Annotated in this window: 50 protein-coding genes and 1 pseudogene (1 of these 51 only partly in view); 41 read left to right on the plus strand and 10 right to left on the minus strand. The window is 38.2% G+C overall.

Annotation, left to right across the window (positions count from 1 at the left end; all coding sequences use genetic code 11):
* A protein-coding gene (locus tag D0T08_RS18005; protein ID WP_116984073.1) for an alpha/beta hydrolase crosses the window boundary here: on the minus strand, positions 1–328 show its start. It extends 467 nt beyond the left edge of the window; 328 of the gene's 795 nt are visible here — the first part of the coding sequence; it begins with the start codon at positions 326–328; the stop codon falls past the left edge of the window.
* A 303-nt stretch (positions 329–631) separates the two neighbouring features.
* On the opposite strand from D0T08_RS18005, the gene D0T08_RS27625 reads away from it, so the two are divergent.
* The 7 genes and pseudogenes from D0T08_RS27625 (at position 632) to D0T08_RS18040 (ending at position 6,700) form a co-directional block, all read left to right on the plus strand.
* A complete protein-coding gene (locus D0T08_RS27625) occupies positions 632–790 on the plus strand; it encodes a hypothetical protein (protein WP_158561293.1) in 159 nt (52 codons plus the stop codon).
* A gap of 1,040 nt (positions 791–1,830) precedes the next feature.
* Positions 1,831–2,783 (plus strand): annotated as a pseudogene (locus D0T08_RS18015) (alkaline phosphatase).
* Between the two features lie 415 nt (positions 2,784–3,198).
* Positions 3,199–3,561, plus strand: coding sequence for a T9SS type A sorting domain-containing protein (locus D0T08_RS18020; protein WP_116984075.1), 363 nt, complete (start codon positions 3,199–3,201; stop codon positions 3,559–3,561).
* Between the two features lie 342 nt (positions 3,562–3,903).
* Complete coding sequence (locus D0T08_RS18025) at positions 3,904–4,380, plus strand: hypothetical protein (RefSeq protein ID WP_147322802.1); 477 nt, start codon at positions 3,904–3,906, stop codon at positions 4,378–4,380.
* 81 nt (positions 4,381–4,461) lie between these two features.
* Positions 4,462–5,013 (plus strand): RNA polymerase sigma factor, encoded by a 552-nt coding sequence (locus tag D0T08_RS18030; protein ID WP_229238990.1) that lies wholly within the window; start codon positions 4,462–4,464, stop codon positions 5,011–5,013.
* Positions 5,014–6,207 carry a hypothetical protein gene (locus D0T08_RS18035; RefSeq protein ID WP_116984077.1) on the plus strand — a complete coding sequence of 398 codons (1,194 nt, stop codon included), beginning with the start codon at positions 5,014–5,016 and terminating at the stop codon, positions 6,205–6,207.
* A gap of 178 nt (positions 6,208–6,385) precedes the next feature.
* Entirely contained in the window at positions 6,386–6,700 is a 315-nt protein-coding gene (locus tag D0T08_RS18040) for a LytTR family DNA-binding domain-containing protein (RefSeq protein WP_116984078.1), read from the plus strand.
* A 219-nt stretch (positions 6,701–6,919) separates the two neighbouring features.
* Here D0T08_RS18040 and D0T08_RS18045 read toward each other — a convergent pair whose 3' ends face one another.
* Complete coding sequence (locus tag D0T08_RS18045; protein WP_116984079.1) at positions 6,920–7,819, minus strand: alpha/beta fold hydrolase; 900 nt, start codon at positions 7,817–7,819, stop codon at positions 6,920–6,922.
* Positions 7,820–8,057: 238 nt separating this feature from the next.
* Between D0T08_RS18045 and D0T08_RS18050 the strand changes: the two genes are divergently transcribed.
* Complete coding sequence (locus D0T08_RS18050) at positions 8,058–9,293, plus strand: alpha/beta hydrolase-fold protein (protein ID WP_116984080.1); 1,236 nt, start codon at positions 8,058–8,060, stop codon at positions 9,291–9,293.
* Between the two features lie 198 nt (positions 9,294–9,491).
* On the opposite strand, the gene D0T08_RS27450 is transcribed toward D0T08_RS18050, so the two are convergent.
* The gene (locus D0T08_RS27450) at positions 9,492–9,677 is read right to left on the minus strand and encodes a hypothetical protein (protein ID WP_147322803.1); all 186 of its coding nucleotides are present in this window, start codon (positions 9,675–9,677) and stop codon (positions 9,492–9,494) included.
* 14 nt (positions 9,678–9,691) lie between these two features.
* Here D0T08_RS27450 and D0T08_RS18060 point away from each other — a divergent pair, with 14 nt between their 5' ends.
* The 6 genes from D0T08_RS18060 (at position 9,692) to D0T08_RS18085 (ending at position 14,221) form a co-directional block, all read left to right on the plus strand.
* A complete protein-coding gene (locus D0T08_RS18060; RefSeq protein ID WP_116984081.1) occupies positions 9,692–10,681 on the plus strand; it encodes a C1q-like domain-containing protein in 990 nt (329 codons plus the stop codon).
* A 128-nt stretch (positions 10,682–10,809) separates the two neighbouring features.
* Positions 10,810–11,070, plus strand: coding sequence for a GlsB/YeaQ/YmgE family stress response membrane protein (locus D0T08_RS18065; protein ID WP_116984082.1), 261 nt, complete (start codon positions 10,810–10,812; stop codon positions 11,068–11,070).
* 327 nt (positions 11,071–11,397) lie between these two features.
* Positions 11,398–11,829 carry a darcynin family protein gene (locus tag D0T08_RS18070; RefSeq protein WP_116984083.1) on the plus strand — a complete coding sequence of 144 codons (432 nt, stop codon included), beginning with the start codon at positions 11,398–11,400 and terminating at the stop codon, positions 11,827–11,829.
* 165 nt (positions 11,830–11,994) lie between these two features.
* Positions 11,995–12,450 (plus strand): carboxymuconolactone decarboxylase family protein, encoded by a 456-nt coding sequence (locus tag D0T08_RS18075; protein WP_116984084.1) that lies wholly within the window; start codon positions 11,995–11,997, stop codon positions 12,448–12,450.
* A gap of 9 nt (positions 12,451–12,459) precedes the next feature.
* Complete coding sequence (locus D0T08_RS18080; RefSeq protein ID WP_116984085.1) at positions 12,460–12,813, plus strand: YciI family protein; 354 nt, start codon at positions 12,460–12,462, stop codon at positions 12,811–12,813.
* Between the two features lie 175 nt (positions 12,814–12,988).
* The gene (locus D0T08_RS18085; RefSeq protein ID WP_116984086.1) at positions 12,989–14,221 is read left to right on the plus strand and encodes an RNA polymerase sigma factor; all 1,233 of its coding nucleotides are present in this window, start codon (positions 12,989–12,991) and stop codon (positions 14,219–14,221) included.
* Here the strand turns inward: D0T08_RS18085 and D0T08_RS18090 are convergent.
* A complete protein-coding gene (locus tag D0T08_RS18090) occupies positions 14,211–15,374 on the minus strand; it encodes an acyltransferase (RefSeq protein ID WP_116984087.1) in 1,164 nt (387 codons plus the stop codon). The genes D0T08_RS18085 and D0T08_RS18090 overlap by 11 nt on opposite strands.
* A gap of 209 nt (positions 15,375–15,583) precedes the next feature.
* Between D0T08_RS18090 and D0T08_RS18095 the strand changes: the two genes are divergently transcribed.
* The 8 genes from D0T08_RS18095 (at position 15,584) to D0T08_RS18130 (ending at position 22,583) form a co-directional block, all read left to right on the plus strand.
* Entirely contained in the window at positions 15,584–15,994 is a 411-nt protein-coding gene (locus D0T08_RS18095) for a response regulator (RefSeq protein ID WP_116984088.1), read from the plus strand.
* A 25-nt stretch (positions 15,995–16,019) separates the two neighbouring features.
* Positions 16,020–16,880 (plus strand): STAS domain-containing protein, encoded by an 861-nt coding sequence (locus D0T08_RS18100; protein ID WP_116984089.1) that lies wholly within the window; start codon positions 16,020–16,022, stop codon positions 16,878–16,880.
* 29 nt (positions 16,881–16,909) lie between these two features.
* Positions 16,910–17,308: an STAS domain-containing protein gene (locus D0T08_RS18105; RefSeq protein ID WP_116984090.1), complete on the plus strand. Its 399-nt coding sequence runs from the start codon at positions 16,910–16,912 to the stop codon at positions 17,306–17,308.
* Positions 17,289–17,702, plus strand: coding sequence for an anti-sigma regulatory factor (locus tag D0T08_RS18110; protein ID WP_116984091.1), 414 nt, complete (start codon positions 17,289–17,291; stop codon positions 17,700–17,702). The genes D0T08_RS18105 and D0T08_RS18110 overlap by 20 nt, the downstream gene beginning before the upstream one ends.
* Entirely contained in the window at positions 17,695–18,717 is a 1,023-nt protein-coding gene (locus tag D0T08_RS18115; RefSeq protein ID WP_116984092.1) for an ATP-binding protein, read from the plus strand. The genes D0T08_RS18110 and D0T08_RS18115 overlap by 8 nt, the downstream gene beginning before the upstream one ends.
* A 9-nt stretch (positions 18,718–18,726) precedes the next feature.
* Positions 18,727–20,769 (plus strand): ATP-binding protein, encoded by a 2,043-nt coding sequence (locus tag D0T08_RS18120; RefSeq protein ID WP_116984093.1) that lies wholly within the window; start codon positions 18,727–18,729, stop codon positions 20,767–20,769.
* A 30-nt stretch (positions 20,770–20,799) separates the two neighbouring features.
* On the plus strand, positions 20,800–21,741 hold the full coding sequence (locus D0T08_RS18125; protein WP_116984094.1) for a GlxA family transcriptional regulator: 942 nt from the start codon (positions 20,800–20,802) through the stop codon (positions 21,739–21,741).
* A 65-nt stretch (positions 21,742–21,806) separates the two neighbouring features.
* Entirely contained in the window at positions 21,807–22,583 is a 777-nt protein-coding gene (locus D0T08_RS18130; protein WP_116984095.1) for a DJ-1/PfpI family protein, read from the plus strand.
* Between the two features lie 180 nt (positions 22,584–22,763).
* Here D0T08_RS18130 and D0T08_RS18135 read toward each other — a convergent pair whose 3' ends face one another.
* A complete protein-coding gene (locus D0T08_RS18135) occupies positions 22,764–23,387 on the minus strand; it encodes a hypothetical protein (RefSeq protein ID WP_147322804.1) in 624 nt (207 codons plus the stop codon).
* Positions 23,388–23,703: 316 nt separating this feature from the next.
* On the opposite strand from D0T08_RS18135, the gene D0T08_RS18140 reads away from it, so the two are divergent.
* Both D0T08_RS18140 and D0T08_RS18145 read left to right on the plus strand, forming a co-directional pair.
* A complete protein-coding gene (locus D0T08_RS18140) occupies positions 23,704–24,441 on the plus strand; it encodes a DUF72 domain-containing protein (protein ID WP_116984097.1) in 738 nt (245 codons plus the stop codon).
* Between the two features lie 121 nt (positions 24,442–24,562).
* On the plus strand, positions 24,563–25,414 hold the full coding sequence (locus D0T08_RS18145; protein ID WP_310586267.1) for a phytanoyl-CoA dioxygenase: 852 nt from the start codon (positions 24,563–24,565) through the stop codon (positions 25,412–25,414).
* A gap of 147 nt (positions 25,415–25,561) precedes the next feature.
* On the opposite strand, the gene D0T08_RS18150 is transcribed toward D0T08_RS18145, so the two are convergent.
* Both D0T08_RS18150 and D0T08_RS18155 read right to left on the minus strand, forming a co-directional pair.
* A complete protein-coding gene (locus tag D0T08_RS18150) occupies positions 25,562–26,011 on the minus strand; it encodes a hypothetical protein (RefSeq protein ID WP_116984099.1) in 450 nt (149 codons plus the stop codon).
* A gap of 13 nt (positions 26,012–26,024) precedes the next feature.
* The gene (locus D0T08_RS18155) at positions 26,025–26,441 is read right to left on the minus strand and encodes a hypothetical protein (protein WP_116984100.1); all 417 of its coding nucleotides are present in this window, start codon (positions 26,439–26,441) and stop codon (positions 26,025–26,027) included.
* A gap of 264 nt (positions 26,442–26,705) precedes the next feature.
* On the opposite strand from D0T08_RS18155, the gene D0T08_RS18160 reads away from it, so the two are divergent.
* The 6 genes from D0T08_RS18160 (at position 26,706) to D0T08_RS18185 (ending at position 40,710) form a co-directional block, all read left to right on the plus strand.
* Positions 26,706–27,125 carry a hypothetical protein gene (locus D0T08_RS18160; RefSeq protein ID WP_116984101.1) on the plus strand — a complete coding sequence of 140 codons (420 nt, stop codon included), beginning with the start codon at positions 26,706–26,708 and terminating at the stop codon, positions 27,123–27,125.
* Positions 27,126–27,371: 246 nt separating this feature from the next.
* Positions 27,372–28,256, plus strand: a complete 885-nt coding sequence (locus tag D0T08_RS18165; RefSeq protein WP_116984102.1) for an ABC transporter ATP-binding protein — start codon at positions 27,372–27,374, stop codon at positions 28,254–28,256.
* On the plus strand, positions 28,253–31,765 hold the full coding sequence (locus D0T08_RS18170) for a M1 family aminopeptidase (RefSeq protein WP_116984103.1): 3,513 nt from the start codon (positions 28,253–28,255) through the stop codon (positions 31,763–31,765). Before D0T08_RS18165 ends, D0T08_RS18170 begins: the two co-directional genes overlap by 4 nt.
* 209 nt (positions 31,766–31,974) lie before the next feature.
* Complete coding sequence (locus D0T08_RS18175; protein ID WP_116984104.1) at positions 31,975–33,480, plus strand: DUF4394 domain-containing protein; 1,506 nt, start codon at positions 31,975–31,977, stop codon at positions 33,478–33,480.
* Between the two features lie 192 nt (positions 33,481–33,672).
* The gene (locus tag D0T08_RS18180; RefSeq protein WP_116984105.1) at positions 33,673–34,059 is read left to right on the plus strand and encodes a hypothetical protein; all 387 of its coding nucleotides are present in this window, start codon (positions 33,673–33,675) and stop codon (positions 34,057–34,059) included.
* Positions 34,060–34,740: 681 nt separating this feature from the next.
* The gene (locus tag D0T08_RS18185) at positions 34,741–40,710 is read left to right on the plus strand and encodes a 3-coathanger stack domain-containing protein (protein WP_116984106.1); all 5,970 of its coding nucleotides are present in this window, start codon (positions 34,741–34,743) and stop codon (positions 40,708–40,710) included.
* A gap of 426 nt (positions 40,711–41,136) precedes the next feature.
* On the opposite strand, the gene D0T08_RS18190 is transcribed toward D0T08_RS18185, so the two are convergent.
* Positions 41,137–41,754: a MarR family winged helix-turn-helix transcriptional regulator gene (locus D0T08_RS18190; RefSeq protein WP_116984107.1), complete on the minus strand. Its 618-nt coding sequence runs from the start codon at positions 41,752–41,754 to the stop codon at positions 41,137–41,139.
* A 128-nt stretch (positions 41,755–41,882) separates the two neighbouring features.
* Between D0T08_RS18190 and D0T08_RS18195 the strand changes: the two genes are divergently transcribed.
* Together D0T08_RS18195 and D0T08_RS18200 are read left to right on the plus strand one after the other, a co-directional pair.
* Positions 41,883–44,324 carry a TonB-dependent receptor gene (locus D0T08_RS18195; RefSeq protein ID WP_116984108.1) on the plus strand — a complete coding sequence of 814 codons (2,442 nt, stop codon included), beginning with the start codon at positions 41,883–41,885 and terminating at the stop codon, positions 44,322–44,324.
* A 14-nt stretch (positions 44,325–44,338) separates the two neighbouring features.
* Positions 44,339–44,698: a hypothetical protein gene (locus tag D0T08_RS18200; RefSeq protein WP_116984109.1), complete on the plus strand. Its 360-nt coding sequence runs from the start codon at positions 44,339–44,341 to the stop codon at positions 44,696–44,698.
* A 417-nt stretch (positions 44,699–45,115) separates the two neighbouring features.
* On the opposite strand, the gene D0T08_RS18205 is transcribed toward D0T08_RS18200, so the two are convergent.
* Positions 45,116–45,880 (minus strand): LytTR family DNA-binding domain-containing protein, encoded by a 765-nt coding sequence (locus D0T08_RS18205; RefSeq protein WP_229238991.1) that lies wholly within the window; start codon positions 45,878–45,880, stop codon positions 45,116–45,118.
* Between the two features lie 29 nt (positions 45,881–45,909).
* Positions 45,910–47,835 carry a tetratricopeptide repeat protein gene (locus tag D0T08_RS18210; RefSeq protein WP_158561294.1) on the minus strand — a complete coding sequence of 642 codons (1,926 nt, stop codon included), beginning with the start codon at positions 47,833–47,835 and terminating at the stop codon, positions 45,910–45,912.
* A 248-nt stretch (positions 47,836–48,083) separates the two neighbouring features.
* Between D0T08_RS18210 and D0T08_RS18215 the strand changes: the two genes are divergently transcribed.
* The 9 genes from D0T08_RS18215 to D0T08_RS18250 all read left to right on the plus strand — a co-directional run bounded on the left by D0T08_RS18215 (position 48,084) and on the right by D0T08_RS18250 (position 57,668).
* Positions 48,084–48,467: a LytTR family DNA-binding domain-containing protein gene (locus tag D0T08_RS18215; RefSeq protein WP_158561295.1), complete on the plus strand. Its 384-nt coding sequence runs from the start codon at positions 48,084–48,086 to the stop codon at positions 48,465–48,467.
* 227 nt (positions 48,468–48,694) lie between these two features.
* On the plus strand, positions 48,695–50,749 hold the full coding sequence (locus D0T08_RS18220) for a kelch repeat-containing protein (RefSeq protein WP_116984112.1): 2,055 nt from the start codon (positions 48,695–48,697) through the stop codon (positions 50,747–50,749).
* Position 50,750: 1 nt separating this feature from the next.
* Positions 50,751–52,247 (plus strand): hypothetical protein (locus tag D0T08_RS18225; protein WP_229238992.1); only part of this gene is annotated, 1,497 nt, incomplete at its 3' end.
* 372 nt (positions 52,248–52,619) lie between these two features.
* Positions 52,620–53,015, plus strand: coding sequence for a tail fiber domain-containing protein (locus D0T08_RS28245; RefSeq protein WP_409012936.1), 396 nt, complete (start codon positions 52,620–52,622; stop codon positions 53,013–53,015).
* Position 53,016: 1 nt separating this feature from the next.
* Positions 53,017–54,939 (plus strand): tail fiber domain-containing protein, encoded by a 1,923-nt coding sequence (locus D0T08_RS18230; RefSeq protein WP_158561296.1) that lies wholly within the window; start codon positions 53,017–53,019, stop codon positions 54,937–54,939.
* A 1-nt stretch (position 54,940) separates the two neighbouring features.
* Positions 54,941–55,291 carry a DUF4907 domain-containing protein gene (locus D0T08_RS18235; RefSeq protein WP_158561297.1) on the plus strand — a complete coding sequence of 117 codons (351 nt, stop codon included), beginning with the start codon at positions 54,941–54,943 and terminating at the stop codon, positions 55,289–55,291.
* Positions 55,292–55,621: 330 nt separating this feature from the next.
* Complete coding sequence (locus D0T08_RS18240) at positions 55,622–55,939, plus strand: helix-turn-helix transcriptional regulator (RefSeq protein ID WP_116984116.1); 318 nt, start codon at positions 55,622–55,624, stop codon at positions 55,937–55,939.
* 269 nt (positions 55,940–56,208) lie between these two features.
* Complete coding sequence (locus tag D0T08_RS18245; RefSeq protein WP_116984117.1) at positions 56,209–56,598, plus strand: hypothetical protein; 390 nt, start codon at positions 56,209–56,211, stop codon at positions 56,596–56,598.
* A gap of 215 nt (positions 56,599–56,813) precedes the next feature.
* Positions 56,814–57,668 (plus strand): helix-turn-helix domain-containing protein, encoded by an 855-nt coding sequence (locus tag D0T08_RS18250; RefSeq protein ID WP_116984118.1) that lies wholly within the window; start codon positions 56,814–56,816, stop codon positions 57,666–57,668.
* The last annotated feature ends 3 nt before the right edge of the window (positions 57,669–57,671 follow it).

Below are 57,671 nucleotides of genomic sequence, written 5' to 3' on the forward strand. Positions count from 1 at the left end.
GATTCGGCGCTACAGAGTTAATACAAACACCTGCTTTGGCCAGGCCTTTATTAATTAGTATTTGAGCAATAAGCCCTCCTACTGAGTGGCCTATAACAATATCATCTTCTGTTCTTGATGCTACTTTTTCAAATTCATCAATAATGGTTTGTAATCGTAGATTTCCTAATTCGGATTCAGGGTCTTTTCTCAGGCCGGCAGGCTCACCTTCATGATAAGGCCAGGCAGGGGCAATACATTTGTACCCTTTATTGTTAAAATAGGCAATCCATTTCTCCCAACTCTTTGGATTCTGGAACATCCCGTGGATGAAGATGATAGTTTTCATTTTACTGTTTTTGGTTTTGAATAGGGGTAAATAGTAAAAAAGTATACCATCTTTATTATTACAGAGAGTTTAGATTTACATAATTTCAATAGTTTATAAATCTATATCGCATAGCTGAAATCTGAATTAAGAGGATATGTAACGAACTAGTAATATCCACCTGCCTTATACTCAAATAAAATGTAAAATATTCATCATTCTGAGGAAAAACGCACTCAATCTCATGCATTTCTCCCTGTCTATAGCTAGTTGGCATATAGTTTTTAGCTATTACAGCGTTGATAATCAAACAAGAAAGAGGTTATGGCAACGTTAAAGAACAAACATAACGAAGAAACAAAGCCAGTCTCGTATCCGGGACACGGCAACAGAAATATGGATTCGAAAAATCCAAATACCGGAAGTGCAGAACATACTTCTAAGCTTCCAAATTCCGACAATGCCAAACAGAAAAACCAGTAATGGTTAAAATTCAAACAGTAAGCATCCGGAATAATACATAAATGTGATGGAACGCAGTTCTTACGACAATTGAGTCACGAATAGGCTCTCTTTGGTAATAGTGCATTTCATCACATTTGTTATTTTATATTTTCTTCTATTATTACTTTTTATTACTTTCATTAAAGATTGTTTGATAAAAGCTACTCGCTTTCATACAAAAGCCTAAGGTATCACGGCTTTATCTAGGGCATTACCTGAAATGCATTATCAATACTCCTCTATTCTGATGCGCTACCACTACTATTGAAGAGCCTGACTTGTGGCTGATAGGTGCCATAAGTATCTTATTAGTAGGGTTAGGTCTGTTTCTATACTTGAGACGATTTAAACAAAAATAATTCTAAGATAATTTCTGAATAAATTTAATTACCAAGCAGATAAATTTGAAAAACAAAATTTCTGATTCGTGATTATGTGTTTGAAAAGAGCTGTTGATAAAGACTTTTAGCCAAATAATCAACGAGAAATGGAGCAACTCCCTTTTTCAAGGAGGGTTGGACACCGCCGATGCAGTGGTTCAAAGTCTTTGAATACTTCTAAATCAGTTTTACAGGCCTACAAGCATCTCCCCTAAAATAAGCAATTTTCATCAATTATTTTAGAGTACTCCGCGCGCAGTGTACTTCTTAAAACGGAGGAGAAATTGCACAAAACCAATATCTTGGTACACATTAGCAAATAGTGAAAATGATAAAGTATGTTCATTTTTCATTTCTTAATAAAAACATAATAGCCCTTTTTCATAGTTTTAGTATTAGTTTCCGTCTTTTACGGAGTGAAGTCTTGAAGACAGGATCGCTTTGTGAGATATTTTGCATGAGAGTTTCTAATTGAATTCATCTGATGTTTCATATCTAATCTTTCATCTAAAATGTTAATCAATGAAAAAATCAGTACAGTTTATCTATCTTTTATTAATTCTTCCACTCGCTTGTTTTGCACAGAAAGAAAGAAAAATCCGACACCCAAAAAATATTATTTTGTTAATAGGCGACGGTATGGGTACAGCTCAAATCTTTGCCGGAATCGCCGCCAATAAGGCTCCGCTTAATATTGAAAGAAGCAAGGTAATAGGTTTTCATAAAAATCAGCCTACCAGTGGTTTTATTACCGATTCTGCTGCAGGTGCTACAGCTTTTGCTACGGGAGAAAAAACCTATAATGGTGCGATTGGGGTAGACAAAGACAAAAAAGGCTGACTACCATTCTTGAAATTGCTGAGCAAAAAGGTCTGGCTACAGGTTTGGTTGCTACCTGCAATATTACCGATGCCACTCCATCTTCATTTATTGCGCATCAGCCTGCAAGAGCGATGATGGATGAAATTGCCGCCGATTTTCTTAAAACTGATATTGACGTTTTTATTGGTGGTGGCCGCAAACACTTTGCTCAGCGCAAAGACGGTAAGAATCTGGTTGAAGACCTGAAAGCTAAGAATTATCAGATTGCCAATTCAATTGAAGAAGTGCAACAGGTAAAATCAGGCAAACTGGCAGGTTTTCTGGCAGATGAAAACCCGGTTAAAATATCAGAAGGAAGAGGTGACCAGTTATTGGTTTCGTTTCAAACAGCTTTGAATATATTGAATCAAAGCAAAAAAGGGTTCTTTATAATGGCAGAGGGTTCACAGATTGACTGGGGTGGTCATGCTAATGATACCCAGTACATTGTAAACGAAATGCTTGATTTTGATAAAGCCATTGGTGCAGCCTTTGATTTTGCTGATAAAGATGGTAATACCTTAGTAATTATCACTGCTGACCATGAAACCGGGGGTTTTTCCCTCAATGGCCTCAAAGATGGCGTGGTTGATGGCAAGTTTACTACCAAAGGACACACTGCTGTGATGATTCCGGTATTTGCTTATGGCAAAGGCGCCGAATTATTTTCAGGTATCTACAACAACAACGACATCTTTCACAAAATGCTGAAAGCATTTGGTTTTAAATAAGATCACATAAGATTCATTAAAATAAGCATAGGCCAACAGTTGTTTGGTCTATGCTTATTTGTTATCAGTACTCAGCTAATGGCACTCAATTCATAAACAAGTATGTTTCTTCAAAAAATTAAGGTATTACTCAATCCTTAAGTAAGCACAAAAGGCCGTTTATATAAAATATTGATTTAATACTATTTTATGATGAGTATACGCACTTTGTCGATGAATGCAACATTTGAGAAGATATAAGCCAAAAAATCCATAAAAATAGCCTTTTTCTGTCGACAAACAGTCAAATCAATACTTTTTCTGTTTTTATCATATCATTATCTCGCTTTTATCTACTTCGCAATTTTCTCAAAAAAATACTATATACTTTTGACTCAACAAAGAAAATTATTTACAAAATCTAAATTATCAGCATATGAAAAAGTCATTCTTAGTTTTAGCTCTTTGCTTATTTACAGCAAGTTTTAGTTTTGCGGCTACCGAAACTCCATTTACCAAATCAGATCCTAAAATTGAGGTTCAGGATATCAGCAATTTACGTTTGAAAGTACTATTTGACAAAGTAGCCAAAAACACTGCCAGTATAGAAATCTATAATTCTAAAGGTGATGTGTTTTATCAGGATTTAAGCGAAACCGATAAACCATTAGTGTTAAATGTTTCTCACCTGGAAGATGGTGCTTATACTTTATCAATCAGTTCAGGCGAGGATAAATTAACTTATGATTTCAATATTGAGAGTCAGGTAAACCGTGTGGCAGTTTTAAAAAGCAAATAATCGGATGTGTGAATAGATTAAGGGCAAGGGGCTAAGACCTTTGCCCCTTTGTGTTTTAGAATTAAAAGTAGTTTTAGACGAATTACCATTAAAAAGGTCACAAATTTCATCATATTTTTTCAGCTCTTCTTCTCACCATACAAGTCAGCCATATTATTGAAAGACCCATTTAAGGCCAGTCTGCTATGGTAACTCCATTTACCTATTCTTCTCTCCCAACTATTTCGGCTTTTCTCGTATCCTCATTAAAAATTAATCAGATTTTTTTCTGGCATTTGTAGCATTTCAAACAGGCGGTACGACTTATCATCAAAAATCACTTAAATACACAAAACAATGAAAATGATGAGAACTCAAATCCGCTTGTTAATCGTAACCCTATTATTGTCTGTACTGGCTTTTTCGTGTAGCCAGGACAACAAGATTGAACCAGACAAAAACAGTAAGCTGCAAACCAATGAGCAGGAATACCACAAGATTATCAATGCCCGCTCTACCTATAGCGGCACCACCTTTGAGATTACGAAAGTAACCCGTGAAGGAGACCTGATGAAGATTGATGTAGAGGGCGGTTGCGATATAGCCAATTATAAAATTGTATGGAGTGGTATTGCGCTGATGTCGTACCCGATGCAAACCGGAATTGTGGTGAACTATGAAGATAAAGTAGGTGAAACCTGCACCGATAAAAAGAAATTTACTTTAGAAGTAGATATGCTGAAACTATTTGGCACTACTGATATCATCGTTCATGTGGCTAATGGCTCGAAAGTAAAAGATATTTCGGTTGACCCGGATGGTTCGGTAAGCAATAGATAATCTATTTAAAAACTCAATTTCCTACTTCTGCAGGTCTTTACCTCAATAAAGACCTGCTTTATTCATATACATGTGGAATGCTTGTCTGATTGTACCGCACAAGAAAAATCCTGGATTGAGGCTTGCGCCCAACACAAACCTGTTTTTCAGGAAAAGCTATTCAAACATTTCTACGGTTTTGCTATGGGTATCTGTCTGCGGTATCTGCCTGATAAGACTTTAGCGCAGGAGGCACTCAATGATTCGTTCCTGAAAATCTTCCATCAGTTACCTTATGATTATAAAAAAATCACTTCGTTCAGGGCCTGGGCCCGGCGGTTAATTATTCATACAGCCATTGATTATTTCAGGAAAGAAAAAAAACATTTTTATCACAGCGATCACGATATTGAAGAGACTTCACTACAGGAAAACTTTTTTGACCGCGAATCAGCCGAAGAGATTATCAGACTATTGAATCAGCTGCCACCCTTGTGGAAAGTAGTTTTTAATTTATATGAGGTAGAGGGGTATAGTCATGAAGAAATCGGGCAAATGATGCAGATTCCGGCTTCTTCATCCCGAACGTATCTGACAAGAGCCAAACAACAATTAAGGGTATTGATTAACACTCATAACCGAACAATGCAGTAAATGGAACCAATTGATAAACAAACAATCGACAAGCTGAGGGCGTATGAAACTTCTTATCAGGAGGGAGCATGGGAGGACTTTGAGCAATTCAGGAAGAAAAAGAAGAAAAGACCGCTGATTATCTTCTGGCGCATGGCCGCAGGGATAATCCTGAGCCTTGTTATTGGATGGGGAGTGTATAAAATTAATCAATCAGATAAGGAGTCAGTTAGTATTAAACATCAATCCAAACCTACTAATCAAGCAGATAATAAACAGTCAAAAAATCGAAGTAATACAATAACCAAAGAGCTAGTAGCTATCAGTAAAAATCCAACTGAATCCCGAAACCAGATTATTAAACAAAATATAAATCTGCCAGCTATAAAAGAAAATACATTATCTAATCACAAAGAGGAAAATTCAAGCCGGATAGCCTCAATAGCAGAAAAGGATTTTCAGCCTGACTTGCTACAACCACACACTTTTAATGGCGTTTTAGTAAGACCTAAGACACATTTCATTCCTCCCTATCCAATTCATGAGGAGGATGCAGACGAAAAGAAAACACATCCATTGAGCTATAGTATAGCCCTTGCCGGGTTATCTAATCAGGCAGCCAATACAGTGCCCCAACAGAATTTCGGAGTGCGCGGTACAACCGAAATATCGTTAAACAAAAGAACCGAATTGAGCACCGGAATTTATGTCGGTCGCGAAAACCTTAATTTATTAAATACAACTGTATTGATGTCGGGTCCGGTGGGTATACCTCAGTTAAATCAGGTTAATTATCGCTGGCTCAATGTAGAGGTGCCTTTGAATGTAAGATATAAGGTATGGCAAAAAGGCTCATTGGCTATCAGTACACAGGCGGGGATATCCATGATGGGAGCCTTTAACCAGACCTCACAACTCTTCTACGAAAACCGCCGGACGGTCGTGTTGGTATCAGTGGGTGAAAATGGTCAGGTGCAGGAAGTGAGCACCACATATATAGACAAAGAAGTAAGAAACAGTATCAGCAATGCCCAGAGAATTAGTTTAGGCACTGCGATTAATTTCTCTTTAGGTGTACACTATCCATTAGGCAAAAATCAATTGTCGGTTGAGCCTTTCTTCAAATATCCACTAGGTGTTTTTACAGCCGAGAAATTACATTATAGTAGTGTAGGCGTCCAATTACGGTGGAGTATATCTCCTAAAAAAAAATAAGATAGTATCTGAATTAATCTATTTTCATGTTTTTCACTTGTCCCTTTTTCATACTCCTTTCTCCATTTCTTACATAAAAGTTCAAAATGAGTAAAAGAAAGTCGAAAATGAGATAACATCTGCTTTAGCTCCTACCATAGCTTTGTGGCATCAATCATCTATTGAGTCTGCCACGAAAATGAACAACGAATTGCTAATTACTATTGACAAAGGCACAATTGTCAGGTCGAGCAAAATACTAATGCTCAAAGCCGACATTAATTATACACATATACTGCTAGAAGATGGTAGCACGATACTCTCTTCCCGGACACTAGGCATATTCGAAAAACGATTATATAGCTATTCGTTTTTCAGGCCTAACCGCTCTGTTATTATTAATCTCAATTATATGGCAAGTTTTCAGAAAGAATCTTTTACGATAAAGATGGAGAACGATGAACTCATCAGTATCTCAAGAAGACGCGCCAAGCAGTTTTTGAAAAGAATTTAATAAGGCTTCGTCAAAGACCTTTCGTGGTAGAAAGAAAGGAAGTGCCAGAGAGTGAGCTCATTATTTGGGCTCCTCTCATTCCTGAAACTATTTGCCCGAAAAACTATTTTCAACGTCTATAGTCAGGATTATATATATCTCCTATAGTAGGGTTTGGTACTATTGAGTGAACAAAAAAGCAGAGAGGTATCGGATGATTATTTCAGATACCTCTTTTTCTTATAAACTTTCCAAAAGTAATCTGATGTTTGAAATAACTGCCTTCGCATCATCCCGATGAATATAATGACCACTATTTGAGAGATAGATCAATGCTCCACCCTTGCTTGATGAATGAATCAATTGTATCCATCGCCCTATATTCTTGGAGTTTTTTACGTGGAAGAATCGCTCATGGTCATAATCCTTACTTCGGTTAGCCAGAGGGACTTCAAATTTACCACCTACAAAAAAGTAGATAGGCACGTTGGGCAAGGGCAAAGTTTTTACCTCAGCAAAATCAGTACGTCTTAACCTACCTAATTCCTGCCGCTCGCTCCAGGGGCCATAGTTCAAAGAATCGTTACGACTAGCGGGCTTAGCTGGTTGATATAACCTGTCATACATCATCTCGTCGATACGTTTTTCAGGCACATTGATTTCTCTGAAAATCTGATTCCAGTCGTCTTTACTTTCTGTGAAATCTGCCGGGTCAACAAATACAAGACCTGCTATGTCATTCGGATAAGTTCCTGCAAAACCTCTGGCATATAAACCTCCCATTGAATGACCTACTACTACATACGGTGGTGGAATATTCAGAGTGGTTAATATCGCTTTCAGGTTCTCGGCAGTTTGTTTAGCTGTGGGCATCTGGTAAATCTTATCTGATTTCTCTACCCCTGCTCTATTATAAGCAAATATGGGAGCTACTTTGGCTAATTCGTCGATTACGGTACTCCAGCTACCTATACCTACGCCCATGCCATTTTCAAAAACTAGTACAGGTGCGTTAGGTTTTCTGTTTTCAAGACCTTTGGTGTAGACCGCAAAATTTTTATCTTTTACTTTTACCAGACGTTCCTGTGCATACGAACTAAATAAGAACAGAGATAAAAAGAAGGTGATTAGCTTTTTCATCGTTAAGTTGAGTTGATAGATAATAGTTTATATTCAGCAAGTTATTAAAATATCAGGTAAATCTTGTTTGAAGAATCGTTTTTAAATCAAATAATCTTCCTACACTAACTATGAGTCATTAAATGGCATTTTATCCTTATTTTCTATTTAATTGTGTTTTTAACAAAACAATACTCTTTTTTCATAAATTTACGATTAGCTCCTTTCTAACTCAATTGCTTAAACTCATTTACCTATTATGAAAAAGTTTCTACTCCTGTTCTTATCTATTAGCTTCTTCTCACACTGTAGCTATGCCCAGACTGATGATAATATTGTATTGGGTAAAAATGATAAAGTCTACTCAAAGATATTGAATGAAGACCGACGGGTTATGGTCTACGTGCCTAATGACGGAATGGATATTTACGCTAAGAAAAAGTATCCGGTAGTATATTTATTGGATGGCGATGCGCATTTTTATTCGGTAGTGGGTATGATTCAGCAATTAAGCAGTGTCAATGGTAATACTATTTGTCCGGAAATGATTGTGGTTGGTATATCGAACACCAACCGTACAAGAGACCTGACTCCTACTCACGTGGATGTCGACCTACCTTATATGGATAGTACTTCCACAAAAACCTCAGGCGGCGGTGAAAAATTTATAGCGTTCATCGAAAAAGAATTGATGCCACATATTGATTCAGTATACCCTACTCAACCCTACAAAATGTTGATTGGGCACTCATTCGGTGGTTTGACGGTAATGAATGCGTTGATTAATCATACCCATTTATTCAATGCCTATGTAGCCATAGACCCAAGTATGTGGTGGGACAAGATGCGTTTTTTAAAGACTACCAAGAAAGCCTTGACAGATAAGAAATATGCCGGAGTCTACCTATACTTAGGTATAGCTAATACGATGTCAGATGGTATGACTGTTGCCAGACTGTCGAAGGATACTGATCCTGATAATAACCATATCCGTTCTATTTTTGAATTAGATAATCACCTGAAAGCAACCAAGCAGAATCAGTTAAAATATAAGAGCAAGTATTATAGCACTGACGATCATAGTTCTGTGCCCTTGATTACTGAATATGATGCCTTGCATTTTATTTTCAGCTATTATCCGATGAAACTTACCTCGAAAGATTACAATGATAGCACTGCTGCTTTGGTAAGTAAATATCAGAAACATTATGCGCTTGTTTCTAAAGAACTAGGTTATCAGATAAAACCGGATGAAAGTGTGATAAACAGTATGGGTTATCAGGCACTAGGTCAAAAGCAGTATAAAAAGGCTGAAGGTTTTTTCAAAATGAATGTGGCTAATTATCCTGAAAGTTTTAATGTGTATGATTCTTATGGCGATTATTTCTTAGCTAAAAAAGATACTACCAGTGCCATTGCGCAATTCAGGAAGACGCTGGCTATTAAAGAAAATGCTGAGACAAGGAAGAAACTGGAGGGATTGACGGGGAAGTAGGTTTTCTAATACTACATCAGAGAGCAAAAGGCAAGGAGTTTGGGAAGACTTGCTGAAACAACAGTATCTGCAATTGAAATATTAAACAAATCCCGTATAATTATAGTTTAGTAAATAGCCTAAAAAACAGATTCCTGATTTTAATGCTCCAGTGTATTATGTAGTAATTATTATGTGAGAACAGGTAATACGATTGTTTTAATGCCCGAAGAGGATTACTTTAAACTTTATAGCAACGCCTCCGAGAGCCCTAATATCTGGTAGCATCATTTGCCGAAGCAATATCTTTACCTCGTAGAGAAAATGAAATACTCGTTCTGTATCTATCAAATATGGCATATTCCCGTAATTGATACCTTTTTTATTGGTAAGTAATTTTGTCATAAAAATATATAGCTATGCATATAAAACTATTTGTTATCTGTACACTTATATCTGTACAATTAAGTGGGCAGTCGGTTACTATTTTGCCTATGTCGACTCCCAATACAAATGCCTTAGGAATTAAAAAAGTGGGTATTGGTTTAGATCATCGCGGCACTGATGGTATAATCGGATTAGGCACTTATATAGGTGTTACGGAGGGTTATGTTCAAACTCATACTAATCACCCGCTTGCATTTGCAACCAATAATGGGGGTGTACAAATGATTCTAAAGACTAATGGCTATGTTGGTATCGGAACAGATAATCCGCAGTATTTACTGGATTTAACACAAAGAGCCAGAATCAGGACCAGTGGACAAACAGCCGGAATATGGTTTAGTAAATCTAATAACAATGTAAATGAAGGAGCATTTTTTGGTAATTTGAACGATGCCCAAACCGGTATTTATATTGGCAATAACTGGCGCTTTAGTGTAAGCGATGCAGGAGTCGTAAATGTACCAAATCTGGCAGGTGCGGGAACCCGTAATGTGGGTGCTGATGCGAATGGGAATCTAGTGGCTTTGGCTGCTCCGAGTGCCAGTACTGTTGGTTTTTCTGTTGGTGCCTCTGCGACTATTACTATACCGGGAAATAATGCGCTGACTTACCTCGCTGGCAATGAAATAGAATACAATATCGGCAATGCCTGGAGTATCAATCCAAGCCAGTTTACAGCCCCTACCAATGGGTTATATCATTTTACTGTAAAATTATCGTGGGGCGGGCACCCAAGTGGGCAAAGGGCTTTCTATATTCTCAAAAATTATACAGATTTCATCAAAGGCAGAATAGATTTTCCGAGAAACAATCTGACATTCAAGCAATATTTTACGACTACTATTTATCTGAATGCCAATGATAAGATTCAGTTAGTGGTTCGTCAGAATTCAGGATATGATATTGGTCTGAGTGGTGAATTATTTGATACTACGATTTTTAGTGGGTTTAAGATAAATTAGTATGAAGGGATTGATTAATGTGCATTTTTGAAGATATTCTATAAATATTCTCTGAAAATTGAAATTTGTGGTAAATTTTGAGTCTCAATGTTATCAGTCCCATTTTATTACCATAAACCCATCAGAAAATGAGCCTTATTGTTACTATTCTTGTTGGCGCCATAGCCGGCTGGCTGGCTGACCTTGCTTTTAAAAGTTTCAGTTTATCTCTTTTGTATCAGATTCTTCTGGGTATAGCCGGGGCTCTTGTAGGCCATTGGTTACTGGAAGGCGAGCTGAATACGATGCTAGGTTTGCCAAGTATTCTGAGCCGTATTATAGAAGCCTTTATTGGTGCATCGGTCATTTTGTTGCTGGTGCTGCTTTACAGGAGGTATTCTAAGAAATGATATTTACTACTGAGAAGATGGTTTCTGAAAAGTTTTCATAGCCAAATAGTATTCCAAATATACCCCATCCCAACGGCAGCGGCCGACCGTCCTTCCCCAACAGTGGAGAAGGGCTTAAAATCTCTGGAAATTGGTCAAGCCTTGCCAGATAACATTTTTCTCAATTTTTTCTTGAGACATCCTAATTTTAGATTACACTTTTCATACCTCCCCACTCACTTATATTTTTTATTCACTAGTACTCTTCAAGGTTGGTATTTATTAACCTATGTTAATGCTATTCGGTCTGCCTCTTTTCAATTTTGTGTCATTAACAATCATTAAATAATGACCAAAATTATCTTCACATTTTTCATCGTTTTGCTTCTTGTTATAGGCAAGGCACAATCTCGTATAGACATGATGGAAACCAAAAAACCGTATACCATTCTGGTATTAATGAATGCTACGCCTCAATGGCTTTCGCTTACAAGAAACCAAAGGAGCCAGTTTTTTGAAAAGCAGGTAATGCCGATTTTTCAGAAAGTGGGTCAAGCAGTAGAAGTCAAATTGTTTGATAGCGAATACTTTCATGCAAAGGTTTCTGACTTTATGATTATCAGTACTGAAAACCTGAATCAGTATAAATTGCTGATTGAATTGCTAAGGGATAGCAAGATTTATGGTGTACCTTATTTTGAGATAGTTGATATTATAGTGGGGCAGGAGAATTTGTTTGCCGATTTTAATGAAGTGTTGAGGAAGGAGAAAAATGATTAAATCTATGATAATATCGTTAATAAATGATTTGTCAATACAGGGGTTCAAAATTTTGAACCCCTACCGAAATGCGTTTTTATATTTTTCAAAAATTTTTCTCCCCTATTTGTCCAAATCCAAAAACCCGGTTGTCATTAGGCTTTAACACATAAAACTTAAAGAATAATGGAGCCTAGAATCAACATTCAACAACAACAGGGTATGAGCGCCTTATATGGCTTTGGTAAACATTTATCAAAATCAAGTATCGAAAAACCTTTATTACATCTGATTTATTATCGTGTATCACAAATCAACGGCTGTGCTTTTTGTCTGGATATGCACTCGAAGGATTTACTGGCAGGTGGTGAAAGTGTGCAACGCTTGCTTGTAATGGACGCGTGGAGGGAAGCCCCATTTTATAGCGACAGGGAGCGTGCGGCTTTGGTTTATGCTGAGGCACTCACGGTGATTAAAAGTAGTTTAGTGCCTGATGAAGTGTATGAACAGGCAGCGGCGCAATTTTCGGAAACTGAATTGATGGATTTAACCATTGCGGTGATAGCAATTAATAGCTACAATCGTATTAATATTGCATTTGGTGCGCATGTAGGTACTTATCAGGTCGGACAATTTAATTAATCTATCGCTATGGACGAATTCTTATTGATATTCAGAAGAGATACGGAAACGAAGGAGAATCAGCCTTCTCCTGCTGATATGCAGGCATCTATCAAGCCCTGGCAGGATTGGATTGGTGGTATTGCGGCCCAGAATAAACTGGCGAGCTCAGGCAATAGGTTGCACCCTGAGGGTAAAGTGGTAAGACCCAATAATGTGGTGATTAATGGGCCTTATGCCGAAATCAAAGAAGCTATAGGTGGGTTTATTATTGTTCGCGCGGCTGATTTTGATGAAGCTGTGGAGATGGCGAAGGGGTGCCCGGGACTTAAAGCACCGTGGCATGTGAATGTGGAGGTAAAGCGGGTGATTAGTAATGCTTAGCAGGATTTCGCCGCACAACCAAGTTCTCTCGGCTTCCGTTAACGTTTTGGCTAAAGCCAGTTAAGATGATTGCTTTCTTGTTACCCCCATTTAAAAATGGGGGCTATTGATTCGGGCAGCTACTTGGCAAAATTTCTGCCAAATATTTTTTGACTTGAAAACTCTCTTCATCACCATGAAAGAAAAAGAACTACTCCCACACTTATTCAGGACGGAGTATCGGAAGATTGTTGCTGTGCTTTGTTATTTATTTGGCATTGAGCATATTGAGACTGCTGAAGATATTGTAAGTGATACTTTTCTATCTGCCACCGAACTATGGAGCCAGAAAGGTATACCTGATAATCCTACCGGATGGCTATATACGGTAGCTAAAAACAAAACCAAAAATCACCTCAAGCATCATTCTATTTTTACCCAAAAACTGGCAGTCGAATTGAAATATGGTGCGGCAGATTCGGAAGAAATTGAGATTGACTTATCGAGCAAAAGCATTAATGATAGTCAGTTGGCGATGATTTTTACGGTTTGTAATCCTTGTATATCCATTGAATCGCAGATTGCGCTGGCTTTGAATCTACTTTGTGGTTTTGGGATTCAGGAAATTGCAGATGCTTTTCTGACTAGTAAAGAGGTGATTTATAAACGCCTTAACCGGGCTAAAGAAAAGCTGAAAGCTGAAAAGATAAAGATTGAACAACCTACTGCTACAGAAATAGATGAGCGACTGGATACAGTACTGACAACGCTTTATCTGCTATTCAGTGAGGGGTATTATTCTACTTCACAGAATACGGTATTGCGCAAAGACCTTTGTGCCGAAGCCATGAGGCTTGTCTATTTACTGATTGAAAATATTGATACCAACCAACCTGTTGTTAATGCGTTGCTCTCGCTCATGTGTTTTCATGCCTCACGCTTTGAGGCGAGACTGAACGACAAAGGGGAGGTGATTCTGTATGAAGACCAGGACACTAATCTCTGGAATCAGGAATTGATTAGTAAGGGTGAATATTTTCTGGAACAGGCTTCAAAAGGTAATTATCTGTCTAAATACCATTTAGAAGCGGGCATAGCTTACTGGCATACACAAAAAGAAGATACCATCCAGAAATGGGATGGTATTCTGCAATTGTATAATCGTTTGTTACAAATAGAGTACTCCCCTATTGCGGCACTCAACAGAACTTATGCTCTTGCTAAAGCCAATGGCAAAGAAGAGGCTATTATTGAGGCAGAAAAACTGGCCCTGACAGACAATCATTTCTACTATTCTCTATTAGGTAATCTTTATACTGGTATTGATGATATTAAAGCCATACAACACTTCCAGACAGCACTAAAACTGGCTCAATCAAAGACAGATAAAGCTACTATCCAGCGGAATATTGAGAAAATTATGCTTTAGGCTGTAATTCTTTCAGATATTCTCTTTTCAATACTTTGTTTCTTAACTTTAGAAACGGTTTTTCGACTGCTCTGTTTAATAGCCATGCGCCTAAGACTGAGGTAAGGGTACATAAGATGAACATTAAGACACTTTCTTTAGCTATACCCAATTTTGATAGTTCTTCCTGTGAAACGTGTATGATAATTTTATGCGTGAGATAAAGGGCGTAGGATAAAGAGGCGATGTGGAAAGTGATTTTTGAGGGGATACGATACAAAAATACTTTCGGGCTGATGGCTGCTATGACGATTAAGCCATAGCCCAAGCTAATAATCGGAAAACCGAAAATTGATGCACTGAATGAAGTTTGTTTTTCACATATAAAATAGGCTCCTACCAACACGGCTATTCCTGCCACTAACAGATAATTACCATACTGCTGTAATTGTTGCCTGATGCTGGGTTTGAACTGAAAAATGGCAGCTATCGACACGCCTACCAGTAAGCCGTCTAACCGGCTATATATGGGATAATAAATCCATTTGTACCAGATTACCCAGAAATTATCGGTATCCTTAAAAGGCTCGACAAAATTGGTATACATATAGAGCCTCATACAAAAACCTGCTATAAAGAAGCCTATTAATAAAACGGCTGCTTTGTTGAAAATCTTTAAATTGATTAATGCCATTAAAATAAGAGGCAGGAACAGATAGAACTGTTCTTCGATACAAAGTGACCATGCGTGGGAGAATGTACCCTGGGTGCGGAGGTCAAGACCCAGATTCTGGGTGAAGGTCAGGTATTTCCAGAGTGGTGCCAGGGCTTCTCTTTCTCTGAGGTAGGGAAACAAAAAATACAAGGCCAGTACTGTGAGATAGGCAGGGATGATCCGGAAGAAGCGTTTCAGAAAAAACTCTTTGAACCATACAGGCTGCTGCTGGTCGATTTTTGCGAAGAGCTGTGATGAAATAAGATAGCCGCTCAGGACAAAGAAAAGGTCGACGCCTGTCCAGCCGAATTTGCCGATGGTATAGAGCCATTCGGGGGCTGGAAACATGATGCTGTAGTGGTAGAGGAAAACGTAAAAGATGGCAAATGCACGCAGGTGGTCAAGCCCGATGAGCTTGTGGTTGTGCGGGAGTTTCTGAACTCCTAGGGTACGAGTCATACGATTTTTGGGTATTAAGCGGTGAGTATCAGGAAAGCTAATTTTTGCTTCAATTTAGCTATAAAACAGCTATAAGTATAGGGTAAAGCGTTTTTAATTTAAATAAACTGCCCTGCTCATTGGGTTTTGATTAGAAATGAGAATGATATAGTAAATAAATATTTTATTGTTAAAACAAATGCTATATTTGCTTCTTAACTATACTTCTTATGCCTAACCCGTTAATTTGTTTATTAATAGACGATGATCAGGATGATCAGGAAATCTTTTCGTTGGCTATAGAAGACTCAGGCCTTGATATGCAGTGTGTGATAAGTAATAATGCCAGTGAAGCTTTGCAAAGGCTGATAAAAGATGACACCTTTTTACCGAATTATATCTTTCTCGATTTAAATATGCCGCGCATTAATGGCGTACAGTTACTAACCGAAATAAAGAAAATTTCCCGCCTTAAACACATTCCTGTTATTATTTACTCTACCTCTTCACACCCTAAAGATAAGGAGGCAACCCAGAAACTGGGGGCGTCTGCTTTTATTACCAAGCCATCGGGCATCAAAGAACTTTCCCTATTATTAAAAGAATTTTTTCAGACTCATTATCAACCCGCTTACGAATAAGCAATAAAACAAGGACAATCAGACTATGAAAAATGAAGCCGTAAAGGTAATAAAGGCCAAAAAAAAATATATTCTCGAACAATGGTTTCAGAACCAGTTAGAAAACGATGGCTTACGTGAAGATTTAATTACGAATGAAGACCAGCGTATACAATCAGAAGAATTACTGAACTCGCTTACGGCCAGTATCAGTGATAATAACTTTGACAATTTCCAGTCGAGAGATTTTGAGAAAGTTGAAGAAATACTATCGGGTATTGCCATTGCCAGGGCCAGACGTGGTTTTTCGCCGCGTGAAACTGGTGCTTATGTATTCAGTTTAAAAACGGCTTTATTAAAAACATTATCAGAAGAGATTAGCGACCCTAAAGTATTATATACCGAGAGTATGCGTATCAATAGTCTTCTGGATAATTTCAGTATTATTACCTTTGAGACTTTCATCAAAGGCCGTGAGGATGTGATTTTACGCCAGACGGATGAAATCACTGAAATTTCTACACCGGTTATCAAAGTATGGGACGGTATTCTGGCTTTACCGATTATTGGTACATTAGACAGTTCACGTACGCAGGTAGTAATGGAAAATCTTTTGCAGGAAATTGTAGAAACCGGAAGTTCTATTGCTATTCTGGATATTTCGGGGGTGCCTGCCATAGATACTTTAGTAGCTCAACATCTGATTAAAACCGTTAGCGCTACGCGTTTGATGGGTGCCGAATGTATCATCAGCGGTATTCGTCCTGAAATTGCTCAGACTGTTGTACATTTAGGCATTGATTTGTCTGAAATAGTAACCAAAGCAACATTGGCGAGTGCATTAAAAATGGCTTTTGGTATGATAGAATTAGAAGTGAGAAAAAAAGCTACGCCTAAAGTTTTATAAGACACAATTGTTAGGATACATAGATTAATATGGATAGAATTCCTATTCTTAAAATGGGTGACTTTTTATTAGTCACCATTCAAGTTGATTTATACGACCAGTTGGCCGAAACGCTTGAGTCAGATTTAGTACAGATGGTCAAAAAGTACAATTCAAAAGGCGTATTGATAGATATTTCGGCTGTTTCTATTATTGACTCCTTTATGGGTCGTATTTTAGGCAATATCTCTATGATGTCGAAAATCATGGATGCAGAAACTGTTGTTGTTGGCATGCAACCTGCCGTAGCTATTACACTGGTTGAATTAGGTTTACCTCTAAAAGGTATCCATTGCGCTCTGAATGTTGAAAGAGGGATGGAATTATTACGTTCTAAAATCACTCAGGACATTCAAGAAGACGAAGAAGATGATAGTTACTCTGAGTAAAGACAGTATTAAAATAACCAGAGAGCAAGACACAATTTTTTTACGGAACCGGGTAAAGGAATGGGCCACTAAAATTGGTATGGGCTTAGTAAACCAGACCAAATTGATTACTGCTGCCAGCGAACTGGTGCGTAATATGCTGAAATATGCCGGAGGCGGCACTGTTGATATTGAAATTGTAAGCAAAGGCCGTGAAAACGGTGTAAAATTGATTTTTAGTGATAAAGGGCCGGGTATCAAGGATATTAATCTGGCCATGAGAGATGGCTATACCACAGGTAGAAGCCTGGGATTAGGACTGCCGGGAACCCGAAGACTGGTAAGTGAGTTTGAGATTCAATCGGTCGTAGATGAGGGGACGACTATCAGCATAATCAAGTGGAAGAATGGATAATAATTTTTTCTTCAATCATAAGGTTGAAGACCGTAGCTATGTCTCTTATATAAAAAGGGAAATACATGGCCTGATTGCTAAGACAGCGTTTGAGTCGATGCGGGCAGGAGAACTGGATATAGTAGTATCGGAGCTGTTGTCGAACCTTATCAAGCATGCAGGCGGTGGTGAAATTTTTTATAAATTAAGCAATAGTGAAAACAATTCTAAGGTTTTTGAGATTTATTGTATAGATAGCGGCCCCGGTAACAATAATATGGCTAAAATGATGAAAGACGGTGCGTCTTCTTCTAATACACTGGGACATGGTTTGGGCGCTATTGACCGATTGAGTAATTTTTTTCAGATTTATTCGATGGCCGGCTGGGGTACAGTTGCCTATGCAAAAATATTGATGGAAGAAGCACAGAAAAAGATAGTACAACCCAAAAATGAGATTCATATAGATACTCTGCAGGTATGCATGCCCGGTGAAGAAGTGTGTGGCGATGGGTATCAGATGAAAAAAGTGAATGATGAAACCCAGATTTTTCTGGGTGATGGTTTAGGGCATGGCCCTAATGCCCATGAAGCAGTACAGACGGCTATCATGGCGTTTAATCAGTGTACTGAAACCGAACCTACTGATATTCTGCGTTTTATACACCAGAAAGTAAAAAAGACAAGAGGTCTGGTTGGGACAATTGCCAGTTATCACCATAGCAGAAAAGAATGGAAAATATGTGGGATAGGTAATATTACTACCAGACTATACGAAGGATTGATGAGTAAAAAAGTGATGTCGCACAATGGTATTATTGGTCTCAATATTCCTGCTATTATGAACTCCCTTGTGCTATCGAATGCTGAATACCAACATATATTTATGTATTCGGATGGTATCAGAAATCACTGGGATTTGCACCAATATCCGGCCATATTAAAATTCGCCTCTCCTATTATTGCTGCTGCGATTTTTAAAGATAATGCCCGCCGAAACGATGACATGACGCTGTTAGTAGGAAAAGTAAATTAAGTGACCTCAATGGAAGAGATTATAAGAATAAATCTGGACAACGAAATGGATTTAATCATTGTTCATAAACGAACAATGAGACTCGCCGAACTGTGTGGACTTTCAATTGCTTCTCAAACTACTTTTGCCACGGCTGTATCTGAAGTAGCCCGATTAGCTATCAGCTATGGCAATAAATCTTATATTGTATTAAGTATTAATGTTCTACGCTTAACTCAGAAAGAAATAGTAGCGACGCTTTATGATAAGGTAGACTTAAAGGCTATTAATTCAGATGCTTATTCTTATGCCCGCCGTTTGCTGGGTGATATTCAGACTGACTATAAAGACTATTTTTATATAACTACTCTCAGATACAAAGTTCAGTTTGGGGGTATTATATCTAAAGCTAAAATTGAGTCATTTAAAGAATACTTTAAAAATGAGCCGTCTATATCAGCTTATGACGAAATAAGAAAAAGAAATATTCAGTTGCTGGACATGATTGATAAGGTAGCCGAGAGCGAGAATCGCTACCGGATGTTGAGCGATAACCTGCCACTGATGATGTTTGTGATTAATAACGAGGGGAAAATAACCTATACCAACCGATGGCTGAAAGAGTTTATTGAAGCGCAAGGAATGGTTCCTACTAATATATCCTGGTTTACTTTATTGCATCTGCCTGATTACAGAATGTTCTATCCTGATTGGGAAAGAGCTATTCTTAACAAAACGGTTTTTAAAGCACAAGGCCGATTAAAACAGAAGGAAAATCTGATATGGCATCTGATTTCGATAATGCCTGTAAAAAACGACAACGATCTAGTTACCAACTGGATTGGCTTTTTTGTGGATATTCATGCGCAAAAAGTGGTTGAAGAAACACTTCGTGATAATAAAGCTTTAAAAATGGTTCAGCAGGAGTTACTGGCTCATCAGAAAGAACTTGAAGTAAAAAACACCAGACTTTCGCGTCAGAATGACTTTATTGAAACCGTGCTTGATTCGTCGGTAGATTATATCATGGCTATAGACCAGGATTTAAGAATCATTACTTTTAATCATTCTTATGAGGTACTGAGCGGCAAAAAACGAGAGGAAGTATTAGGTGAGAGTATATTGGATATTTTTCCGGTTATTAAGGAAATTGGCACTTATGATATTATTAAAGATACTCTTCGGGGAATACCCGGACATAGACCGGTACATCAATCGCCTATTACGAACCGTTTCTATGAAGTTTTCTTTATTCCGCTTTCAGATGATACAGAAGAAACCTATGGGGCTGTAATTCTTGGCAGAGATATTACAGACCAGATGCAGCATGAGCAGAAACTGAAATCGATGAATGAAGAATTGTTGTTGAGGAACAATGAGCTGGAACAGTTTGCTTATATAGCCAGCCACGATTTGCAGGAGCCGTTGCGCAAGATAAAGACGTTCTCGAAGCTATTGAATGAGTCGCTGGAGATGAATGAGAAGCAGAGGGATTATTTCAACAGAATTATTAATTCGTCGAACCGGATGTCGAACCTGATTCGGGATGTACTGGATTATTCACGGTTATCAACCACTGAGGAGCAATTTGTAGAGGTTGATTTAAACGACATACTGAATACAGTAAAAGTTGATTTTGAGTTGTTGATTGAAGAAAAAGGGGCGGTTATTAATAGTGAGAAGTTGCCTGTAATACTTGGGATTCAGTTACAGTTAACACAACTACTCTTTAATTTGTTGAGCAATGCGCTGAAATTTACTAAAGAACAGCCTGTGATTACTATTACCTGCAGGAGACTCAGTTTTGATGAAGTGAATAGTGTGATAGAACTGGATGCCAACAGAATTTATTACCTGATAGAGTTTAAGGATAATGGCATTGGTTTTGAACAGCAATTTGCGCGACAAATATTCACGATTTTCCAACGGCTTAATGATAAGCATTCTTATGCTGGTACGGGTATAGGGCTGGCGCTTTGTAAAAAGATTGTGGAGAATCATTATGGGCATATAACAGCTACCAGTAATTTAGGCGAAGGAGCTACTTTTCATGTATATTTGCCTGCTTTGTAGAGAAGGGCATACTCTTACATTTCTACTCTTTTGAAAAACCGCATCATTTTTTATTTTTCAAACGATGTGCATATTCTTGATTTAGCAGGACCTTTACAGGTCTTTTATGAATCGGGTGAATATGGTATTCCTTACGAAATACTCTTTGTTTCAGATAAGGAGCAGAAACAGTTTTCGGCAGGATTATTTTCGGATAAATTGACCGATTTTTCTACCATTGCATTTGATACAAATGATATTCTGATGATTCCGGGTTTTAGTATCCCGGCTAATCTGGAGCCTAATAAAGCTTTTGATGAATGGTTGGTAAAAGCACATCAAAAAAAAGTAGCTATCTGCTCGGTTTGCACGGGTGTTTTTGCGCTGGCAAGGGCGGGTATACTGGATGGCCTTGAATGCACCACGCACTGGAAGTATATTGAAGCACTGCAAAAGCATTTCCCGAAAGTAAAAGTAATGCAAAACCGATTATTTGTAAAAAACGAAAATGTATATACAAGCGCAGGGATTACTACCGGAATTGACCTGGCGTTGTTTCTGATAGAAGAGCGCCATGGAGCAAAATTTGCTTATCAATTGGCCAAAGAACTCGTCATGTATCTGCGCAGAGATAGTGCCGACGGACAGGAAAGTATCTTCGTACAATATCGCCAGCATATCAACTACCAGATTCATGAAATTCAGGATTGGTTGATTCATCACCTGCATCAGAGGAATTCTATTGAAGAACTGGCTGAGAAGGTTAGTATGAGTCCAAGAAACCTGACGCGTTTGTTTAAGGCCAAGACAGGTATTACCATCGGTGAATATATTGAAAAACTACGCGTTGAAAGGGCTTTACAATTGCTAAAGCGAAACGAGAAGATGAGTACTATCTCGCAGGAGTGCGGCATCAATAATCCGCATCAACTGGCTACTATTCTTAAAAAGCATACGGGATATATTCCGAAGGAACTCAAGAAGTTGTCCTGATTCTGACTTTTATTGTCCTTTCATTAGGTGTTATTGCATTCTACATTTGCAAGAAAAACAAATTAATGAAAGCTATTCTCACTTACATTCTTCTTCTTGCGTCGGCGCTGAGTTTTGCACAAAAAGCTGATGCCGACCCGTTCGTTTGTCCACCGTGTGATAATGATTGTGATAAGCTCACTTTTGATAAAGCAGGTAACTGCCCGCACTGCGGCATGGAACTGATTCAGAAAAGTAAACTCCCAAAGAAAAAAATGACAATCTGTTTTTATCTGCAAGATGGTGTAGAGGTATTGGATTTTGCGGGGCCTATGGAGGTTTTCTCTTATGCAGGCGCTAAAATCTTTACGGTATCTAAGACAAAGACCCCAATTAAATCGCAGGGAATTCTGAAAGTAACGCCCGATTATGACATTACTGATGCTCCACCATTTGATATTTTAGCGGTTTTTGGCGGAAACTCCGGCAATGCCTCAGAAGACCCGGAGGTAATTAACTGGATAAAGGCAAGAAAGCCGACTACCCAATACTATTTCTCGGTTTGTACAGGTGCTTTTATATTAGGCAAAGCGGGTTTGCTGGATAACCTGACGGTAACGACTTTTCATGAAAGTATAGACCGATTACAAAAAGCTGTCCCTAGCGCTAAGGTTTTGCCTGATACACGCTTTGTAGATAACGGAACAATTATAACCACAGCAGGAATTTCAGCCGGTATTGATGGTGCTTTGCATCTGGTAGAAAAACTGGGAGGAAAAGAATCTGCCAAAAGAGTAGCAAGATATATGGAATATGATAAATGGGTGCCTGAGCAGGGGCTGATAGTGAACAGCCGCCCCTAAAACCCCCAACCCCTAAAGGGGAGTGAAAACAAAAAACATAAAATAAAAAAGGTGGTGAAACACAATTTTAGCTTTTGCTTGTGGAGTATGTATTAACTCCCTCGTTGTGTGTTTCACTACCCTTTTTATGTATATAATTAAAGCCTATTGGCAATAATCCGATTTAAATTTTGTAACCGATTAGAAACGGTTAGTATCTGTATCACGGTTACGATCTCTTGAATCAGTATCTTCGTCGATTTCTTCAGTTTCTGAATAATCTGCATCGGCGTTTCTGTTCATTCCTTCGCTGCCACCACGGTCTTGGTTACGATCTCTGCCTTGTTGGCCTGAAGACCATTGGTCTGATTGACCTTGTTGACCTGTATTGGTATTGCTTTGTTGGCCTTGGTTAGGCATATCTCTGTTACCACCTTGTTGGCTGCCAGATTGTCCTTGTTGACCTTGGTTCCAGTTTTCCTGGCCTTGCTGGCCTTTGTTCATATTGGATTGTTGGCCTTGTTGACCGGTATTTCTATCGCCTTGTTGTTGGCTACCAGATTGGTCTTTTTGACCTTGATTCCAGTTTTGTTGGCCTTGTTGACCTTTATCGCTGCTTGATTGTTGGCCTTGTTGGCTGGTATTTCTATCACCTTGTTGTTGGCTACCAGACTGGCCTTGTTGACCTTGATTCCAGTTTTGTTGTCCTTGCTGGCCTTTATCGCTGCTAGATTGTTGACCTTGTTGACTTGTGTTTCTATTTCCTGATTGTTGAGTTGACGTATTTTTTTCGTCTTCCCTTGGCTTATTTTCTTGCGTTGCCATAATTTTAAGTTTTTTTGAGGTTAATAGATAATATTGAGAAAACAAATTCATTAGAAAAGCATTAGTTTTCTCATATTTATTCTGCAAAAAATTCTATGCCAGCTCTTAAATTACGCTCTGAAAGGGGTGTTTCTGAATGACGTGGCACAGAATCCTCAATTTTTATTTAGACTGTGTAAAAATATAGGCAACAAATCTTATTCCTTCTTTAATATAAGCCAGCTAGTCAACTGGCGCACTTTTTTACTATTTCTCATGTCACTGATATCACAAATTTTTCTATCTATAACAGAGTTTTTCTATAGGAGACAATTACATGAATTACTTTATTGGTTGTTCAGGCTTCTCCAATAAAGATTGGAAAGGCTTTTTCTACCCAGATAATCTCCTTTCTAAAGATTATTTGGTCTATTACGCAGAGCATTTTAACGCTATTGAAATTAACTCAACTTTTTACCGTAAACCCACAGCAAAAACCTTACAAAACTGGTACGCACAGACACCTGCTGACTTTCTTTTTTTTATCAAAATTCCACAAACTATTACGCACATTAATCAGTTAAAAAACGTGCGACAGGAGATTGCTGAATTCTGTAAACATATCGGCAATAGTTTAAAAGAGAAATTGGGTGGTTTTTTATTTCAGTTTCCTCCCTCTTTTGTATGTGATAAAGAAAACCTTAGTAATGTATTAAACGGACTCAACTCCAGATTTTTAAACGTCGTTGAGTTCAGACATAAGAGCTGGTGGAATGAAAGTGTGTATGAAGTCTTAAAGGAGCAGGGAATTGTTTTTTGTGGGGTAAGTATTCCTAAAGATGTTCCAGATGATATGATTATCAATCACCCTGAAACGATGTACTATCGTCTTCATGGTAAGCCTATCCTTTTCAAATCTCAATATAGTGATGAAGAATTGGAGAACTTAGCCGCAAAAGTTATGGCAAGCGACAGAAGTGCTTATATATTTTTTAATAATACATGGGGTATTGCTGCCATAAAAAATGCCAGATTTATGCAAAAACTCTTGGAAAACACCCATCAGTTTTCATAATTTTGCTACTATGAGAATGACAGTAATGCTCTAATATCTTCCCTGATGTCTTCCTGACATATTATGCCTTTTTTCAAAGGCTGGTTTTTCTATTGCTTATTATTTCAAGGCATTTTATCGAATGAAATCACTGTGGTGTCTCATCAACAGACTATTTATTCGTTATGATGCCCTTTTATCTATTACTGTCATGCAAGAAATCTTAGATATAAATCAAATTCAACAATTCATCCATCAGGGATTTATCAGAATCGATAATGCTTTTTCTCCAGAATTGGCAGAAGAAGCAAGAAATATTCTCTGGAACGATACAGGCTGTAACCCCCATGATAAAAGTACCTGGACAAAACCAGTTATCAGACTCGGCATGTACATGCAAGAACCTTTCGTAAAAGCTGCAAATACTAATATGCTACATACTGCATTCGATCTATTGGTAGGACAAGGTAATTGGATACCTTGCAGAAGCATGGGTACTTTCCCAGTTCGTTTTCCGTCTGATGAAGACCCAGGCGATACAGGTTGGCATGTAGATGCCAGCTTTCCGGGCGATGACCCCGACAATTTTTTTGAATGGCGCATTAATATACATTCAAAAGGCCGGGCATTGTTAATGCTATTTCTTTTCTCTGATGTCGGTGAAAAAGATGCTCCTACGCGCATTCGTGTGGGCTCTCATCTGGACGTAGCAAAGGCATTAGAAGAATCAGGTGAAAAAGGACTTTCATTTATGGAACTAGCTATTAAACTTATAGGAATGCCTATAAGAGAAGAAGTATTGGCCACCGGAAAAGCCGGAACTGTCTATTTGTGCCATCCTTTTATAGCACATGCCGCACAGGCACATCATGGCACTGAACCCCGATTTTTGGCGCAACCACCACTTTTGCTCAGAAAAGATCTGGTGATTAAAGATAAAACAGAAGCCTATACCCCAATAGAGGAAGCCATTAGATTGGGGTTGTGGAAATAAATCCTTAGCCCCTAAAGAGGAACTTTAAATAAGGGATAAAATATAAACACCATACTTAACCCAATAATATTTTATCAGGTTAGTATGGTGCTAATAAAAGTTTTTATTAATGCAATCACTTATTCACTAAATCGCCCATTCACTCAATTACTTAAACCTGTGCGTTTTGAAAATGCTGATGATTTCCTGCTCATTACTTGGGTTAAGTATTGAAAGAGCTGTTGAGGTCATACTGTCCTGATAAATAATGGCTCTTAGCAATATATCATTCCCATCTGGCTGTTTGGCTATTAAAGCCTTATGGCCATCAATCTTTGTTTCTTCGTAATAGAGTGGTTTAGGGTTGCTATCTTTATTAATAGTGCCATTATACCAACCATAGTCAAAATAGATTTTATCCGCGCCTCTTTCGAAATAACCTACATAACTATCTGTCCCCTGCTGATTCACTAGTTTCCAGTCTTGTGTAGGAAAGCGTAATGAAAAAGTCCTGCTTTCAATGGGAAACATCTTGTTCCAATCAGGTTCTACATATTCGCCCGGCTTTTTACAAGCCAATGCCGATAATAGAACCAATAGAAGCACTGTATTTTTCATGATTTAACCGCGCTTAATTATACTTGGCTGATATCTGTTTTACCTGCAGTTGGTTTCCATCAAGCTGATTGATTTCAAACTCAAGAATAAAATTACCACCCCAATATTTTCCATTTAGTGTAACCTTGTCTTTATCTTTACTCCAAGCTCCCTGAGTTTCTGCATAGCTAATGGGAGGTGTACCACACCAACCGGCATTCTGACGAGAGATAAGCAAGCCATTGGGCTTAAATGCATAACCCGGTTTATCCTGCTCAAATGCCGATGCCCGATGAAAGCTGTAAATTACTTCATCGTTAACAGTTTCGCCCTTATCCATCACCCATGTTCCTTCGATTGGGTTTTGAGGGTCATATTTTGTGCTACAGCCCGATAGGAGGCTTACAAAAAGCAGTGCCAGCACAAGAGTAATAAAAGTATTTTTAGTCATGAGTATGTTTTTTTTAATAGGATACTTTTTGTTGAAAAATAGTTGCAACAAAAACCAGAATTAACTTTCTAATCAGATAGTAGTCAAATATTTATAAACAGAAGTAAGAAATAGTTATCGCAAAAATCCCTTGTCTGGTTTTTGAAAAATAAGGTCCCGTTTATCCTAAAATCAAACCATTTAACATATTTGTATTACAAACTACCTGTTTTTACATAGTAGCTATTATCTTTGAATATCTTTCACTTTAAACAATGACAAATTATGAAAAAACTTCTTGTATTAGCCTTCGTTTGTTTGGGCTTTTCGGGCTTTGCCCAATGTAATCTTGATTTAGTATTGACCTCTTCAAAAACCGAATACCTCGATGGCTCCGGAACAATACAGCGTTCAGTTGACGAAAACAGCACCATTGAAATCACTAAAACTCAAATGTTGATTACACCTGGCAGTGGTAATACTATGACTGGCAAAATTACTTCTACCACTTGTAATTGGACCACTGCCTTCAAAGAAGGCAAAAGTGTAATTAAAGCCGATTTCGAAGACGGATCGGGAAATACCATGCACGCAACAATGACCATAGAAGGTAAAGGTGACAAAGTAACTTTCACGATGGAAATTGCCGAAATGGCAGACAGAGTGATCAAGGTTAACATTGATAGTTTTAAAGAAAAGAAATAGATTGGCTTATTAAAACAAGAAGACTGTAAGACCTAAAAAATGGTATCAGAGAAACCTGATGCCATTTTTTTTATAATTAATTATTGTTTTACATTAATTAATTATATATTTGTATCAAGAAATCCTTACAATAGGGTGAAAACCTTTTTTGCATAAGTAAAAGCCTGAATCCTGGAAAAACGGAACCAATAAAAAAAGCTCCTCAAAAAGGAGCCTGGCATTGTATTGCCTAAAATATATAAAATTATGAATCAACTATCACTCAAAAACATCAACAAAACCTATGGCAATGGCGTGAAAGCCATTGAGGGGGTAAACCTTGAAATCAGTAATGGCATGTTTGGCCTGCTAGGCCCCAACGGTGCCGGAAAATCTTCGTTAATGAAAACTATTGCAGGCTTACAAAGCCCGGATAGTGGCAGTATTACATTAAATGGTACAGATATAGTTACCGATACTGATTTTATTAAGCAACAGTTAGGTTTTCTGCCGCAGGATTTCGGTGTGTATCCTAAAATATCAGCTTACGATTTACTAAATCATTTAGCCACTTTGAAAGGAGTCGTTAACAAAGCGGCCCGTAAAGAGCAGGTATTGGCGTTATTGGATAAAGTTAACTTATATCAGCATCGGAATAAAGAAGTCTATACTTTTTCGGGTGGTATGCGCCAGCGGTTTGGTATTGCACAGGCACTTTTGGGCAATCCTCAATTGATAATTGTTGATGAACCTACAGCCGGGCTTGACCCCGAAGAACGCAACCGTTTTAATAATTTATTGAGCGAAATAGGTGAGGATATTATCATTATTCTTTCAACCCATCTGGTAGAAGATGTGAAAAATCTCTGTACAAATATGGCTGTGATGCATCAGGGAAAAGTCATTGCACAAGGCAAACCCTCTCATTTTGTGGATTCATTGGCAGGGGCAGTCTGGAAAAAGACCATCGATAAAAAAGAAAGGGCCGAATACGAGCAGCATTTCAGCATTATCTCTACGCAACTGACTGAGGGCAAACTGAGTATTCATGTCTATGCCGACAAAAGACCAGATAGTCATTTTGAGGTTCTCACTCCTACCCTTGAAGACTACTATTTCTTTATTATGAACCAACAAAAGCTGGCCGCATGAAAACCACCACACAGTTTAAATATCTACTGGCATTCGAACTAAGTCTCTTTTTTAAAAGAGTCTGGATATATATTGTTCTACTGGCTTTTCTGGGTTTGGGTTTTGTAGGTGGTTCGTCATTTTCGGCATTCACTACCGAAAATACTTTTCGAAACTCTCCCTTTGCCATTACCTATATCTTAGGGTATTTATCGCTTTTCTGCATTTTCACTTCAAGTATGTTAGCTGCACAGGTGCTGTTCCGTGAACAGGAACATCATTTTTCAATGGTTTTGTATGCTACACCTTTGAAGAAGCTCAATTTCTTTCTGAGCAGATTTTTGGTTGTTTTTGGTATTACGGCTTTTACTTTATTTCTATTAGTTATAGGTTTTGCTATTGGGCAGCAGATGTCACGCTTTGATGCCAGTGAGTTTGGCCCTTTTCATTTCTGGTATTATTTTCAGCCTTTCCTGCTGCTTACCGTTCCTAACACATTTTTCTGTTCAGCTGTTGTTTGTAGCATTGGCTTGCTGACCAAAAATAAACTTCTGGTCTATATTTCCGGCCTGTTTATTTTTATTGCCTATCAAGTAACACTCATTTTTTCAGGCTCTCCTTTAATTGCCGGGGGCTTACCTCCTACCGAAGAATCAATGCAAATGGCAGCCCAGTTTGACCCCTTTGGTTTATCGGCCTTTTTGCATCAGACTTTGCTATGGTCTGCTATTCAGCGCAATACTACGGTAGTAGCCCTGACAGGTATTATGCTTTTTAACAGGGTATTTTATATAGCATTCTCTTTTCTATTGCTGATAACAGCCCATCGTTTATTCAGATTTTCAGTAGATGGGAAAAGCAAGAATGTTAAAGAAACGACAAAAGTAAAAACTACTCTTCTACCTTACAGAATAGTCTTACCTCAGGTTTTCAGTTTCAGCCATCAAGCCCAATCACTGCTTAGTCTGGTAAAAATTGACCTGACTTTTGTACTGAAGAGTATTCCCTTTGTGCTGATTCTGATAGGTATTGTTTTCTTTGTGTCTATGGAAATGTATGGCGAGATAGAGCAAGGCATCCGTATCCCAGAAAACTATGTAAGTACCGGACTTATGGTCAATACTATTCTGGAAACTTTCCCTGCGCTATGTACTATGGTTATTTTGTTTTACAGCAACGAGTTACTCTGGCGTAGCCGTAGCTCAAATTTTCATCTGATAGAAAATACTACTCCTGCAAACCTGTTTGTACGCTTCGTTGCTAAGTGGTTTTCGATGACTTGTATCATTCTTTTACTAATCACAGGGGTTGTAATCACTGGCATTGTTTTCCAGATAGTCTATCAATATCCACATATCGAATTTGATACGTATATTTATATAGGTTATTTAGCAGGTTTGCCCTTAATATTCAGTTCGGGCATCATCATAGCTATTCAACAAATCATCAGAAACAGGTATGTAGGATTGATTGCTGCTACTGCTTTTGTTTTGCTCACTACCACCAGTATCGGAACCGCCATTCATATCAAACATCCATTACTTAGAATTGGTAGTGCTTTTGGCGGTGAATACAGCGCCATGAATGGTTACGGGGCTTACCTCACTCTATTCAACTGGAAAATGTTGTTTGGTATTTGTGCTACTTTCATCATCGTACTTTTAATTGTGCAATTGCAGCAAAAAAATAAAAGACTTTGGAAATTAAGCACTACACTTAGTCTTTTAGCATTCTTGCTTATAGCCATTACATCGGGCTTCTTTGTGAATAACCGCTTAGAAATAACAGATGAAGAATCCACCCTCCGATGGCAGGCGAATTATGAGAAAAAATATAGGGCATTTCAAAATCTACCTAAGCCTGATATCAAAGCTGTGAAAACTAGTATTGATTTGTTTCCTGAACGCAATGCATATCAGGTGTCGGCTACATACATTTTGCAAAACAGTACCAATCAACCCATTAATAAACTTTTGTTTTATCTCGACCCTGAGATTTCGTTGAAAAATCTGAAAGTGGCACATCTGGAAGTGAGTGAAGCCGATTCGGTATACGGGCATTATTGGATAAGTTTAGATAAGCCTTTACAGCCGCACGATAGTATTAAGGCTAGTTTTGCATTTAGTTATGTCTGGAATGCTTTCAGCCGTGTTAATTCTTTTAATGCCATTGTAGAAAATGGGGCATTTATGCGTATCAGTAATTATTTCCCGCAGTTAGGTTATCAGTCAGGCAATGAGATTGCTCATGAAGTAGAGCGGAAAACACGCAATCTGGGCAAGGCTACACCTCATAAAAGTCTGGAAGCGCCTCGTGAAGAAGCAGCAGAATGGCTCAGCATAGACATGCAATTATCTACTTCTGCTAACCAGATTGCTATTGGAGTAGGTGAATTAATGAAGCAGTGGAAAGCCAATAATCGTAACTATTTTCATTATAAAACCGATATGCCTGTACGGTTCAGATTCGGGGTTTCTTCAGCTGATTATGTTGTTAGAAAGGTACAACATAGGGGTATTGGTATTGAGGTATATTATCATCCGGCTCACTCTGAAAACGTGGATGGTTTGATAACCAATGCTAAGAATACCCTTGATTATTGCGAGACCAACTTTGGCAAATATCCTTTTAAAACCATTCGTTTTGCTGAAATCTCGGCATTTAGCAAAGGCTTTGCAGCTACGGCCTATCCGGCCACTATATTCATGACTGAAAACATGGTTTTTCATGCCAATGTCAAGGGCGATAAGCAGCAGGATGTGATTAATGAACTGGCCGGACATGAGCTTTCTCATGAATGGTGGGGAAGCACGCAGTTTGTACCTGACGAAAGAGAGGGAGGAAGATTTTTAAGCGAAACTTTTGCCATGTATACCGAATTGATGCTCGTAAAACGAATGTATGGGCAAAAGCGTGTGTTGGAAAATGTACGTATGCATAAAAACATCTACCTAAGCGACAGAGGTTTCAGCGATGAACAACCGCTCTATAAAACCAATTATAGCAATCTGCATCAGTTCTATTCAAAAGGCATGGTAACCATGTATCAGCTGTCCGAATTGATAGGTGAAGACAAAGTAAATAAGGCTTTGCGGAATATCTATCAGAAATATGCAGGTAGCAATACCCTGCCTATTACCACTGATTTTCTGGATGAAGTCTATACCCTTACGGATACCTCTTTGCACCCTGCCATTGATGATTTGTTTAAAAAGATTATCATCTACCAACCTGTGGCTCAATCTATCAAAACAAAGCAGGTCGGTAATCAATATGAAACAAGTTTCGAAGTAATTGTGAATAAATACCGGGAAGATGGCATGGGGAAGCAGACTCTCGTGGATTTTAGTGGTACTATTGAAATAGGGTTTTCTTTTAAGGATGGTAAGCCACAGGTGATAAGCTTTCCTATTGTGCATAATAAGACGAATATTAAAATAAGCCATGCTGAAAAGCCTTTGGAAATGGTTTTAGACCCGAATGAAAAAATGATTAAGATTGGTGACAGTATAAGTTATCGGTTGAAATAGGTAAAATCTTCCACTTTTTATTAAATACAGAAAAGCCACCAGAAAACTTCTGATGGCTTTTCTGTATTAAACTAAACCTCTTTTGGTCTAATTTCCAGAAAAGTGCAATATACGATTCAAGATTAAAATCAAATTAAAACAAAATTAAAACCATAGATTACCTTTTTCCGTAAGTACTCACAACATAGTATTTACAATAACACACATTTATGAAAACAATCAGACTCTCCACATTAGCTCTTTTTCTAAGCTTTGCCATTTCTTCATGTAAAGATGATAGCGAAACTATCGATGTCGTTAAGCCCGATATAACATTCTTTACTTTAATAGATGGCAAACAGTTAATAAAAATTAATGCCAAAAGCTCCGAAACTGCTGCAAGTACTACTACAATTACAGGCTTACAAACCAATGATATGCTAACGGCCATTGATTTCCGTCCTGCCACCGGAGAATTATACGGCGTAAGTTCTCAAAATAGAATCTATGTAATCAATCAGGATAATGGCTCTGCCCGTCTAGTGGGTACTGCTGCTCTTAATCCTGTAGTGAATGGTTCAGCAGTTGCGCTTGATTTCAATCCAACCGTTGATAGAATCAGATTAGTAACCAGTAGCGGACAGAATTTACGTTTACACCCAGAAACGGGGGCTGTGGCAGCTACTGACGGCACTATTAATGGAGGTTCAAGCCCGGGTATTGAAGCAGTAGCTTATACCAACAACTTTGCAGGAGCGACTGCTACCGTTTTATACGACATTGACCCGAAATCAGATAAATTATATAAACAAGACCCGCCTAATAATGGGACTTTGGTAGAGGTAGGCGCATTGGGCGTAGACGTAACTATGTCGGCAGGCTTTGATATAAGTCCTGAAAACGACCTGGCGCTCACGGCTGTAATGGTGGGTGGTAAGTGGGAATTGCATCAGGTAGATTTAGCTACGGGCAAACTGACTAAACTAGGTAATCTGCCGTCAGGCAATATTAATGGCTTGGCTATTCCAACCGCACCGGTGGGTTATGGTATCGACGAATCAAACAACTTATTGATTTTTAATGTAACAAAAGCTGGCACTCCAGTGAGCAAAGCCATTACAGGTTTGCAAAACGGAGAAACTATTTTAGGGATTGATATGCGTCCTGCTACAGGACAACTATATGCTTTAGGCAGTTCAAGTCGACTGTATGTTATTAATACTGCTTCAGGTGCCGCGGCTGCTATCGGAACTGCTCCGTTCGCCACACTTTTGTCAGGAACCAGTTTTGGGTTTGATTTTAACCCGACAGTTGATAGGATCCGTTGTATCAGTAATACCGGTCAGAATCTTCGATTACATCCTGAAACCGGAGTAATTGCTGCTACCGACGGAATACTTAATCCCGGAACACCAAGCGTAACGGCGTCGGCCTATACTAACAATTTTGCAGGGGCTGCTACTACTGTGCTATATAATATAGATAGCATGACCGACAAACTCAATAAGCAAGACCCACCTAATAATGGTACACAGGTAGAAGTAGGTGGTCTGGGCATTAATGCCGAAGCCGCAGGGGGTTTTGATATTGGCAGCAGAAGCGGCATGGCCTATGCTATATTAAAAGTAGGCGATAAATCGGCTCTTTACAGCATCAACCTGATGTCGGGGGCAGCCACCAAAACTATTGACTTGCCCAATACGGTACGCGCCTTTACTATCGGTTTAGGGTTTTGATAAATTTGTGAGAATTGCAAAAACGGCCTTAAAGCATTTGCTTTAGGGCTATTTTTTTACCTCTTACCCCTAAAGAGGGAGAACTATTAACGTTAATTTAGTAATTAACCGGAAAATAATATAGGAGAATAGGTTCATAGATGTAGAATTTTTAACTTGCTCCCATTCTTAATTTACTGCAAGAACGCATCTATGAAAATAACCAGATCGCTGGCATTAAACATTTTACTAGGTTTATTCTCACTCGTCATTGTCTTTCACCTATGCATTATCACACAATTAATACCTTATACGATTGTCTGGGCTGGCAAACTGAATAGCGTTGAAGAAATGTATTTGTTTGAAGCCGTATCGATTGCCATCAACGTATTCTTTGTTACTGTCTTATTACTTAAAGCCAGATATATCAAGCATACTATCCCGGAGCGATTGTTGAATATTATTCTGTGGATGTTCCTGATTCTTTTTGTTCTGAATACGGTCGGTAACCTAATGGCAAAAACTGCCTTTGAAAGACTTGTTTTTACCCCTATGACCTTGCTTACCGCCTGTTTGCTTTGGTTGATTGTAAGGAAATAGCAAAGTATTTAAAATGAATACCCTAAACCCAATGAGGGAACCAATCTATGCCAGGTATCTTTTAAAAGAGATTCAAATTTTCTATTTTTTAAAAGCAGATTTTACCTGAACCAACTTAACTCCTTCATTATTTCTGAATAAGCTTTATCATTGAAAAATAAAAAGTCCAAAGGTACTTTTTTGGATTTAGAGAATTGTTGACTTAAAAATGAACCCTCTGAAGATATCCCCTATCTCATAATTATTGAAAGTTTTTTTGACTTCAATCAGCTGTGTATTTCACCGTTCCCTAAAAATTGACAAAATTTCAACCAAAAAAGAATTTATATGCTTAGTTTCGGGTCATTATTTAGAATTAATAGTAAAACTAACCATTAAAAGTATGTATTTCAGAAATATTTATCTTTAGTTACTGAGATAAAAAAGGTATCAGATTCAGCAAATTTCATCGTCCTACTATTGTTGATAACATATTTTAAATCAGCAATTATTAACCCGTCCCGACAGCTCAAGTCTAGTTAGCCGCGAGTTTAGCGCAATTACTTCACACACATAGCCGAAGTGAATATATCTGTTCTAAAAAAGAACAGGCGGGTATTGCTATGTCTTTGGTGAAGCGAAAACGAGTCGTTCGGATTAGTAGAATAACTTTTCTTTTAATTAAATTTTAAATGCTATACTATGAAAACACATTTACTTAAAATTTTTAAAGTCGTCTGCATATTACTCTTCCTTACGTTTAGCAGGCAATCCATTGCACAAGTTCTTAATGGCAGTTATACGCTGGAAATACATTATCTTCAGGGGTATGGATATATTGGTACAGACCCAACTACAGCAGGAGAACAAACGCATACAGCAAAAGTTGCTTTAAATAACGGTTTTGGTGAGGCGCCCATATTGTTTGATCTTTCTTCAGGTGCAAGTAACCAGCCTAAAACCTGTTATACAGATCATACCGATGAAAACCGCTGGGGACCAGTGGTAGATTATAATATCGGTACGCTCTATGGTAGCACAAACGGGCGATTTGATTTTACTTTTTTTACCTGGGAAGATGATGCCGGAAGTGAATGTAACTGGGATAGCGACGACGATAATCGTGGATATGGATGGGGTTACAGGTTTGCAACCAGTTATACACAGGCAAGCTGGTATGCACATCAGGATATATCAGGAGGAACCAATAATACATTGGAAAGAATAAAATCTACCTGGCGCTTTACCAATGGCGAAAGAACATCGGCCCTGGATTTTGGCACCTTGTCAAATACATCTTATGCACATATAAATACTAACAGAGGCGTACCAGCCGGTGCTAATGCAGATTTAGGCTATAAAAACCAATGGACTACTTTAGCCGCTGATTATTTCAAAGATGGAAATGACGTGACTTATAAATTCAGAATCACAGATGCTAAAAGAATTATTTTTTCTACTGCATACGGCGAAACCAATTTTGATACCTATTTGCATGTAGTCAGATTAAATGAGAATGGGACTTTTAATAGCTATATAGCTGGAGACGATGACAGTGGTGGTGGTAGAAATTCATATGTACAATTAGATTTATGTCCTGGACTATATGGTGTTATTGTAGAAGGGTATAATGCAGCAAGTATTGGAGATTTCAGACTTGGGCTTCAGGTTTCCGGCGTATCTGTTACAGGTGGTACCATTGCTATTTCATCTAATAATGGCACAAGCCTTTCTCTTTGTCCGAATGCTACTATTCCGGCCATCAATAGCACTATCAATTCAACCTCAACCCTTGGTGCCATTACTTATTACTGGAAAAGAAGAACCTTTAATGGTGGAAGCTGGAGTGCATGGGCTGATTATGCAGCCGCAGGCAATGGCGCAAGTGCCTCAAATCTGGGTAATATCGGAAATAATGAAGTGGTTGAGTTTTATAGGGAAGCACATGATTGCGGTAGTGGATATGGAAGTAATGTAGTTACTTTTGCCAGATATACCCCTACTATTTCTGCCGGAGCTATTGGTGGCGGAACCATGATACCCTCACCCCGCGAGCTACCTCTCGGCACAATGACATCCACAACAAATGCCAGTGGAACCCCGGATATAATTATCAGCTGGGAAAAAGATGAGGGCGGGGGCTGGGGGCCTGTTGCATCGGCCGGAACTAACCAGACTTATGCTTTACCTGAACTAACTGCCACAACCAAATTCAGAAGAAAAGTAACTAATATTTGTCCTACCCTGGCAGCGGTCTACTCCAATGAACAGACTGTCACGGTAGTGAATCCTAACGGGGTTTTGCAAGGCCGGGTAACCAGTAAAACCGGGGCAGGAATTAATAATGTAACTATCTCAGCTAAACGGACCACTGCTGTTACTGGTGGTTTAGCCAATAAAACATATACGACTACTACCTCAACTGATGGTACCTATGCCATTCCGGGAGTTTATTATGGCTCAACAGCTCTTGGTTCGGGTGCCACTGCCAATTTTACGATAACACCATCTAAAGGGGATCATATTTTTGAGCAAGCTTCGCTGACAAGAACGGTAAGCCAGACATTGCCTGTGCCACCAGATGCCAATTTTGTTGATAAGACTGTATTTAGTGTTTTAGGAAAAGTTACGCAAGAGTGTGCTACTTGTGTGGGAGGCACGGTTCAGAATCCAAAGGTATGCCCGGTGGCCAATGTTGAGTTTCTGGTCGATAATACTTATTTAGGCAATAAAACCCTTGCCGATGGCACCTATGCGCTCTCGATGGATGAACAACGTAACTATACGATCAAACCGAGGTACAAAAACCATACATTTACCCCAGCCCAGAAGACATTGCTTGTTGGAGATAGTCCGTCAATAGCCGATGTTAATTTCGTTGACAATACTACGCATACCATTTCCGGAACTTTTTTTGCCGGATGTAATGAATATATCGGGCAGGCTACGCTCAAATTCACTCAGATTTTACCCGATGTGAATGGAAACCCTGTAACAGGCTGTCTAGCTAAAATGGTTACTACAAACCTTACTTCCGGTGCTTATTCCATTACGCTGCCAGCCGGAAAATATAAGGTTAGTTTTGAGGCTTTCATTCGCGGCGGTACAGGTACAGACCTGGATCCAGGTGATGTCAAAGATTTTTTTAATAATATAGTCCTGAGACAAGATTCACTTACACGTGATATCGATGAAAAAGACAAAATACTAAATCTGGTCTATGTCCGACCTCCTGTGTTAGAAGTAGTTGGTCTGAATACCATTTGTACCCCAAGTGGTAATGTTTGTACCCCGGCGCAATTGGCTAAGCCTTATTCATTAATGGTTCAGAACGATAGTACGGCCTTTACTATCAAAGTATGGCAGGGAGCACCTGCCAAAAACTGTCCTGCTAAAGATAGTCTGGTCTACCTGCATACCAATATTCAGCAAGACGATACCAATCAGGATTTTGTTTTTGCCAATCCAACGGGTACTATTTCGAAAAAACTGAAAGGCGGATTACCCAACATTGTATGTCCGTATTTCAAAACTTTTAACCTGCAATACGCTGATAAATATAAAAGGCCGGCTACCGACATCAATAAAAATGTAGTGGTAACAGGCTTGAAATCAGATATAGGCACATTTACTACTGTATCTCCTGAATTGCCTCTTAAAATATTGCACGATCCACAAGGAGATTTAAGCTATAGTTTCTGGGAATCGAACAAAACAAGTGAAGAAGCGATCCGGTTTTTCAGGTCAGAAAGTGATAATACCAATGGCTGGGTAGATGTAAAACTGGGAACTAAATTCGAGGCAGGCATCGGTTTAACGGTAGAAAGTGCATTCTGGGGCAGTATCAAGGGTTCTATCAATACAGGTGCACGTAATGTAACCAGTAGTGAGTCGATTCTTTCCATCTCAAATACGCAGTTATTTTCAACTGCCAATAATGAAGACGTAGTGGGTGCCCAGGGGGATGTATATATTGGCTCGGCGTTGAATCTTCTCTATTCAAAAACGCATGTACTTACCTATAAAAACTCATGTATACTCACGCTTAAAGATGATTTCATTATTGCTCCGGATGGTTTTGCTACCGAATATGTGTATTCAGAAGACCATATCGTAAATACGGTGATACCTACACTCAGAGCTTTCAGAGATAATCCGTCTAATACCCCTCCTGAAAGAGCCAGATATAGTAATCAGGTATCGGTATGGGAGCAAACATTAGCCAATAATGCCAACAATAAAAGAAGAGCTCCTTTCGAAAAAAATATCTCTTTTGATGGCGCTGCGGGAGCAGTTCAGTCTACCACTACTACATCTTCTACCAAAAGCAGTACAATTGAGTTTGGATTAGAGGTAAACGAGGAACTGGCTACAGAATTAGGTATGGAAATTGGAGGTAGCGGACTAAGTGGAGGCGTAATTATCAATTCGAAAGTAGAAACAGGTGGCAGCACAACCAATGCTACTATTAAGTCGACTACTACGGGATATGTACTTGACGATGGCGATAATGGCGATTATTTTTCAATTGATATTAAAAAAGACCCTGTATATGATACACCTGTATTTCAACTGGTAGCTGGTACTTCAAGTTGTCCGTGGGAAGCAGGTACCCAACCACGCGACGAAATGCAATTAGTTTGTGCTGTTCCCTCAGTCTCAAACATTCCGGCAGCTGGAGAAGCCGAATTCACCCTTCTGCTTTCTAACGTTAGTCAGAGTGCTGAAACCCGTACCTACCTGCTATCATTCGACCAGTCAAGTAACCCATCAGGGGCGATTGTAACTATCGGGGGTAGTCCTGTTGTGGGTAGTACACCTTATACCATTGCTTATCTGGGCAGTGTGCAGGTAATTGTAAAAGTAAAAAGAGGTGCGTCGAATGTTTATTCTTATACCGGACTCAAATTCAACCTTACGGATGCCTGCGATGGTTCTATCAAAAAATCGGTCTCATTAAGTGCATTTTTCAATAGCCCTTGCAGCAATATAACCTTGTTTGCGCCGGATAATAATTTTAGCGCCATTACAAATGTTATTCCGGTTACTATGAAAGATTATACAATAGCTAACCTGACGAATGTGTCTTTAGAGTATTCGAAAGAGGGGACAAGCAACTGGTCTACTGCCTTTACAAAAACGGCAGCTCAATTATCTAATAGCCCAAGTGGAACACAAGTAAACTGGGACATCAGCGGTATCCCGGACGGAAAATACAATCTTCGGTTAAAATTGTTGTGTGCCAGCAATGTTACTTATTCTCAGACAATTACAGGGATCATAGACAGAGTGGCGCCTAAATTGTTTGGAAGTCCGGAACCTACCGACGATAATTATATAGTCGGAGACCAGATTTCAGCTACTTTCAATGAAACCCTGGGTTGTGCCAATTTAAATAACACTAATCTGGTTGTTAAAAACCTGAAAACAAACGCGATTATCGCAGCACAATTAGGGTGTTTTGATAATAAGATTATGATTGTACCGCTGGCTTCTATGGGTGCCACAGCAGATAGCATCAGAGTAACGCTACAGAATATACAGGATTTGTATGGCAACGTGAAAACGACACCCGATTCTTGGAAATTTATTTTGGGTAACTCAGTGGCGGCTACCGGAAACAAGGCGCTTTCAATGAATTCAAATAATACGATACCTACGGTTCAGTCAGGAGTATTGACCAATGCGGGTAGTATTTCTATTTCTATGCTGGAAAACGCCAACGGAACCTTAGATTTCTATTTCAATCTACCAGCTGTTGCGCCAAACGATTTTCTTATTAACTATTCGGTGTCGGGCAGTGCCAATGCAGGCACTGATTATACTGCCTCATTCTTTCCGGCCAATCGTGTTGATGGCAAAAAAATCACCTCCAATCAGTTTAACGGCTCGTTTGGTACTATTACGATACTGTCTGGTCAGAAGAGTGCCAGATTGCTGATTGACCCTATAGGCGACACTAAATTTGAAGGCGACGAAACTGTCATCATCACGGTGAATGAAGGGGGAGATTATGGTATAGGGGCAAGTTACAGCATGACCGGGATTATCCGGAATGATGATGCGGATGATTGTTTGAATGGAGGTAATGTATATACTGTAAGTAATAATACCGATGGAAATACTTCAATAGCTGCAGGCACTTATCATAAATCTTTGTTAGAATCTAATGGAACAATAGTTTCGCCAACAAACGTAACGATGAAAGGGGCCAAGTCAGTGGTAATGAAACCTGGTTTTGAGGTGAAATCAGGAGCGATTTTCAAAGCAATTATAGAAGGTTGTCCTCCGGCAACGTCAGGCTATAGTATCCCTACAAAAGATACGCCGGAACTGACGGCAGATACTGACAATACGCCTTCTTTCAATACCGAACCAGGTATTCCTACTACTCAGGTTATTTCTTCTATCAGCTATGAACCTAATGTATTGGCTGCGGTGAGCGACAAGAAAATCTATTTTCAGTTTACCTTAGATAAAGATGAAGAGGTAACATTAACTCTTTATAACGCCTTTGCAGGCGAGGTGTTGAAAGTGATAGACAATACCCACTACAAAGCAGGCACTTATACTGCCGAAATTGAAACGGAAACGCTTAAAAAAGGTGATTATTTCTTACAGATGATTACAGCAGATAAGAAGACGTATCAGAAGGTGACAGTTAATAAGTAAAAACAAACGAGGAATCTCCATGCAGGATTCCTCGTTTAGCTTAAATATTAATAGCTGTATAGGATTATGGTTTGAGTCTGACACATCACCCTAATTTTATCTTCAGAGAAAATCGACAACCTTAGGCCTGCCTGGCTATAGGTCTGTCGATTTTTCTTTAACAATCAATACGTATTCTACTACAATTACCCCTTTCAACTCCTGTAGTACCTCTCTCCTAACCCATTCGCTTTTGTCTTGCCAGATGAAGTGCTGTGCTATTAAAGATTATAGTCATGTTCTGAAGTTTGCTTGTGAAAATAAAAATCTTTAAATAAAGTAAGCAGATAAAGGGAATAGTGTTTATTCAGTGATAAAAAACTCGAAAAATATAAGGAAGCAATCACGAATAAGGTCATTAAAAATATGACCAGGCATGAGGTACAATCAGTTTAATAATTGTTTCAGAGTTTCTTCATTATTCTCTTCGAAATAGGGATGATGATATTGATGGAGCTTCATGAGGATTTGCAATAAATGATTTTTTTCCTCCATGCTCAGGTTTCCAACGATATGCCCTGACATCTTCTGAATTCCATTCTGAATAAGGCCAAATTGTGTGCGACCTTTGTCGGTCAATGACAAGAGCTTTGAGCGGGCATCTGACGGATTATCTCTTTCCTGTAGCATGCCCTCACGAAGCATTCGTTTAAGGACTTCATTACCCGACGATTTCTCCTGAATACACATCCGAAGCACATCTATTTTCTTAAATTCTTTGTTAGGAAATAGAGAAACCAATACGGCAAAGTCATCAAGCGAGTAGATTTCGGTGTCCCGAAAAACCCTGCGGGCATAAAACTGCGCATATTTATAAGCAATTCCTAAAAACATGGAGATCAAGCCGTTTTGTGAAGGAATCAGATTACCTGCACCCTGTTGTGATTGATTGGCTTCATTGATTATCCATGAAACAAATTGTTCTTTCTGCCAACGTTGAGCATTCGTTTGTTTCTGATAAGTCTCTGCCAAAGCAATAATTTCTTTTAAAATAGTATAGTCCATAGCTTGATAGTCAGAATCATTAGAATTAAAAATAGTATTATGTCATACAAATAAAAAATATTTTGTTTTATACAAAACATTTAAACAGACAAATTTGTTCTATATAAAACTAATCTAATTCATTTAGTATGAAAACCACTAAATTTTACCTTATTTTTTTCTTAGTCTTATTGAGTTTTTCTGTTTTTGCCCAAAATATAGGGAATATTTACGGAAAGGTTATTGACAAAAATACGCAGGAGCCATTAATTGGTGCTACCGTAAGTGTTGAGCAATCTACTCAAGGTACTACTACCGATATAGAAGGCAACTTTCGTCTGTCACTACCTGTCGGAAGTTATAACCTGAAAGTTACGTTTGTAGGCTATCAGACACTTGTTAAATACAATATCAATCTGACTTCCGGTAATGCGCAGTCGGTTAATTTTGATTTACAGGCCGAGACTGCTGCCTTAGGCGAAGTAACAGTAAAAAATCAAAGAGAAAAATCGGCTATTGCATCTGATGTGATTACACCACTTTCTGTACAATCGCTTACAGTTGAAGAAATCAGGAGTAATCCTGGTGGTAATTTTGATGTATCAAAAGTAATTCAGGCTCTGCCGGGTGTAGCCGGAACTACGGGGAGTGGCGGTTTTAGAAACGATATTGTTTTGAGAGGTGGAGGACCAAACGAAAATATCTATTACCTTGATGGCATCGAAATTCCTGTCCTCAACCACTTTTCTACACAAGGCAGTGCCGGCGGGCCGGCAGGTATCATCAATACTGCTTTTGTTGAAGACATTAAACTGAGTACCTCTGCTTTCAATGCGCAATACGATAATGCACTTTCGGGTGTTTTTGAAATCAACCAGAAGGTAGGTAACTCTGAGCGTCTGCAAAGCAATATCCGGTTGAGTGCAACCGAACTGGCGGCTACCTTTGATGGGAAAATCAGTGATAAAACTAATTTCCTGCTTTCGGGACGTCGGTCTTATTTGCAACTTTTATTCAAATTGATAGACCTGCCCATCCGGCCCAATTATTGGGATTTTCAGACGAAAATTACGCACAAATTAGGAGAAAAAACAACACTTAACCTCATAGGTCTGGGAGCCATTGATGATTTTAAATTTGCTTTACCCAAAGACCCCAGCCCTGAAAACATTTATATCTTCCGCAATTCTTCGCTTATCAATCAGTGGAATTATACAGCGGGCGCCTCTATCAAACATCTGATTAATAAAGGGTTCATTAATCTTGCGTTGAGCCGTAATGAGCTGAATAATTCATTAGTGCGATATGAAGACAACAATAATCCTACTCCGCAATCACAGAACCTGTTTTCCCAATCGAAAGAAATGGAGACCAAACTCCGGGCATATCTGAAAAAATCTCAGAATGGTTTTACTTATAGTGTAGGTGGAGTGATACAGTATGTGAATTACCGGAATGATTTCTTTCAGAAAATCAGGAATGAAGTACGAGACGAAAGCGGGACTATTATATGGCCTGAAATAGCCTATCGTTTTATGACTGACCTTAATTTCTGGAAGTATGGGGCTTTTGCACAGGTAGGAAAAACTTTTGGTAATCAGATGAGTGTATCTGCCGGACTCAGAACCGACATGAACAGTTTTACTGATGAAGGTCAGAATCCGCTAAAAACCCTCTCACCCCGACTTTCTGTCTCCGTACCTTTCAGGAATAATTTCAGACTTAATGCCGCCTGGGGAAGCTATTATAAAATACCTATTTATACCGTACTGGGTTTTAAGGATGTAGAGGATAATTATACCAACCGTAGCAATAAGTATATCAATACCATACACTATGCATTGGGTTTAGAGTATCTTCCTCAACCGGACCTGAGATTTACCGTGGAGAGCTTTTATAAAGATTACCGCAATTATCCGGTTACTACGCTGAATAATATCTCCTTAGCTAATCTGGGAGGCGATTTTGGCGCCATTGGCAATGAAGCTGTACGGTCTGTAGGCAAAGGTCAGACGTATGGAATTGAGTTCTTTGTTCAACAGAAACTTGTGAAACGTAACTTCCTGACGCTTTCTTATACCTTTGTTCGTAGCAAATTTGGTGGACAAAATACTATTCTAAGACCCTCTGCCTGGGATGTCCGACATCTGGTTTCACTTATTTATGGTCTTAAATTAAATAAACAATGGGAGCTGGGCGTAAAATATCGCTTTGCAGGCGGTAGTCCCTACACCCCTTATGACCTGGCTACGTCTCAGCAAAATTATCTGACACTCGGACAAGGGATTTTTGATTATACCCGATTAAATTCGGTTCGTCTGAAAGCCTTTAATCAGGTGGATATACGCATAGATAAAAAATGGAATTATTCCCGCTGGACCTTAGATGTATTCTTAGACGTACAGAATGTACTGGCCTTTAAAAATGCGTCTATTCCTTATTTTACCTTTAAACGTAAAGCCGATAACTCTGACTTTGAAACAAATGACGGGCAAAGTATTAAGTCTGACGGATCAAATGCAATTCCATTAATTTTAGATAATTTATCAGGAAGGCCCACCCCAAGTATCGGATTTATTATAGAATTCTAAACCCACCAGTATCTATGATTTTTAATTCAAGAAATAATAAACGGGAATTTAATTATTACTATAAAGTCATTATTGAAAATGAAGTAACAAACCAAAATGAGGTATCCATCAATCAGCTTTTAAACCTACTGAAAGACTATGTTTTTCAATCTCTCAGACAGTTTAAATCCGGAAAGAAAATGAACCTGACTTATACTACTCACTATTTTTTCAGGGACACAATAGAGAAAGGGGTGTATAGTTTTGAGTGTGACATTATTGATTTTACGACTAATAAAGTAGCCATTGAAGCCTATCTTTATAATGAGAATCATTCAAAACTTTTGATGAAGTGGTTTAGCGTATATGAACGGAGGGTTTCTGATAAAATATAATCAGATCATTCAGAAACTGTTTGAGTTAATGTTGTTCCGTTCAAAATGGCTATTTTGAACGGAACAACATTAACTCAAACAGTTTCTTAGTTTTATTCATAAAAACAAATAATAAACTTCTGATGTTATCAGGGTGTTTGCTGTCTGTGGTTGGCTATTACGTTTTATCAGTATTGGGACTTTGGAAACCATTAACATTTTCACCGATTTTATTATTACAACTTTTCTATAAAGCTGAGTGGCTATACCAATAGCGCATTTCTACGAGCTATTTATTATACTCTGGATTATAATTTTCAAACTGGGCAGCACCTCTCTCCTATCAAACCATTCGTTTTTAGCTTGCTTGATAATTGAACTGCAAATACTCTACAACAATTGGTAAGATTATTAAAAGTGAATGAGCAAGCTGTAAATTTACTTCTGCTTAAACGAGGCCATGAAAGCATCTTTCAGATTTCTTGCAATAGGAATAGTATTCTGGGTAATCGTGATTTCATGCTCGTTGAAACTATCTACTTTAGCGACATTCACTGCAAAAGAACGGTGAACCTTTATTAATCTAGAAAAATTGAGTCGTTCTAAGGCACTTGTCAGAGATAAACGAAGTGTATATTTTTTGCCTGTTGTCTGAATAGTAATGTAAGAATCATCAGATTTGATGAATAGAATATCATTTAAATACACTTTTATAAAGTTGTAATTCTGCTTGATAAAGACATAATCATCCATTTGGAGAATCGTCTCAGTTTCAGCTTTAGATTGAGGATTAGTTTCTTCTTTAGGGGTACTCCTATAGTAATTTCTGAAATTATGAATAGCCAATTCTATGGCATTGAGCAGGTTTGTTAAAATAACAGGCTTATTCAAATAAGCCGCTGGATGTGTTTCTTTGGCTCTGTTGAGTGTTTCTTTTTCTGAAATGGCCGTCAGATAGATAATAGGTAAGCTTTTAAATTTCAGAATCTCATTAACTGTTTCAATGCCATCTATCTCTCCTTTAATATTAATATCCGATAAAATCAAGTCAACAGGATTATTTCTGGCTAATTCTATGGCTTTTTTGCCATTGTTTGCCATACCTATTACATTAAAATTTTCTTCTTCGAGCATATCGCTAAGCGTCATAGCCAGTATTCCATCGTCTTCTATAATGAGGATTTTTATACGGTCATCGTTCACAAGAGTAATTATTTTGAGGGATTATTTTTTTAATTATTCTCTTTTGGAATCGTTAATTTAAAAAGCGTACCATGGCGATTTTCTACAGTCAGGTCGGCACCTATCTGATTGCTCAGGGTATTAATTAATTGTCTTCCATACGAACCTTTCTTTTCTTTCCATTGCTTTATGTCCAGGCCTTTGCCATTATCGGCTACTTCCAGTACAATATTTTTATCTGTTTTCAGATGCACTCTTAACTCAGGATTAGCAATATCGAGATACGCATATTTAAAAGAATTAGTAAGTAACTCATTGATAATCAGTCCGAGTGGGATGGCTATATCAACATTTAAATCTGTATCGTCAATATCAAAATCCAGTGCCAGACTCTTTTTATCGAATCCATAAATACGAATGAGATTATCAACCAGATCTGCCACAAATTCCTGAATATTTACTTTTTCTATATTTTCGGTCTGATATAGTTTCTGATGAATCAAACCCATGGCATCTATTCTTTGCTGACCCTCTTTTACTGCTTTAATAGCCTTTTCGTCTTGCAGAAACTTAATCTGTAAAAAAAGTAAACCGGATACAATGCCCAGGTTATTCTTTACCCGATGGTGCAATTCCCGCATTAGTACCTCTAATTGCTGAGATTGCTGATTGATTTTTTCGTTTTTAAGGGCTAAATCTCTGTTTCTCTTCTTGATAATGCCATATAGCCAGAATAAGACACCGATAAATAACGCCAAAATAACTATGCCACCTAAAAGTTGTTGCATTTGCTTGTTCTGAACGGCATTCAGTAGGTTTAATTCGCTGATTTTCTGTTCTTTTTTCTCTGTCTCATATCTGGTATTGATTTCGGTAACCAAACGTGCTTTTTCTACAGCTGCATCCGATTCAATCTGCTTTATTTGTCTTGTTTTTTCTATTTCTGCCTCTATTTGTATTTCCGATATTCTTCGTTGTTTTTCTGCTTCTATGGTGGCAATTGCTTCAGCTTTCTGCTTTTCAAAATCAGCTTGTAATGTCACAATTTCTCTCGACTTTGTTATTTCGTCCAGAGAGTCTTTAATACTCCTATACCGATTCACATTTTTCAAGGCATTTTCCCAATCTCCTTTTCTTCTGTATGACCTGTATAACTCACTATGCGCATTAAACAAGCGGTGAGGGTCTTTTACTGTTTCAGCTAATTTAACAGATTTTTCGCCATAGGCAATTGCCTTTTCATGATCGTCTTTCAATGAATAGGCCATTCCCATATTTCTGTAGGTATGTTCCAGTAGTGGATAGTTTTTATTGGCTATATTAACCTTTTCGGCCCGCTGATATATCTGAATGGCCTTGTCATAGTCTTTATCAGCATCAATATATAACTGCGCTAAATTTGACAAAGGGTTGCCGAGTTTTAAACTATCTTTTTCTGAGGCTATTGCTTTTAAATAATATTTCCGGGCATTGGCATAATCCTTTAAATCTCTGTAAGCAATACCCAGATTGTTACTAATCATATTTATAATGCTATTCTCCTGAATAGCTTCGCTAATTGCCAGGCCTTTTAGGCCCAATTCTATACCTTTTTTGGTAAATTCAGTTGATTTCTTCGAATCACCCAGGCGTTTATATAACAAGCATAAATTTCCGTAACATTGCGCAGCACCCGGTAGGTCGTTAGTTTTTTCCAGCATCTGAAGCGCTGTCTGATAAGCCGATAATGCATTTTCATATTCACCTTTCCGACCCAGGGCAATCCCTTTCATTCTGTATATATGTCCGGTTTGCTTGTAGAACTTTAGTTTTTCGCTCAGTTTTATTCCCTCATTGGCAAAGAAAACAGAAGAATCACTTTTGCTCTGCCTGTTGTAAGCATCACTCAAAGCATACAGAATCTTAACACGGCTGGTATCAGGGTGAGAGGTACGCAATGCCCCTCTCAAATCAGTAATTGATTTAGTTTGAGCCAAAAGAGTTTGAAATCCTGAAAAGAAAAGAATCAATAAGCTTATTTTATTCATTTAGAGACAGCCCATAGCATTAACAAGCAAGATAATGAATTCAGCTAAAAATATAAATACGTATATGGGCTGACTCACAAAATTTCGCCAAACTCCTACAAAATCCTGCCGAACTCCTCTATTTCCTCATCAGGCACCATATCATTTACTTATTTCGGTTGATTATTAAACTTTGCCTGACATTAAATGATATGACTATGACTCTTATACAAAAAGAAAATCTGAGGTTTTTGTGTGATTTGCAAGAAAGTCTCCGGCTGAATAATAAAAACCGAATTAACACCGACGATATTGTCTATCTTCAATCAGATTGGAACTATACCCATGTGCACACCATCGACAATCGTAAAATACTCTCATCATTTACGCTTAAAATTTTAGAAAAACGCATTTTTGATAAGGACTTTATTCGAATTAACCGGGGATCATTGGTTAATATCAGGCGCATCTCTACAATAAAAGATAATGGTAAAGTTGGCGAAGCTACTATGTATAATGGTTCTGTACTGCCTATTTCACGACGGAAATTGAATACAGTAAAAAGGGTATTTGAAAGCAGTGCATCTGTGGTCTTGCGCTGATATTACGGCTATAGTTAAGCCATCAGCATCTGGAACTCGCCAATTAACATAACTAATCTCTGCATTTACAGTGAAATTCACTCACAAAATTCTACCAAACGCCTACAGGATTCCGTCAAACTCCCCTCTTTTTTTATTTGCCTTTATAGCATTTAGTTATTTAGTATCAATTATTTATTCAGCTAGCAGATTCCGATGAAAGAAAGTCTGTCTTAAAAGAATTATCCATGAAAAAACTTATCTCTTCTTCAATTGTATTATGCAGGCTTTGGCTTGTATTAATCTGCCATTCAGGAAATGTAGCTCTGGCTCAATCAGTAACCCTTGCTACTGACGGCATCTATGTTCCGAAAATGACCACTGCTCAGCGGGAAGCAATAAGCTCTCCCGTTATTGGACAAATGATTTACAATACCGATGATAACTGTTTTAATGTATTTCAGAAAGGTACCTGGCAAAAACTCTGTGGGTTTGATATGATAACCTCAGATAGCTGGACTCGAAAAGCTGATTTTGGAGGAGGAGAACGTGAAGGAGCAGTGGGTTTTTCGATTGGAGATAAAGGGTATATAGGCACGGGGTATGAAGGATCGAGTCTGAAAGATTTCTGGGAGTATGACCTTTCAACTAATAGTTGGACGCAAAAAGCGGATTTTGGTGGTACCGGGCGTAGTTATGCCTCAGGTTTTTCGATTGGTAATAAAGGATATATCGGCACTGGCAAATATGAGGATAGTTTTGTTAAAGATTTCTGGGAATATAATCCGGAAACAAATCAATGGACTCAGAAAGCTGATTTTCATGGAGCTGCCCGTTATTGTGCGGTTGGTTTTTCAATTGGCAATAAAGGGTATATTGGTACAGGTGGTATTGAAAATATTAGTACTAATTATTATAAAGATTTCTGGGAGTATGATCCTGCAAGTACTGCAAATGGCACAGATACTAATGGAAACCCAAAAGGAAAATGGACAAAAAAGAAGGATTTTGAAGGAACTGCCCGGTATTGTGCGGTTGGTTTTTCAATGGGTAACAATGGTTATATCGGTACAGGCTCCGATGATAGTAATAATTTTGTTAAAGACTTCTGGGAATATAATCCTACAAATAATGAATGGATACAAAAATCTGATTTTGGTGGAGCACCACGATATTGCGCCATTGGTTTTGCTATAGGTAACAAAAGTTATATTGGTACAGGTGACAATAATAATAGTTATTTTAAAGATTTCTGGGAGTATGACCCTACCAGTACCATCAACGGCTTGGGTAAAGATAGCAAACCTAAAGGTAGCTGGACAAAAAGAAAAGATGTGGGTTCAGAAGGTATAGCTTTTGCGGTTGGTTTTTCGATAGGTAGTAAAGGATATATTGGCACTGGTCAATCAGATAGTTCTAACGATTATAAAGGCTTTTGGGAATATAATGTTAATAACCCCAATTTCACCCAACAGGGCAATATATTCAATGGTATAAGTCAATTAGTACAAACAGATGCCACAGGTAAAATACCAGCTTCTATTTTACCAGATGTTACTTTGCCAGCTGATATTACCAGACAAGGCAACACTTTTAATCAGGCTAATCGACTCACTAAATTAAATGCTAACAGGTTTTTAGGTATAGGTGTGGCCGACCCTAAAGCCCCAATACACCTTACGGATTCGCTTGCCAATAGAAAAATAATACTCTGGCAAAATAACGCTAACTCTGCCAGTAATCATCAGTTTTATGGATTGGGTGTCAATGGTGGTATTCTTCGCTATCAGATTGATAATACAGTCGCAGCCCATGTATTTTATGCAGCTGACAATGCTAATATTTCAAGGGAACTTTTCCGTATTAATGGTACCGGAGGGGCATGCCTGAATGGCAATATGGTGAGCACAGGTGCTTCCTGTACTTCTGATATCCGCTATAAGAAAAACTTCACCACGATTGATAATCCATTGGAAAAAGTATTGCAAATGAATGGATTTCAGTATTACTGGAAGACAGAGCAGTTTAAGGAGAAGAATTTTTCTGAGAGTCGTCAGATTGGGTTTATTGCACAGGAAGTAGAAGCTTTGTTTCCGGAGTTGGTTAACACAGATGAGAAGGGCTACAAATCGGTTGATTATGCCAGACTGACCCCCGTATTGGTTGAGGCGATTAAGGAATTGAAAAAGGAAAATAATACGATTCGTGAACAGAATACAATAATAATTAAAGACAACGCCAGTATCCGCAAAGATGTTGAGGTACTTAAGAGTCTACTTTTACAAAACTCGAACGGTAAATAAGATGAAAAAAAGCAACTTTTTCCCAATCATATTTTCTCTTTTTCTGTTACGGCTGATAGGTTTCTCAGGCAATGAAGTTTTTGCCCAATCAACCACACTGGCTACTGATGGCGTCTATGTGCCGAGATTGACAAAAGCGCAACGTGATGCAATAGCTTCTCCTGCTAAAGGGCAAATGATTTATAATACCGACGATGATTGTTTTAATGTATATCAGAAAGATAACTGGCAGAAACTCTGCAGCCTGGAGATTCAGAATACAGATTTATGGACAAAAAAAGCAGATATTGGAGGATCTGGCCGTAGTGGAGCAGTGGGTTTTTCAATTGGGAATAAAGGTTATATTGGAACTGGACTAGGTAATGGTATTCTAAAAGATTTTTGGGAATATAATCCATTAACCGATAGCTGGACCCAGAAAGCAGATTTTGGTGGAGTTGCCCGTCACCTTGCGGTTGGTTTTTCAATTGGCAATAAAGGTTATATTGGAACCGGGACTAGTTCTGATGACAATGCTAGTCTAAAAGATTTCTGGGAGTATGACCTATTAACCAATCAATGGACTCAAAAAGCAGATTTTGCAGGAACTCCACGATATGATGCAGTTGGTTTTTCAATAAATAATAAAGGTTATATTGGGACAGGTAGAAATTATACTCATATTCTTTATAATGATTTTTGGGAGTATGACTCTACCAGTACTGTTAATGGAAATGATGCCAATGGAAATCCAAAAGGACAATGGATACTAAAAGCAGAATTTCCGGCAGCAAAAAGAGCTGGCGCAGTCGGTTTTTCTATAGGTGGAAAAGGTTATATTGGGACAGGACTCATTAATTATAATCCAAATGTTCTAACAGGAGACTTTTACGAATATAATCCTGTTACAAATGTGTGGGTGTCTAAGGCTTATTTTACTGGTACGCCTGGCTATAGGGCTGTTGGATTTTCTTTGGACAATAAAGGTTATATTGGGACAGGAACATTTAGAGGTATTTTCATTAAAGATTTTTGGGAATATGACCCTACCAGTACTAAATTTGGTACGGACACAGAAGGCCAACCCATAGGTAACTGGACGAAAAAAAAAGATGCCGGGATGGGGCCGACAGCTTCTGCCGTTGGCTTTTCAATTGGTAAAAGAGCATATGTTGGAACTGGTCAGCTAACACACAATAGTTTTTGGGAGTATAATCCAAACGATCTACATTTAACTCAACAAGGTAATACTTTCAATGGCGCCACACAATTAGTTCAGACTGATTATACAGGCAAAATACCAGTTAAAGTTTTACATGCTAGTGCCACAATTCAAGGCAATACTTTCAATGGCGCCACACAATTAGTTCAGACTGATATTACAAGCAAAATACCTGTTTCTGTTCTACCCGCTACTGTAACTACGCAAGGTAATAATTTTAACGGTGCTAGTCAGTTAGTTCAAACCAACGGGGAAGCTAAAATACCTGTTTCTGTTCTACCCACTACTGTAACTACGNACGGTGCTAGTCAGTTAGTTCAAACCAACGGGGAAGCTAAAATACCAAGTGCCGTTTTACCTGCTAATATAACATTGCAGGGAAACGATTTCAATCGAGCTAATCAGTTAACGAAATTAGATTCTTCTGGATTTTTAGGGATAGCTATCAACAATCCCAAAGCTCAGATACACCTTTATAGTTCACTTGCTAATAGAAAAGTAATACTATGGGGCGGAGACAATGAACATCAGTTTTATGGGTTTGGTATAAATGGGGGAATACTTCGCTATCAGGTTGATCATATAAACTCTGCTCATGTATTTTATGCGGGTAACAATCCTTCTTCTTCTATAGAATTATTCAGAATCAGAGGCAACGGAAGCGCTACTTTGGCCGGAAATCTGGTTACAAATAATTCTTCCTCAAGCTCCGATGTCCGCTACAAAAGAAACTTCTCTTCTATAGAGAACCCTCTGGCTAAAGTGCTGCAAATGAATGGCTTTCATTACTACTGGAAGCAGGAAGAATTTAAAGAGAAGAATTTCCCTGAGAGTCGGCAGATAGGCTTTATTGCGCAGGAGGTAGAAGCTTTGTTTCCTGAGTTGGTAAATACCGATGAAAAAGGATATAAATCAGTAGATTATGCCAGACTGACGCCTGTATTGGTGGAAGCGATTAAAGAATTGAAAAAGGAAAATAATAGTATCCGTACAGAAAATGCCGATATACGCAAGGATATTGAAGCCCTTAAAAATCTTATTCTACAATCGCAAAATGGCAAATAACATGAAAAAAAATATCCTTTTCTACAGTATTTTAATCTTCACTGGTTCTGTGCTATTGTCAGGGAATATCACTTTCGCTCAGTCAACAACGTTGGCCGCTGATGGTGTATACGTGCCAAGATTGACCACTACTCAACGCAATGCCATCAGCTCTCCAACTGCCGGTCAAATGATCTATAATACTGACGATGATTGTTTTAATGTATATCAGAAAGATAGCTGGCAGAAACTCTGCGGTTTAAACTATCAGGCAACAGATAGCTGGACAAGAAAAGCCGATTTTGCAGGGAATGAACGTAAAGCCGCGGTTGGTTTTTCAATTGGCAATAAAGGATATATCGGAACAGGAGATATTAATGGTAACACTCTAAAAGATTTTTGGGAATACGATCCATTAACTGATACCTGGACACAAAAAGCGGATGTTGGAGAAACTAAACGTGAATATGCAGTTGGGTTTTCGATAGGTAACAAAGGCTACATTGGTACTGGTTATAATAATGAGGATAGTAATTTTTTAAAAGATTTCTGGGAGTATGACCCGACAACAAATCGATGGGTTCAGAAAGCAGATTTTGGAGGCGCTAAACGTGAGCAAGCAGTTGGTTTTTCGATTGGGAATAAAGGCTATATCGGTACAGGATATGGTGTCGGTCTTCTAAAAGATTTTTGGGAATATGATCCTACCAGCACAGTAAATGGCACAGATGTTAATGGAAATCCAAAGGGTAAATGGTTACAAAAAGCAGACGTTGGAGGCCCCGAACGCTATGGAGCCGTTGGTATCTCAACTAGTAATAAAGGGTATATTGGTACAGGATATGATGAGAATGATGTTAGAAAAGATTTCTGGGAATATAATCCTGTAACTAATGAATGGATACAAAAAGCTGATTTTGGTGGTACACCCAGAGGATATGCAGTTGGCTTTTCTCTGGGCGATAAAAGCTACATTGGTACAGGATTTAATAACAATAATTATACTAAAGGTTTTTGGGAATATAATCCTACCAGCACTATTAATGGTATAGGGGCAGATGGCAAGCCTAAAGGTAGCTGGTTACAAAAAAAGGATGTTGGTACAGGACAAATAGAATCTGCAGTTGGTTTTTCAATAGGTAATAAAGGATATATTGTTATGGGATATCCTTACAGTAAAAATCTATGGGAGTATAATCCTAATGATTCTAACCTGACCTTGCAAGGCAATGCTTTTAATGGAGTTAGTCAATTAGTTCAAACTGATAATACAGGTAAGATATCAACTAGTATTTTACCCAATTTCGCTTTATTAAATGATTCCGGCTTTTTAGGCATAGGAACGTCTAATCCTAAAGCCCAGATACACCTCAGCAGTCTGCTTGCTAATAAGAAAATAATTTTATGGGGAGACGCTGATAACGCGCATGAGTTTTATGGATTTGGCGTAAATGGTGGCAGTCTCCGCTACCAGGTTGATCATTCAGGTGCTGCTCATGTCTTTTACGCGGCTGAGAGTACCACTGCTTCAAAAGAATTATTCAGAATTAATGGCAATGGAAGTGCTGTATTAGCCGGTAATCTGGTTACCAATGGGTCTTCTTCCTCTTCTGATATCCGCTATAAAAGACACTTCTCTTCTATTGAGAACCCACTGGCTAAAGTATTGCAGATGAATGGGTTTCAGTATTACTGGAAGACAGAGCAGTTTAAAGAAAAGAATTTCCCTGAGAGTCGACAGATTGGATTCATTGCTCAGGAGGTAGAGCAATTGTTTCCTGAGTTGGTGAATACCGATGAGAAAGGATATAAGTCGGTAGATTATGCCAGACTAACGCCTGTGCTGGTTGAGGCGATTAAAGAATTGAAGCAGGAAAATAATGCTATCAGAAAAGAAATTGAAGCATTGAAAAATGTATTTTTACAAGCGCAAAATGGCAAATAACATGAAAGTAATCTTTATATTTTTATTTTGTATAAGTATAAGCTTTATAGGGTTAGCACAAAAACCGAAGCAGACACCAGGCAAAAGTCAGGACTATGGTATTTTATATACCCATAATGATAGTCTGCAATACGAAACTTATCCACTACCTAACGGTTGGGGTTATAAACTTTATTTACGTTATAAGCTTTTGGTTAACCAGCCTATTATTCCTGCTTTAGCAGGGAATCAGGGATTTAAAACTGAAAAAGATGCCAAGAAAATAGCACAATTGGCCATAGGCAAGGTAGCTAAAGGGCAAATGCCTCCTACACTAGAAGCAAAAGAAGTTAAGAAAGCACTAAAGCTTTAATAGACTTTCTTCATGCGCGATTAAAGTCCTATTTTTTTTATGTATGGTCTTTTTAGTCTGCTAATCGCAAGTATTTCTGCCTATTCGCGAGGTTTTATAGCTATTTAGTATGTCATTTACTACCCCTTTCAACTCCGGCAGTACCTCTCTGCTGAACCATTCGTTTTTGGCTTGCCAGATGTTGTTTCTTGGGGAGGGGTGCGGTGCCTTTTAACGATTTGCGAAATACGCTTAGAATATCAATTAAAGGCTACATTGAAACCCCAACAACACTTGGTGATAAAATCAGGAATAGAAGAATTTAACTGCAATTGACTATACAACAAACAGTTGGCAAGAATATTAAAAGTAACCGAGGAAGCTATAGTCTATTGGGAATATAACCGAGGAAAACCGAAAGTACATAACTACCCAAAAATTATTGAGGTATTAAGCATTTTCCCTTTTGACATTGATACAAGCACATTAGGCAGCAAGATTATATCCTATCGATACACTAAAGGATTGAGCAGAAAGAAGTTTAGTAAAATGCTTGGAGTTGATGAATCGACTCTTAAGACTTGGGAAGACAATAAATATATTCCTGTGGTACATATTATGCAGATTCTAAAAGTCTTATTTAAAGAATCCGATATGACAGATTTATAGATAATTACATGAGAGGTAATTTTTAAATTGCCTCTCATTATATATGGCATATCACCAAAGGGAATTGATGCACTATGTAAATTTGTCTTTCAGGAAGCCATTTATATTTAAATAAGTAGAAAGTAAAGCATTCAGACAAATGATTTCTTACCGGAAATAATACCTTATTATATTCCGTTTATAGATAGAGTTATAAAACAAACCTTTTTTGATTCAAGTTTAGCTAAAAGAGTATTTATCGTAAGCAATTATGCACTAAATTTGCCCGGATGTTTCAATTCAAGCAAATAGCACTTCTCTTTCTTTCACTGGCATTGGTGTTGAAATCATTTGTTGTGCCTCTTATCTGCCTGGACTATGAGATTCGCAAGGATTTTATCATCAGAAACTACTGTGTGAATAAAAACAAACCTGAAATGCATTGCGACGGTAAATGTTTTTTAGCTAAAAGGATTAAAGCCCAGACTGAAAAAGAAGAACAAAGCGCATTACAAGATTTTATTTATAAGCTTTTAGAAGCGAATACCTTTGAAAGCCAGCAGACTTTCACTTTTAAGAATGTACTGGAAATCAAAGATTTCCCTGGTAACAACTACCTGTTTATTGAAAAACTCACACTTGACTTTTCATCCCCTATTTTTCACCCTCCTATTTGCTAACAATCTCCTTTTATTGATTTAACAGCTAAGCTTTTAAAGAGGTAATTAGCTGATTTTTCCTGTATTTTTTAGTACAAAATAGTAGCGCTTTGCCGGGATATACCTATGTGTGTCCTTAATCGTGCTATATATCTTTAAAATCGGGGACACTTCATATACTTACTTATTGCTCTTTCAGCAGTAGTATATTTTATCAAAATTATATTTTTAAAAAAATGGAAGAACGAATACCGAAGTGTAATACTGACTTCAGAAAAGAAGGTCAGGACCAATTCTTCTTATACATACATGATAAGGTGGATACTGACCATTCGGTCATCACATATCCACATAGCCATAATTCCTATTTCCTTAGTTTCTTATATGAAGGAACAATGCAACATTTTGTGGATTTAGAGAATAGTACGATTAGTGCACCTGCCTTATTGGTTTTAACTATTGATCAGGTTCATATTGACGCGAAACTGGATAAAGATTGTAAGGTTATTACGATGGCATTTTCTTCTGAATTTATCTATCGGCAAAACAGAAAACTGACCAATTATATGGAGACTGTTTTCTCTCAACCATTCCTTCAATTGTCTGCTAATGACTTGTCTGAACTGGATAAATACATACAACTGATTTGTTTAGAGAACAATAAAGGAAAGGATAAAAATATCGAAATAATTAATTATCTGGTAAATATTATTCTCATCCAATGCGCCAATCTATCCGAGAAAATCAAGAAAAATACTTCTTACAAAAATGACTTGTTTCTGGACTTTAAAGACTGCCTGAATAAATTTTACAGAACCAATCATACGGTAAAGTTTTATGCCGATCAGCTGAATATCACAACATCGGTTCTCACTGAAATCGTAAAAAGAGTCAGCAATAAAACACCTAAACAAATCATAGATGAAAGATTACTTATTGAGGCTAAAAGGCTTCTTTATTGGTCTGATATTACAGTGCGGGAAGTAGCTTGGGAGTTAGGATTCGAAACAGACGGTTATTTTATCAGGTTCTTTAAGAAGTTTACCGGAATCACCCCAGGAGATTTTCAGAAAGTTATGCAAGTTGATTAGGAG

The sequence above is a fragment of the Emticicia sp. C21 genome, assembly GCF_003418935.1.
GTDB lineage: Bacteria > Bacteroidota > Bacteroidia > Cytophagales > Spirosomataceae > Emticicia.

Coding starts and splice junctions, on each gene's coding strand:
- D0T08_RS18100 (WP_116984089.1), top strand. CDS start 16,020: ATGAAAAATGAAGCCGTAAAGGTAATAAAGGCCAAAAAAAAATATATT.
- D0T08_RS18060 (WP_116984081.1), top strand. CDS start 9,692: ATGCATATAAAACTATTTGTTATCTGTACACTTATATCTGTACAATTA.
- D0T08_RS18170 (WP_116984103.1), top strand. CDS start 28,253: ATGAAAACCACCACACAGTTTAAATATCTACTGGCATTCGAACTAAGT.
- D0T08_RS18230 (WP_158561296.1), top strand. CDS start 53,017: ATGAAAAAAAATATCCTTTTCTACAGTATTTTAATCTTCACTGGTTCT.
- D0T08_RS18020 (WP_116984075.1), top strand. CDS start 3,199: ATGAAAAAGTCATTCTTAGTTTTAGCTCTTTGCTTATTTACAGCAAGT.
- D0T08_RS18105 (WP_116984090.1), top strand. CDS start 16,910: ATGGATAGAATTCCTATTCTTAAAATGGGTGACTTTTTATTAGTCACC.
- D0T08_RS18075 (WP_116984084.1), top strand. CDS start 11,995: ATGGAGCCTAGAATCAACATTCAACAACAACAGGGTATGAGCGCCTTA.
- D0T08_RS18155 (WP_116984100.1), bottom strand. CDS start 26,441: ATGACTAAAAATACTTTTATTACTCTTGTGCTGGCACTGCTTTTTGTA.
- D0T08_RS18250 (WP_116984118.1), top strand. CDS start 56,814: ATGGAAGAACGAATACCGAAGTGTAATACTGACTTCAGAAAAGAAGGT.
- D0T08_RS18045 (WP_116984079.1), bottom strand. CDS start 7,819: ATGAAAAAGCTAATCACCTTCTTTTTATCTCTGTTCTTATTTAGTTCG.
- D0T08_RS18190 (WP_116984107.1), bottom strand. CDS start 41,754: ATGGACTATACTATTTTAAAAGAAATTATTGCTTTGGCAGAGACTTAT.
- D0T08_RS18085 (WP_116984086.1), top strand. CDS start 12,989: ATGAAAGAAAAAGAACTACTCCCACACTTATTCAGGACGGAGTATCGG.
- D0T08_RS27625 (WP_158561293.1), top strand. CDS start 632: ATGGCAACGTTAAAGAACAAACATAACGAAGAAACAAAGCCAGTCTCG.
- D0T08_RS18115 (WP_116984092.1), top strand. CDS start 17,695: ATGGATAATAATTTTTTCTTCAATCATAAGGTTGAAGACCGTAGCTAT.
- D0T08_RS18040 (WP_116984078.1), top strand. CDS start 6,386: ATGAACAACGAATTGCTAATTACTATTGACAAAGGCACAATTGTCAGG.
- D0T08_RS18185 (WP_116984106.1), top strand. CDS start 34,741: ATGAAAACACATTTACTTAAAATTTTTAAAGTCGTCTGCATATTACTC.
- D0T08_RS18215 (WP_158561295.1), top strand. CDS start 48,084: ATGACTCTTATACAAAAAGAAAATCTGAGGTTTTTGTGTGATTTGCAA.
- D0T08_RS18035 (WP_116984077.1), top strand. CDS start 5,014: ATGGAACCAATTGATAAACAAACAATCGACAAGCTGAGGGCGTATGAA.
- D0T08_RS27450 (WP_147322803.1), bottom strand. CDS start 9,677: ATGACAAAATTACTTACCAATAAAAAAGGTATCAATTACGGGAATATG.
- D0T08_RS18110 (WP_116984091.1), top strand. CDS start 17,289: ATGATAGTTACTCTGAGTAAAGACAGTATTAAAATAACCAGAGAGCAA.
- D0T08_RS18065 (WP_116984082.1), top strand. CDS start 10,810: ATGAGCCTTATTGTTACTATTCTTGTTGGCGCCATAGCCGGCTGGCTG.
- D0T08_RS18160 (WP_116984101.1), top strand. CDS start 26,706: ATGAAAAAACTTCTTGTATTAGCCTTCGTTTGTTTGGGCTTTTCGGGC.
- D0T08_RS18095 (WP_116984088.1), top strand. CDS start 15,584: ATGCCTAACCCGTTAATTTGTTTATTAATAGACGATGATCAGGATGAT.
- D0T08_RS18150 (WP_116984099.1), bottom strand. CDS start 26,011: ATGAAAAATACAGTGCTTCTATTGGTTCTATTATCGGCATTGGCTTGT.
- D0T08_RS18130 (WP_116984095.1), top strand. CDS start 21,807: ATGAAAGCTATTCTCACTTACATTCTTCTTCTTGCGTCGGCGCTGAGT.
- D0T08_RS18025 (WP_147322802.1), top strand. CDS start 3,904: ATGATGAGAACTCAAATCCGCTTGTTAATCGTAACCCTATTATTGTCT.
- D0T08_RS18050 (WP_116984080.1), top strand. CDS start 8,058: ATGAAAAAGTTTCTACTCCTGTTCTTATCTATTAGCTTCTTCTCACAC.
- D0T08_RS18135 (WP_147322804.1), bottom strand. CDS start 23,387: ATGGCAACGCAAGAAAATAAGCCAAGGGAAGACGAAAAAAATACGTCA.
- D0T08_RS18120 (WP_116984093.1), top strand. CDS start 18,727: ATGGAAGAGATTATAAGAATAAATCTGGACAACGAAATGGATTTAATC.
- D0T08_RS18080 (WP_116984085.1), top strand. CDS start 12,460: ATGGACGAATTCTTATTGATATTCAGAAGAGATACGGAAACGAAGGAG.
- D0T08_RS18070 (WP_116984083.1), top strand. CDS start 11,398: ATGACCAAAATTATCTTCACATTTTTCATCGTTTTGCTTCTTGTTATA.
- D0T08_RS18175 (WP_116984104.1), top strand. CDS start 31,975: ATGAAAACAATCAGACTCTCCACATTAGCTCTTTTTCTAAGCTTTGCC.
- D0T08_RS18140 (WP_116984097.1), top strand. CDS start 23,704: ATGAATTACTTTATTGGTTGTTCAGGCTTCTCCAATAAAGATTGGAAA.
- D0T08_RS18090 (WP_116984087.1), bottom strand. CDS start 15,374: ATGACTCGTACCCTAGGAGTTCAGAAACTCCCGCACAACCACAAGCTC.
- D0T08_RS18220 (WP_116984112.1), top strand. CDS start 48,695: ATGAAAAAACTTATCTCTTCTTCAATTGTATTATGCAGGCTTTGGCTT.
- D0T08_RS18200 (WP_116984109.1), top strand. CDS start 44,339: ATGATTTTTAATTCAAGAAATAATAAACGGGAATTTAATTATTACTAT.
- D0T08_RS18245 (WP_116984117.1), top strand. CDS start 56,209: ATGTTTCAATTCAAGCAAATAGCACTTCTCTTTCTTTCACTGGCATTG.
- D0T08_RS18145 (WP_310586267.1), top strand. CDS start 24,563: ATGAAATCACTGTGGTGTCTCATCAACAGACTATTTATTCGTTATGAT.
- D0T08_RS18195 (WP_116984108.1), top strand. CDS start 41,883: ATGAAAACCACTAAATTTTACCTTATTTTTTTCTTAGTCTTATTGAGT.
- D0T08_RS18180 (WP_116984105.1), top strand. CDS start 33,673: ATGAAAATAACCAGATCGCTGGCATTAAACATTTTACTAGGTTTATTC.
- D0T08_RS18165 (WP_116984102.1), top strand. CDS start 27,372: ATGAATCAACTATCACTCAAAAACATCAACAAAACCTATGGCAATGGC.
- D0T08_RS18235 (WP_158561297.1), top strand. CDS start 54,941: ATGAAAGTAATCTTTATATTTTTATTTTGTATAAGTATAAGCTTTATA.